Annotated in this window: 55 protein-coding genes; 24 read left to right on the top strand and 31 right to left on the bottom strand. The window is 64.8% G+C overall.

Going from position 1 to position 54,263, the window contains the following annotated elements:
• Window positions 1–25 precede the first annotated feature (25 nt).
• Window positions 26–1,081, bottom strand: a complete 1,056-nt coding sequence (locus tag B8115_RS02360) for a TRAP transporter substrate-binding protein (RefSeq protein ID WP_010626139.1) — start codon at window positions 1,079–1,081, stop codon at window positions 26–28.
• Between the two features lie 373 nt (window positions 1,082–1,454).
• On the opposite strand from B8115_RS02360, the gene B8115_RS02355 reads away from it, so the two are divergent.
• The 8 genes from B8115_RS02355 (at window position 1,455) to B8115_RS02320 (ending at window position 10,186) form a co-directional block, all read left to right on the top strand.
• Window positions 1,455–2,423 (top strand): MBL fold metallo-hydrolase, encoded by a 969-nt coding sequence (locus tag B8115_RS02355; protein ID WP_010626138.1) that lies wholly within the window; start codon window positions 1,455–1,457, stop codon window positions 2,421–2,423.
• Between the two features lie 78 nt (window positions 2,424–2,501).
• Window positions 2,502–4,223 (top strand): FAD-dependent oxidoreductase, encoded by a 1,722-nt coding sequence (locus B8115_RS02350; protein WP_010626137.1) that lies wholly within the window; start codon window positions 2,502–2,504, stop codon window positions 4,221–4,223.
• Window positions 4,210–4,428, top strand: coding sequence for a DUF2783 domain-containing protein (locus B8115_RS02345; protein WP_010626136.1), 219 nt, complete (start codon window positions 4,210–4,212; stop codon window positions 4,426–4,428). Before B8115_RS02350 ends, B8115_RS02345 begins: the two co-directional genes overlap by 14 nt.
• A 45-nt stretch (window positions 4,429–4,473) precedes the next feature.
• A complete protein-coding gene (gene hmgA, locus B8115_RS02340; protein ID WP_010626135.1) occupies window positions 4,474–5,784 on the top strand; it encodes a homogentisate 1,2-dioxygenase in 1,311 nt (436 codons plus the stop codon).
• Window positions 5,785–5,877: 93 nt separating this feature from the next.
• A complete protein-coding gene (locus B8115_RS02335) occupies window positions 5,878–6,897 on the top strand; it encodes a fumarylacetoacetate hydrolase family protein (RefSeq protein WP_010626134.1) in 1,020 nt (339 codons plus the stop codon).
• 48 nt (window positions 6,898–6,945) lie between these two features.
• Complete coding sequence (maiA, locus tag B8115_RS02330; protein WP_010626133.1) at window positions 6,946–7,590, top strand: maleylacetoacetate isomerase; 645 nt, start codon at window positions 6,946–6,948, stop codon at window positions 7,588–7,590.
• A gap of 155 nt (window positions 7,591–7,745) precedes the next feature.
• Window positions 7,746–8,969, top strand: a complete 1,224-nt coding sequence (locus B8115_RS02325) for a multidrug effflux MFS transporter (RefSeq protein WP_010626132.1) — start codon at window positions 7,746–7,748, stop codon at window positions 8,967–8,969.
• Window positions 8,966–10,186, top strand: a complete 1,221-nt coding sequence (locus B8115_RS02320; protein ID WP_010626131.1) for an MFS transporter — start codon at window positions 8,966–8,968, stop codon at window positions 10,184–10,186. Before B8115_RS02325 ends, B8115_RS02320 begins: the two co-directional genes overlap by 4 nt.
• Window positions 10,187–10,194: 8 nt before the next feature.
• Here the strand turns inward: B8115_RS02320 and B8115_RS02315 are convergent, their stop codons facing one another.
• Entirely contained in the window at window positions 10,195–10,575 is a 381-nt protein-coding gene (locus B8115_RS02315) for an STAS/SEC14 domain-containing protein (RefSeq protein ID WP_010626130.1), read from the bottom strand.
• A 79-nt stretch (window positions 10,576–10,654) separates the two neighbouring features.
• Window positions 10,655–10,819 carry a DUF1127 domain-containing protein gene (locus B8115_RS02310; protein WP_010626129.1) on the bottom strand — a complete coding sequence of 55 codons (165 nt, stop codon included), beginning with the start codon at window positions 10,817–10,819 and terminating at the stop codon, window positions 10,655–10,657.
• Window positions 10,820–10,984: 165 nt separating this feature from the next.
• Between B8115_RS02310 and B8115_RS02305 the strand changes: the two genes are divergently transcribed.
• A complete protein-coding gene (locus B8115_RS02305; RefSeq protein ID WP_010626128.1) occupies window positions 10,985–12,415 on the top strand; it encodes a PLP-dependent aminotransferase family protein in 1,431 nt (476 codons plus the stop codon).
• A 65-nt stretch (window positions 12,416–12,480) separates the two neighbouring features.
• Here the strand turns inward: B8115_RS02305 and B8115_RS02300 are convergent, their stop codons facing one another.
• Window positions 12,481–13,344, bottom strand: coding sequence for an alpha/beta fold hydrolase (locus B8115_RS02300; RefSeq protein ID WP_010626127.1), 864 nt, complete (start codon window positions 13,342–13,344; stop codon window positions 12,481–12,483).
• 95 nt (window positions 13,345–13,439) lie between these two features.
• Here B8115_RS02300 and B8115_RS02295 point away from each other — a divergent pair, with 95 nt between their 5' ends.
• Window positions 13,440–13,793 (top strand): MerR family transcriptional regulator, encoded by a 354-nt coding sequence (locus B8115_RS02295; protein ID WP_010626126.1) that lies wholly within the window; start codon window positions 13,440–13,442, stop codon window positions 13,791–13,793.
• A gap of 26 nt (window positions 13,794–13,819) precedes the next feature.
• Here the strand turns inward: B8115_RS02295 and B8115_RS02290 are convergent, their stop codons facing one another.
• From B8115_RS02290 to B8115_RS02170, 25 genes are all read right to left on the bottom strand, one after another.
• Window positions 13,820–14,266 carry a hypothetical protein gene (locus tag B8115_RS02290; protein WP_141638487.1) on the bottom strand — a complete coding sequence of 149 codons (447 nt, stop codon included), beginning with the start codon at window positions 14,264–14,266 and terminating at the stop codon, window positions 13,820–13,822.
• A gap of 115 nt (window positions 14,267–14,381) precedes the next feature.
• Window positions 14,382–14,588, bottom strand: coding sequence for a DUF2783 domain-containing protein (locus tag B8115_RS02285; protein ID WP_010626124.1), 207 nt, complete (start codon window positions 14,586–14,588; stop codon window positions 14,382–14,384).
• A 1-nt stretch (window position 14,589) separates the two neighbouring features.
• Window positions 14,590–16,269 carry an FAD-dependent monooxygenase gene (locus tag B8115_RS02280; protein WP_010626123.1) on the bottom strand — a complete coding sequence of 560 codons (1,680 nt, stop codon included), beginning with the start codon at window positions 16,267–16,269 and terminating at the stop codon, window positions 14,590–14,592.
• An 84-nt stretch (window positions 16,270–16,353) separates the two neighbouring features.
• Window positions 16,354–17,142, bottom strand: a complete 789-nt coding sequence (locus B8115_RS02275) for a helix-turn-helix domain-containing protein (RefSeq protein WP_010626122.1) — start codon at window positions 17,140–17,142, stop codon at window positions 16,354–16,356.
• Between the two features lie 147 nt (window positions 17,143–17,289).
• On the bottom strand, window positions 17,290–18,498 hold the full coding sequence (locus tag B8115_RS02270) for a DcaP family trimeric outer membrane transporter (protein ID WP_010626121.1): 1,209 nt from the start codon (window positions 18,496–18,498) through the stop codon (window positions 17,290–17,292).
• A 169-nt stretch (window positions 18,499–18,667) separates the two neighbouring features.
• Entirely contained in the window at window positions 18,668–20,299 is a 1,632-nt protein-coding gene (locus B8115_RS02265) for a thiamine pyrophosphate-binding protein (protein WP_010626120.1), read from the bottom strand.
• Between the two features lie 34 nt (window positions 20,300–20,333).
• Entirely contained in the window at window positions 20,334–21,800 is a 1,467-nt protein-coding gene (locus B8115_RS02260) for an aldehyde dehydrogenase (protein ID WP_010626119.1), read from the bottom strand.
• Between the two features lie 17 nt (window positions 21,801–21,817).
• On the bottom strand, window positions 21,818–22,615 hold the full coding sequence (locus B8115_RS02255; protein WP_010626118.1) for an aspartate dehydrogenase: 798 nt from the start codon (window positions 22,613–22,615) through the stop codon (window positions 21,818–21,820).
• Window positions 22,616–22,635: 20 nt separating this feature from the next.
• Entirely contained in the window at window positions 22,636–23,430 is a 795-nt protein-coding gene (locus B8115_RS02250; protein WP_010626117.1) for an SDR family oxidoreductase, read from the bottom strand.
• Window positions 23,431–23,439: 9 nt separating this feature from the next.
• On the bottom strand, window positions 23,440–24,279 hold the full coding sequence (locus B8115_RS02245; RefSeq protein ID WP_010626116.1) for an alpha/beta fold hydrolase: 840 nt from the start codon (window positions 24,277–24,279) through the stop codon (window positions 23,440–23,442).
• Window positions 24,280–24,290: 11 nt separating this feature from the next.
• A complete protein-coding gene (locus B8115_RS02240; RefSeq protein WP_010626115.1) occupies window positions 24,291–24,812 on the bottom strand; it encodes a cupin domain-containing protein in 522 nt (173 codons plus the stop codon).
• 248 nt (window positions 24,813–25,060) lie between these two features.
• A complete protein-coding gene (locus B8115_RS02235) occupies window positions 25,061–25,978 on the bottom strand; it encodes a VOC family protein (protein WP_010626114.1) in 918 nt (305 codons plus the stop codon).
• 96 nt (window positions 25,979–26,074) lie between these two features.
• Complete coding sequence (locus tag B8115_RS02230) at window positions 26,075–26,875, bottom strand: IclR family transcriptional regulator (protein ID WP_010626113.1); 801 nt, start codon at window positions 26,873–26,875, stop codon at window positions 26,075–26,077.
• Window positions 26,876–27,142: 267 nt separating this feature from the next.
• The gene (locus B8115_RS02225; protein WP_010626112.1) at window positions 27,143–28,711 is read right to left on the bottom strand and encodes a sulfatase; all 1,569 of its coding nucleotides are present in this window, start codon (window positions 28,709–28,711) and stop codon (window positions 27,143–27,145) included.
• 21 nt (window positions 28,712–28,732) lie between these two features.
• On the bottom strand, window positions 28,733–30,049 hold the full coding sequence (locus B8115_RS02220; protein ID WP_010626111.1) for a TRAP transporter large permease subunit: 1,317 nt from the start codon (window positions 30,047–30,049) through the stop codon (window positions 28,733–28,735).
• Between the two features lie 24 nt (window positions 30,050–30,073).
• Window positions 30,074–30,586: a TRAP transporter small permease gene (locus tag B8115_RS02215; RefSeq protein WP_010626110.1), complete on the bottom strand. Its 513-nt coding sequence runs from the start codon at window positions 30,584–30,586 to the stop codon at window positions 30,074–30,076.
• A 134-nt stretch (window positions 30,587–30,720) separates the two neighbouring features.
• Window positions 30,721–31,701, bottom strand: a complete 981-nt coding sequence (gene dctP / locus B8115_RS02210; RefSeq protein ID WP_010626109.1) for a TRAP transporter substrate-binding protein DctP — start codon at window positions 31,699–31,701, stop codon at window positions 30,721–30,723.
• 52 nt (window positions 31,702–31,753) lie between these two features.
• Window positions 31,754–32,884 carry an FAD-dependent monooxygenase gene (locus B8115_RS02205; RefSeq protein ID WP_010626108.1) on the bottom strand — a complete coding sequence of 377 codons (1,131 nt, stop codon included), beginning with the start codon at window positions 32,882–32,884 and terminating at the stop codon, window positions 31,754–31,756.
• A gap of 197 nt (window positions 32,885–33,081) precedes the next feature.
• On the bottom strand, window positions 33,082–33,309 hold the full coding sequence (locus B8115_RS02200) for a DUF2798 domain-containing protein (RefSeq protein ID WP_010626107.1): 228 nt from the start codon (window positions 33,307–33,309) through the stop codon (window positions 33,082–33,084).
• A 93-nt stretch (window positions 33,310–33,402) separates the two neighbouring features.
• Window positions 33,403–34,611 carry an NAD(P)/FAD-dependent oxidoreductase gene (locus B8115_RS02195; protein ID WP_010626106.1) on the bottom strand — a complete coding sequence of 403 codons (1,209 nt, stop codon included), beginning with the start codon at window positions 34,609–34,611 and terminating at the stop codon, window positions 33,403–33,405.
• 11 nt (window positions 34,612–34,622) lie between these two features.
• A complete protein-coding gene (locus B8115_RS02190; RefSeq protein ID WP_010626105.1) occupies window positions 34,623–35,381 on the bottom strand; it encodes an SDR family oxidoreductase in 759 nt (252 codons plus the stop codon).
• Window position 35,382: 1 nt separating this feature from the next.
• The gene (locus tag B8115_RS02185; RefSeq protein WP_010626104.1) at window positions 35,383–36,414 is read right to left on the bottom strand and encodes an aromatic ring-hydroxylating dioxygenase subunit alpha; all 1,032 of its coding nucleotides are present in this window, start codon (window positions 36,412–36,414) and stop codon (window positions 35,383–35,385) included.
• Window positions 36,415–36,454: 40 nt separating this feature from the next.
• A complete protein-coding gene (locus B8115_RS02180; protein WP_010626103.1) occupies window positions 36,455–36,763 on the bottom strand; it encodes a recombinase-like helix-turn-helix domain-containing protein in 309 nt (102 codons plus the stop codon).
• A 4-nt stretch (window positions 36,764–36,767) separates the two neighbouring features.
• On the bottom strand, window positions 36,768–37,085 hold the full coding sequence (locus B8115_RS02175; protein WP_010626102.1) for a non-heme iron oxygenase ferredoxin subunit: 318 nt from the start codon (window positions 37,083–37,085) through the stop codon (window positions 36,768–36,770).
• Window positions 37,086–37,262: 177 nt separating this feature from the next.
• Window positions 37,263–38,051, bottom strand: coding sequence for a GntR family transcriptional regulator (locus B8115_RS02170; protein WP_010626101.1), 789 nt, complete (start codon window positions 38,049–38,051; stop codon window positions 37,263–37,265).
• A gap of 160 nt (window positions 38,052–38,211) precedes the next feature.
• On the opposite strand from B8115_RS02170, the gene B8115_RS02165 reads away from it, so the two are divergent.
• Both B8115_RS02165 and paaX read left to right on the top strand, forming a co-directional pair.
• Complete coding sequence (locus B8115_RS02165; RefSeq protein WP_010626100.1) at window positions 38,212–38,988, top strand: helix-turn-helix transcriptional regulator; 777 nt, start codon at window positions 38,212–38,214, stop codon at window positions 38,986–38,988.
• A gap of 195 nt (window positions 38,989–39,183) precedes the next feature.
• Complete coding sequence (paaX, locus tag B8115_RS02160; RefSeq protein ID WP_010626099.1) at window positions 39,184–40,110, top strand: phenylacetic acid degradation operon negative regulatory protein PaaX; 927 nt, start codon at window positions 39,184–39,186, stop codon at window positions 40,108–40,110.
• 37 nt (window positions 40,111–40,147) lie between these two features.
• Here paaX and paaY read toward each other — a convergent pair whose 3' ends face one another.
• Window positions 40,148–40,756, bottom strand: a complete 609-nt coding sequence (paaY, locus tag B8115_RS02155; RefSeq protein WP_026037826.1) for a phenylacetic acid degradation protein PaaY — start codon at window positions 40,754–40,756, stop codon at window positions 40,148–40,150.
• 426 nt (window positions 40,757–41,182) lie between these two features.
• Here paaY and paaF point away from each other — a divergent pair, with 426 nt between their 5' ends.
• The 12 genes from paaF to paaZ all read left to right on the top strand — a co-directional run bounded on the left by paaF (window position 41,183) and on the right by paaZ (window position 53,595).
• Entirely contained in the window at window positions 41,183–41,956 is a 774-nt protein-coding gene (gene paaF, locus B8115_RS02150; protein ID WP_010626097.1) for a 2,3-dehydroadipyl-CoA hydratase PaaF, read from the top strand.
• A gap of 15 nt (window positions 41,957–41,971) precedes the next feature.
• Entirely contained in the window at window positions 41,972–42,763 is a 792-nt protein-coding gene (gene paaG / locus B8115_RS02145; protein WP_010626096.1) for a 2-(1,2-epoxy-1,2-dihydrophenyl)acetyl-CoA isomerase PaaG, read from the top strand.
• A gap of 1 nt (window position 42,764) precedes the next feature.
• Window positions 42,765–44,306, top strand: a complete 1,542-nt coding sequence (gene paaH, locus B8115_RS02140; RefSeq protein WP_010626095.1) for a 3-hydroxyacyl-CoA dehydrogenase PaaH — start codon at window positions 42,765–42,767, stop codon at window positions 44,304–44,306.
• Window positions 44,299–44,766 (top strand): hydroxyphenylacetyl-CoA thioesterase PaaI, encoded by a 468-nt coding sequence (paaI, locus tag B8115_RS02135; RefSeq protein ID WP_010626094.1) that lies wholly within the window; start codon window positions 44,299–44,301, stop codon window positions 44,764–44,766. The genes paaH and paaI overlap by 8 nt, the downstream gene beginning before the upstream one ends.
• Window positions 44,763–45,968 carry a 3-oxoadipyl-CoA thiolase gene (gene pcaF, locus B8115_RS02130; RefSeq protein WP_010626093.1) on the top strand — a complete coding sequence of 402 codons (1,206 nt, stop codon included), beginning with the start codon at window positions 44,763–44,765 and terminating at the stop codon, window positions 45,966–45,968. Before paaI ends, pcaF begins: the two co-directional genes overlap by 4 nt.
• A gap of 43 nt (window positions 45,969–46,011) precedes the next feature.
• Window positions 46,012–47,325, top strand: a complete 1,314-nt coding sequence (gene paaK, locus B8115_RS02125) for a phenylacetate--CoA ligase PaaK (protein ID WP_010626092.1) — start codon at window positions 46,012–46,014, stop codon at window positions 47,323–47,325.
• Window positions 47,326–47,585: 260 nt separating this feature from the next.
• Complete coding sequence (gene paaA, locus B8115_RS02120) at window positions 47,586–48,572, top strand: 1,2-phenylacetyl-CoA epoxidase subunit PaaA (protein WP_026037825.1); 987 nt, start codon at window positions 47,586–47,588, stop codon at window positions 48,570–48,572.
• Window positions 48,573–48,639: 67 nt separating this feature from the next.
• A complete protein-coding gene (gene paaB, locus B8115_RS02115; RefSeq protein ID WP_010626090.1) occupies window positions 48,640–48,921 on the top strand; it encodes a 1,2-phenylacetyl-CoA epoxidase subunit PaaB in 282 nt (93 codons plus the stop codon).
• A gap of 12 nt (window positions 48,922–48,933) precedes the next feature.
• Window positions 48,934–49,728 (top strand): 1,2-phenylacetyl-CoA epoxidase subunit PaaC, encoded by a 795-nt coding sequence (paaC, locus tag B8115_RS02110; protein WP_010626089.1) that lies wholly within the window; start codon window positions 48,934–48,936, stop codon window positions 49,726–49,728.
• A complete protein-coding gene (gene paaD / locus B8115_RS02105; protein WP_083861752.1) occupies window positions 49,712–50,323 on the top strand; it encodes a 1,2-phenylacetyl-CoA epoxidase subunit PaaD in 612 nt (203 codons plus the stop codon). Before paaC ends, paaD begins: the two co-directional genes overlap by 17 nt.
• A gap of 55 nt (window positions 50,324–50,378) precedes the next feature.
• A complete protein-coding gene (gene paaE, locus B8115_RS02100; RefSeq protein WP_010626087.1) occupies window positions 50,379–51,458 on the top strand; it encodes a 1,2-phenylacetyl-CoA epoxidase subunit PaaE in 1,080 nt (359 codons plus the stop codon).
• 94 nt (window positions 51,459–51,552) lie between these two features.
• A complete protein-coding gene (gene paaZ / locus B8115_RS02095; RefSeq protein ID WP_010626086.1) occupies window positions 51,553–53,595 on the top strand; it encodes a phenylacetic acid degradation bifunctional protein PaaZ in 2,043 nt (680 codons plus the stop codon).
• Window positions 53,596–53,667: 72 nt separating this feature from the next.
• Here paaZ and B8115_RS02090 read toward each other — a convergent pair whose 3' ends face one another.
• Complete coding sequence (locus B8115_RS02090) at window positions 53,668–54,075, bottom strand: hypothetical protein (RefSeq protein WP_010626085.1); 408 nt, start codon at window positions 54,073–54,075, stop codon at window positions 53,668–53,670.
• Window positions 54,076–54,263: the final 188 nt, after the last annotated feature.

Here is a 54,263-nt window from a genome sequence, read left to right as displayed (position 1 = left end):
CAAGCCTCCAGAAACGTACAGCGGATTACTGGCGCACGACGCGCTCGGCGATACCTTCGCTCTCGGCAGCCAGGGCCAACTGCTCGCGGAAGTGTGTCAGGGCAGCCTCGGCATCGACCCCGCGATCCGCCACGGCGTTGGACCACTCGGCGATCAGCTCCTCGGTCACACCGCGCAACCGCTCGATATCCGCTTCGGGCGCTTGGGTGAAGGTGGCACCACGCTCCTGGCCGAACTCGACGCCGCTCTCGTCGGAAACATCCATCATGTAGCCGAACAGCCGCGACAGGTGCTCACCGGAGACGGCCTCGATCGCCTCGCGATCCTCGGGCGAGACCTGATCCCAGAACATCGGGTTCATGACGATAGCGAAGCTACCGCGATAGAAGCCGCCATCCACAGTCAGGGTGTGCGGTGCCACTTCGGCCACACGGAAGCTGCGCAGGCTTTCCAGGGTCAGCATGGCGCCGTCGACTACCCCTTGGGAGGCGGCTTCGTAGACGCCGGTAGGCGGCAGCGCCACGCCGGTCACGCGCATGGCGTCGGCCAGCCCACTCATCACCCCGCCGCCGACCCGCAGGCGCTTGCCCGCCAGCTCGTCGATGGAGCCGATCTGGTCGCGGGTGAAGATCTGGCCCGGCCCGTGCACGCCCATGGCCAGCACGTCGACGCCGCGATGCTCGTTGGCCTGGGCCAGATATTCCTGATGCGTGTGCCAGTAGGCCGCGGCGGCATCCTCGGAGGAGAACTCCTCGAAGGTGGGAAACTCCGGCAGTTGGGTGGCCAGGAAGCGGCCGGCCATGTGTGCGTGGAAGATCCAGCTGGCATCGGCAATGCCATCGGCGACGATCTCCATCTGCGCCGCCGGCGGACCCATGTCGTGCACCACTTCGACGGTCACGCGGCCCTCGGTGGCCTCCTCGATCCACGCCTTCCAGGTCGGCCAGACGATGGTGTTGACGCCGTGATTGGGGCCGCCCCAGGTACTGACGGTGATGGCGGTCTGGGCCAGCGCTGGCGTGCCGAGGCCAAACCCGAGCGCCGCTACGGCGCCGATCATGAGGCGGTTGGTGGTTTTCATTGTGAGCTCCTGGATCGTCACGGGTGGCGTACTCGCGCCACGTGGTGGCTTTGCATTGTTGTAATGGCTGCGTCGCTGTCTTCGGCTGCGCTCGCCGGTGACGACGCGGCCTATGTTAGTCAGCCTCACCTTGCCGTTAGTTAATTTCCCGTGCAACTAATTTTACAGAGTTTCGTTATTAGACTTAGGTCGAAAAAGTTATTAACCATATGATCTAAAGCAAATTATGTTCATTCTATCATCGCTTGATTTGCGTATTGGTCCGTGATTTGCTGGACATATAGTTTCAAACACAACTATGCTAGCAGCATTCCGGCACCGCTGGTGGGCGGAACACGGCCCACGTGACGACCCTGACGACCCTGGAGGAACCATGAGCAAGAAGTTCGCTTCCCACGCCGATACCGAAGAGAAGCAGGTCAGCTTCACCCAACTGGCCGAGGGCCTGTACGCCTATACCGCCGAGGGCGACCCCAACACCGGCGTGGTGATCGGCGACGACAGCGTGATGGTGATCGACACCCAGGCCACGCCGATCATGGCCCAGGACGTGATTCGCCGCATCCGCGAGGTCACCGACCTGCCGATCAAGCATGTGGTGATGAGCCACTACCACGCCGTGCGCGTGCTGGGCGCCTCGGCCTACGGTGCCGAGAACATCTACGCCAGCCAGCACACCTACGACCTGATCGTCGAGCGCGGCCAGCAGGACTACGAATCCGAAGTCGGCCGCTTCCCGCGCTTGTTCAAGGGCGTCGACTCGGTGCCCGGCCTGACCTGGCCCAACATCGTCTTCCAGCAGGAGCTGACGGTGTTCATGGGCAAGCGTGAGGTACGCATCATCCACCTCGGTCGCGGCCATACCAAGGGCGACACCATCGTCTGGCTGCCCGAGGAGAAGGTGATGTTCTCCGGCGACCTGGTCGAATACGGCGCCACCCCCTACACCGGCGACGCCTACCACGAGGACTGGCCCGCCACCCTCGACCGCCTGCAGGCGATGGCCCCGCAGAAGCTGGTGCCGGGTCGCGGCGAGGCGCTCACCACCCCCGAGCAGTGCCAGGAGGCGATCCAGGGCACTCGCGACTTCCTCGCCGACATGTACGAGAGCGTCAAGGCGGGCAAGGCGGCCGGCAAGTCGCTCTCCGAGTGCTATGCCGAGACCTACGCCAAGCTCAAGCCCAAGTACGGCCACTGGGTGATCTTCGACCACTGCCTGCCCTTCGACATCACCCGCTGCTACGACGAGGCCGGTGGCGAATACCCCGACCCGCGTATCTGGACCGCCGAGCGCGACACCGAGATGTGGCACTCGCTGCAGGAAGTCGTCGCAAACCAGTAACGACAACGATACCCGGGGACGTCCCGGACCAGGCCTGCCGCCGGTACGCCACCCGGCGGTAAGCACGAGGGGAGCACGATGCCAACCACCTACAACAATCCCGTCTACCCGTACCGCCGCGCGCCGGAGCTCGACCGTGGCGACGTGCGCCACTGCCCGGTAGTGATCGTCGGCGCCGGCCCCACCGGTCTGGCCATGGCCATCGACCTGGCCCAGCAGGGCATCGCCAGCGTGGTGCTCGATGACAACAACACCGTCAGCGTCGGCTCGCGGGCGATCTGCTTCGCCAAGCGCACGCTGGAGATCCTCGACCGCCTGGGCTGCGCCCAGCCGATGGTCGACAAGGGCGTGACCTGGCAGCGCGGCAGGGTGTTCTTCCAAGAGCGCGAGGTTTACGACTTCGACCTGCTGCCGGAAGAGGGCCACCGCATGCCCGCCTTCATCAACCTGCAGCAGTACTACTTCGAGGAGTATCTGGTCGATCGTGCCAATGAGCTCAACGAGCTGATCGACCTGCGCTGGCTGCACAAGGTCACCGAGGTGGACAGCCAGGCCGAGCGCAGCGAGGTCGTGGTCAGCACCGAGGACGGAGACTACCGCCTCGCCTGCGACTACCTGCTGGTGGCCGACGGCGCCAACAGCAGGATTCGCGACATGCTGGGCCTGGAGAGCAAGGGCCAAGTGTTCCAGGATCGTTTTCTGATCGCCGACGTGATCATGAAGGCCGACTTCCCCACCGAGCGCTGGTTCTGGTTCGACCCGCCCTTCCACCCCAACCAGTCGGTACTGCTGCATCGTCAGCCGGACAACGTCTGGCGCATCGACTTCCAACTGGGCTGGGACGCCGACCCGGAAGAGGAGAAGAAGGAGGAGAACATCCGCCCACGGGTGCAGGCGATGCTCGGCGCGGACGTGGAGTTCGAGCTGGAGTGGGCCAGCGTCTACACCTTCCGCTGCCGCAAGATGGACAGCTACATCCACCGGCGGGTGTTCTTCATGGGCGACGCTGCCCATCAGGTCTCGCCTTTCGGCGCCCGCGGCGCCAACGGCGCGCTGCAGAGCACCGAGAACCTGGCCTGGAAGCTGGCACGGGTGCTCAAGGGCCAGGCCCCGGCGGCGCTGCTCGCCACCTATGACGACGAGCGCCAGCACGGCGCTGCCGAGAACATCCTCAACTCGACGCGCGCCACCGACTTCATCACCCCCAAGAGCCGGATGAGCCGCCTGTTTCGCGACAGCGTGCTGGAGCTGGCCGAGCACTACCCCTTCGCCCGTCGCCTGGTCAACAGCGGCCGCCTCTCCATGCCGTGCCGCTACGACGACTCGCCGCTCAATGGCCACGAGACCGAGGGCCTGCCGCTCGAGCTGCGTCCCGGCAGCCCGGCCAAGGATGCACCAATCGGCCTGGCCGGCCGCCGTGCCTGGCTGCTCAACCAACTTGGTGAACGCTTCGTGCTGTTGCTCGACGGTCGCGTCGACAGCGCCCGGGCCGAGGCCCTGCGCAGCGAACTCGCGCCACTGCTTGAGCACCGCGCCGACCTGGATCTACTGATCGTCGGCCCGGCGCCGCATGCCCTGACCGAGCTGCCGCGCAGCTGCCAGATCGAGGACGTGGAGAACCTGATCGGCGAGCGCTACGGCCTCGGCGCCGGCATCGCCTACCTGATCCGCCCCGACCAGCACGTCACCGCCCGCTGGAACGACGTCACGGCGGCCGCGGTCGGCGAGGCGATGGACCGCGCCCTGGGCGCCTATCTCGCTCCTTCCACCGTTCAGGGAGGCACCCATGCCACGGCTTGAGCTCAACCCCAACTTCACCGACCCGGACGCCTTCTACGCCGCACTCACCGAGCTGCACCGCGAGCGCAGCGAGGCCGAGAGCGAGCGCATCAATGCCCGGCTGATCCTGCTGTTGGCCAACCACATCGGCGACCAGCAGGTGCTCGAGGAGGCGCTGGCCATCGCCGGCCAGGCCACACACGACGCAGCCAAGCGAACGGCTTGAGTAACACAAAAGATTCGACAGGACGTTGAAAAGAGGACCCCCGACATGACGACCCAGACGCTCGAGTACCAGAGCGGTTTCCGTAACCATTTCGCCAGCGAGGCGCTGCCCGGCGCCCTGCCGAGCGGGCAGAACTCGCCGCAGAAGTGCGCCTACGGCCTCTACGCCGAGCAGCTCACCGGCTCGGCCTTCACCGCACCGCGCCACGCCAACCTGCGCAGTTGGCTCTACCGCATCCGCCCCTCGGTAGTGCAGAGCGCCTATACGCCGCTGGAGAACCGCCGGGTGGCGACCTCGCCGCTGGCCAGGCCCGCCGCCGATCCCAACCAGATGCGCTGGGACCCGCTGCCGATGCCCGCCGAGCCCACCGACTTCGTCGACGGCCTGCTGACGATTGCCGTCAACGGCGACGCCGGCACCCAGGCCGGCTGCGGCGTGCACGTCTACGCCTTCAACCGCGACATGACCGAGCGCTTCTTCTACGACGCCGACGGCGAGCTTTTGATCGTGCCGCAGCAGGGCTCCGTGCGCCTGCGCACTGAGCTCGGCGAGCTCGAGGTCAAGGGCGGCGAGATCGCGGTGATTCCCCGCGGCATGAAGTTCCAGGTGCGCCTGGCCGCGGGTTCCGACGCCGCCCGCGGCTACATCTGCGAGAACTATGGCAGCCCGCTGGAGCTGCCCGGCCTCGGCCCCATCGGTGCCAACGGCCTGGCCAACCCACGGGACTTCGAGAGTCCGGTAGCGGCATACGAAGATATCGAGGGCGACTTCGAGCTGGTGGCCAAGTTCTCCGGCCGCTTCTGGGCGACCAGGCTCGGCCATTCGCCGCTCGACGTGGTGGCCTGGCACGGCAACTACGCGCCCTACAAATATGATCTGGCACGCTTCAACACCATCAACACGGTGAGCTTCGATCATCCCGACCCCTCGATCTTCACCGTGCTGACCTCGCCCTCCGACACCCCGGGCATGGCTAATATCGACTTCGTGATCTTCCCGCCGCGCTGGATGGTGGCCGAGAACACCTTCCGCCCGCCCTACTTCCATCGCAACCTGATGAGCGAGTTCATGGGCCTGATCCACGGCGAATACGACGCCAAGGCCGAGGGCTTCCTGCCCGGCGGCGCCAGCCTGCACAACTGCATGTCGCCCCATGGCCCCGACGCCGAGACCTTCGAGAAGGCCTCGAACGCCGAGCTGACACCGCAGCGCCTGGATGCGACCCTGGCCTTCATGTTCGAGAGCCGCTACGTCTACCATCCGACCGAAGCGGCACTCGACGCGGACATCCGCCAGCGCGACTACGTCGACGTGTGGTCGACCCTGCGCTCGCACTTCGATCCCAAGCAGCCCTGACAGCCTTGAGCGATTAAGAATAGCCCTGAGAGACGAAACGCTGAACCGGACGGGGCCGACGAGCCCCGCCCCTGACGAAAGGATTGAGCCAAGATGAAACTCGCCACTTTGAAAAACGGCCGCGACGGCGAACTGCTGGTGGTCTCCCGCGACCTCACCCGCGCCGTTTCCGCCACCGACATCGCCGCCACTCTGCAGCAGGCCATCGAGAACTGGGACGCGGTGAGCCCGAAGTTGGAAGCACGCTACGCCGAGCTCAACGACGGCAGCGCCGAGGGAGCCTTCAGCCTGGACCAGAGCAAGCTGCACTCGCCGCTGCCGCGCAGCTACCACTGGGCCGACGGCTCCGCCTACCTCAACCACGTCAAGCTGGTACGCCAGGCGCGCAACGCCGAGATGCCGGAAACGTTCTGGACCGATCCGCTGATGTACCAGGGCGGCGGCGACAAGTTCCTCGCCCCCACCGAGGACATCGAGGCGGTCAGCGAGGAGCACGGCATCGACTTCGAGGGCGAGATCGCGGTGATCACCGACGACGTGCCCATGGGCGTCACCCCGGAGCAGGCCGCCGGCCACATCAAGCTGGTGATGTTGGTCAACGACGTCAGCCTGCGCGGGCTGATTCCCGGCGAGCTGGCCAAGGGCTTCGGCTTCTTCCAGGCCAAGCCGGCCTCGAGCTTCTCACCGATCTGCGTCACCCCCGACGAGCTGGGCGACGCCTGGCGGGATGGCCGCGTTCACCTGCCGCTGACGGTGCACCTCAACGGCGAGAAATTCGGCGCGCCGGAGGCCGGCCCGGACATGATCTTCGGCTTCCCCGAGCTGGTCGCCCACGCGGCCAAGACCCGCTACCTGGGCGCCGGCGCCATCATCGGCTCGGGCACCGTCTCCAACCCCGATGCCGACGGCGGCCCCGGCAAGCCGGTCGCCGACGGCGGCGTGGGCTATAGTTGCTTGGCCGAGGTGCGCATGGTGGAGCAGATCCTGCACGGCGCGGCCAAGACGCCCTTCATGCGTTTCGGCGACCGAGTGCGCATCGAGATGTTCGACCGTGACGGCAACAGCATCTTCGGCACCATCGACCAGCAGGTGGTGGCCTACCGGCCCAAATAATCCAGCCAGAGCAAGCCGACCCAAGTGACGCGACACAAGGAGCCACGCATGACCAAGCTGTACGGCTATTTCCGTTCGTCGGCGGCGTATCGGGTGCGCATTGCGCTCAACCTCAAGGGGCTGGACTACGCCCAGGTGCCGGTCAATCTGGTCAAGGGCGAGCAGCGGGACGAGGCCAACCTCGCCCGCAATCCCCAGGGGCTGGTGCCGATCCTCGAGACCGACGAGGGCGTCCAGCTTAGCCAGTCGCTGGCGATCTGCGAGTACCTGGAGGAGCGCCATCCCGAGCCGGCGCTGCTGCCGGCAGACCCCGAGGGCCGCGCCCGGGTGCGCTCGCTGGCCCAACTGGTGGCCTGCGAAATCCACCCGCTCAACAATCTGAAGGTGCTCAAGTACCTGGTACACGAGCTGAAGCTGGACGAAGCGGCCAAGCTGGCCTGGTACCGCCACTGGATCGCCGAGGGCTTCACCGCGCTGGAAGCGAGGCTTGCGGGCGAACCCGCCACCGGCGAGTTCTGCCACGGCGACAGCCCGACCCTGGCGGATCTCTGCCTGGTGCCGCAGGTGTTCAACGCCGAGCGCTTCGAGTGCGACCTCTCGGCGTATCCGACGATTTACCGCATCGCCGAGCGCTGCCGCGCGATGGAAGCCTTCGCCAAGGCCGCTCCGGGGGCACAGCCGGATGCAGGTTGAGCAACACCGCGCTAATTAGGCTATATTAAGCAAGCTAACGACTGGCGGGCGCCGCCCCTCCCTGTTCCAGCCTGGAGCGGGAGAAGCGGCGCCCGTCGGTCGTTGTCTTTCGCCCCCGAGCGCCCTTCGAGACGCCATTCGAGAATGAGGTCAATGTGCTGAGGCTGAAGTCCCCTGCCACGGTGATCACCCTGGCGGCCCTGACCGCGCTGGGCCCACTGGCCACCGACATGTATCTGCCGGCCATGCCGGCCATGGCCGCGGCGCTCGACACCGGCCCCGACCAGGTGCAGCTGACGTTGAGCCTGTACATGGCCGGCTTTGCTGCCGCCCAGCTGTTCTGCGGCCCCTTCTCCGATCGCTTCGGGCGCAAGCCGGTGATGATCTTCGGCTTCAGCCTGTTCCTGGTCGCGAGCCTGCTGTGCGCCTTCGCGCCCAGCATCGAGTGGCTGCTGGCCGGACGCTTCCTGCAGGCGCTGGGTGGCGCCACCGGGCCGGTATTGGGTCGTGCCGCGGTGCGCGACATCTACGGCCCCCTCGAGGCCGGACGTATTCTCTCCTACATGGCCAGCACAATGTCGCTGGCCCCGGCGGTGGCGCCCATCGTCGGCGCCGGTCTGCTGCTGCTGTGGGGCTGGGAGTCGGTGTTCGTGCTGCTGGCACTCTACGCCGCCGCCATGCTGCCGCTGCTGATCCTGGCGCTGCCTGAGCCACTGCCGCCGGAGCGGCGCCAGTCGATCCACCCCAAGGTCATCGTGGCCAATTTTCGCATGCTGCTCGGCCAGCGCACCTTCATGGGCTATACCCTGACCAACGCGGCGGCCTTCTCGGGGCTGTTCGCTTACCTCTCGGGCTCGTCGTTCGTGCTGATCGACTTCCTCGGCGTCTCGCCCTTCCAGTACGGCCTGTTCTTCACCCTTATCGTGGCCGGCTTCTTCGTCGGCACCTTGCTCAGCGGCCGCTACAGCCACCGGCTGGGCCGCGAGCGGCTGGTCGGTCTGGCCAGCCTGATCTGTGCGCTGGGCGGCAGCTTCATGCTGTTCCTGGCGCTCTTCGGGGTGTATGCCGCCTGGGCCGTGGTCGGGCCGCATGTGCTGTTCATGGTCGGCATGGGCGTGCTGATGCCGCAGTCGATGACCGGTGCCCTGGCGCCCAATCCGCACTGCGCCGGCTCGGCCTCGTCGCTGTTCGGCTTCCTGCAGATGAGCATCGCTGCCGCGATCGGCAGTGCCGTGGCCCAGCTGCACGACGGCACCTCGCGCACCATGGCCATCGTGGTGGCCATGGGCGGCCTGATGGCCGTGGCCAGTTTCCTGGGGCTGGTACGGCCCGCCGAACGAGCCATGAGGGTGGAGCAGGCCGAAGGGGGCAAGCCATGAGTGCCATGACTGCTGCGTCGCCTCCCAGCCGTCTCGTCATCCTGCTGCTGGCGCTGGCGGGCTTTGCCAGCATGGCCTCGATGCGGGTTACCGACGCCATGCTGCCGGCACTGTCCGAGGCCTTCTCCCGGCCGGTGGCCGACGTGGCGCAAAACATCACCCTGTTCGCCATTGCCTACGGCATCATGCAGCTCGCCTACGGCCCGCTGGGCGACCGCCACGGCACTCTGCGGGTGATCGGCCTGGCCACCCTGGCCTGCGCCGTGGGTGCGCTGGGCTCGGCGCTCTCCGAGTCGCTCTCGATGCTGCTGCTGTTCCGCACCCTGAACGGCGCCACCGCCGCCGCCATCATCCCGCTCTCCATGGCCTGGGTGGGCGACAACGTGCCCTACGAACAGCGCCAGGTGACCCTGGCGCACATGCTCTCGGGCGCGGTGCTGGGGCTGATCTCAGGGCAGGTGGCGGGCGGCTTCCTGGCCGATACGCTGGGCTGGCAAGCGGCCTTCGTGCTGCTCACGCTGCTGTTCCTCGGCGCCGGGGGGCTGCTGCTCACGACCCTACACCGCCAGCCGCAGCTGTCGCCGCCCAAGGCCGACCAGGGTCGCATCGCCTTCTTCTCGCGCATCCGCGAGGTGCTGCTGATTTCCCGCGCCCGGCGCATCCTGGCGCTGGTGTTTCTGGAAGGAATCGCCGCCTTCGGCGCACTGGCCTTCGTTGCCAGCCACCTCTATACCCGGCTGGAGGTTTCGCTGACCCAGGCCGGGCTGATGGTAGCGCTGTTCGGCGTGGGCGGACTGATCTTCGCCGCCCTGGCGCGACCGCTCGTCACCCGCCTGGGCGAGCCGGGTCTGGCGGCGGGCGGCGGCGTGCTGATGGGACTCGGCTTCGTCGGGCTGGCGCTGGCGCCGCTGCCGACCCTGGCCACCGCCAGCGCCTTCGCCGCCGGACTGGGTTTCTACATGATGCACAGCACGCTGCAGATCAATGCCACCCAGATGGCGCCCGCCATGCGCGGCACCGCCATGGCGGTGTTCGCCGGCTGCCTGTTCCTCGGCCAGTCGGTAGGCGTCAGCCTCGGCGGGCTGATACTGCGCCTGGCCGATAGCCTGTGGCTGCTGGCCGGCGCCGGCGTGTGGCTGCTGGCGCTGGGGCTCACCTTCGCCTGGCTGCTGCGCCAGTGGCACGGCGAGCGTGCTGCCGCTGCCGTGACCTCATAGCCCGCCGCTCATCGAGTCGCTGCGAAACCGGCCACCCAGCGCATGGCCTCTTCCAGCTCGCCGTGATGGAACACGCGCATCTCGGTGCGCGGAAACAGCCTGTCAGCCAGCTTGGTGGTGGTCTCGATCCAGCGCTTGTCGGCGATCACCGCGGCGCGCTTGAAGCGGTGGTACTCTCCCAGCTTGCTCAGGGCATAGGAGAGATCGCGCAGCAGCGCGCCGGGGGTCATGTGGTCGAACTCGGTCATATCGGCCAGCACACCGATCTGCTCGTGCTCCTCGAGCTTCGACTCGATGGCGGGAATGAGAATGTCGTAGTCCTTGCTGTGCAGCGTGCCGGATATACGGAACGCGGCGACATACTCCGGGGCGGGCAGTGTCTCGATCATGGCGGGCTCCTCCTTGGCTGCCTGAACCTCTTGTCCTTTAGGTAGCGTCCCTCGGCTGCGGTTCCCACCGGCGCACCAGTCAGCGCCAGAACGGCTTGCGCACCTCGCGCTCGACCGTGGCCCGGTCGAGGCCGATATCGGCCAGCAGGTGATCGTCGAGGTGGCGCAGGTCGTAGCGAGTCCGGTGACGCTGCTGCCGGCTCCTGAGCCAGCGGGAGAGATGAAGAAAGCGTTGGGTAAGCATGGCGGCATCTCCTGTCGGTGGTTCTGACAGGCTATGGCCGAGAGGAAAATCAATACAGATTCATCATGGAAATAGTTTTGCAGTACAGATAGAGCTATTCTGACTCTGTACCGCCCATTCCATCGCCCTCTGTACCGAAAGGGGGGAAGGCTCGGTGAATCTGTCATGAAACGTTACGATCAGGTAGCGCAGACCCTGACCCAGCGCATCGAGCAGGGCCAGTACCGCGTCGGCGATCGGCTGCCCTCCGTGCGTACGCTGTGCGGTGAGCTGGGGGTCAGCGTCTCCACCGTGCAGGAGGCCTACCGTCGCCTGGAGGAGGCCGGCCTGGCGGAAGCGCGCCCGCGCTCGGGCTACTATGTGCTGCCCCGGCCGACGCCGAGCCTGCTGCCCAAGGTGTCGCGCCCCGCCCAGCGTCCGCTCGACGTTTCCCAGTGGGACCAGGTGCTGGAGCTGGTGGCCCGCTCTCCCGATGAGGACCGCCTGCTGATGCTGGGGCGCGGCATCCCCGATCTCGCTGCCGCCAGCCTGCGTCCTTTGCAGCGTCAGCTGGGGACGCTGCACCGCCACGTGGCGGCCCACGGGCTCAACTACGACAGCCTGCAGGGCAGCCTCGCACTGCGCCGTCAGGTCGTGCGGCTGGCTGCCAAGTCGGGCTGCCTGCTGCACCCCGACGACGTGCTGATCACCACCGGCTGCCAGGAAGCGCTCTCGCTGGCCCTGCGCACCCTGACCGAACCCGGCGACGTGGTAGCGGTGGACTCGCCGAGTTTCTACGGCACCATGCAGATCCTCAAGGCGCAGAAGCTCAAGGCGCTGGAGATCCCCACCGACCCGCGGACGGGCATCAGCCTGGAGGCGCTGGAACTGGCACTCGAGCAGTGGCCGATCAAGGCCATCCAGATCACGCCCACCTGCAACAATCCGCTCGGCTATACCATGCCCGAGGCGCGCAAGCGCGCCCTGGTCGCCCTGGCCCAGCGCTTCGACGTGGCCATCGTCGAGGACGACATCTACGGCGATCTCTCCTTCGAGGCGCCCCGGCCACGCACGCTCAAGAGCTTCGACGACGACGGCCGGGTCCTGCTGTGCAGCGCCTTCTCCAAGACGCTGGTGCCGGGGCTGCGGGTCGGCTGGATGGCGCCGGGACGCTATCGCGACCAGGCCCTGCACATGAAGTACGTCTCCACCGGTGCCTCGGCCACGCTGCCGCAGCTCGCCGTGGCCGAGTTCGTCCAGCACGGCCATTACGAGCGCCACCTGCGCGAGATGCTGCGCCAGTACCGCCGCCACCGCGACATCATGATCGACTGGGTCACGCGCTACTTCCCGGCGGGTACCGGGGTCAGCTTTCCCCAGGGCGGTTTCCTGCTGTGGCTGGAGCTGCCGGGCGATATCGACTGCGTGCGTCTCAAGGAGCAGCTGGCGAGCGAGGGCCTGCACATCACCCCGGGCTCGCTGTTCTCCGCCTCGGGGAAGTTTCGTCACTGCCTGCGGCTAAATTACGCTGCGGCAATGACACCAACCGTCGAGGCCGGCATCAAGCGTGTCGGTGAAGCGGTGGCGGCGCTGCTGGAGCAGGAGCAGCCGGCCTGACCGGGGCTTCGTACGAAAAGAGGTTAGAGGGTGAAACTGCCACTCGTTCTAGCCATCGCCGTCAGCTACGGCTCGCTGCCTTGCAGTACCGGCAGCAGATAACGCTGCCATAGGGACTGCTCATGCTCCGGGCGGAAGAAGCCGAAGTGGCCGATACGGGTCAGGCCCGCTTCCCGTGGCTGGATACGCAGCAGAGTGCGGGGCGCATTGACGTAGAAGCCGTGCAACGACTCGGTGTTGCGCGCTGACATGAAGTCGTCGTCGCTGAAGGAGAGCGATACCACCGGCGTACGCACGGCGGCGAAGCGTTCACGCACACCGGGCTCCGCCCCTACCGCATACTCTGGATGCAGGCACCAGCGCCGCCACTGCTCAACCACACCACGGGGCAAGTCGCCGACCATGTTGAGCCGCTTGCCGGGAAAATAGCCCAGCAGCGGGGTGAGCAGCGGCACGGCACCGAACCAGAACAGCCACACGCGCCGCTTCAGCGCCGGCGCGTTCTCACGCCAGTAGCCGCTGCCGCAGGCCACGGTGACGATGCGCTCGAGCCGCTCGTGCCCCGCCACCAGCGGCGGTATCTGTCCGCCCAGGCTGTGGCCGATCCAGTAGCGCGGCAGCCCCGGCGCCTGATGCTCCAGCGCCGTGAGCACCGCCGACGCATCGAGCTGCGCCCAGTCCATGATGGTGGCCGGAAAACCGCTCAGCCGCGCCGGCCGCGACGCCCCCATGCCGCGATAATCGAAGGTGGCCACGGCCATGCCTTGCCCCGCCAGCCACTGCGCCAGCGGGGCATAGAAGCGCTGGGGCACGCCCATGGCAGGGGCGATCAGTACCGCCGCCGTGGGTTTTGCCGGTGTGACGAAGCGGGCGGCGATGGCCACGCCGTCGCTGGCCTGTACCTGCCGTTCCTCGAGCTGGGGTTCCATCACGTTGCCTCCTCACCATGTCGGGACTGTCGCCGTGCGGGCTTCTCGAACCATGGTAAGGTGTGGAGCCAACTCCACAGTCAAGGAGTTTCCTCATGCTGATCGGCGAGCTGGAAAAGGCCAGCGGGCTTGGCCGTGACACCATCCGCTTCTACGAAAAGCGTGGCCTGATCACGCCCCCGTCGAGACGCGACAACGGATATCGCGACTACACCGAGCTGACCCTGGCGGAGCTACGCTTCGTGAGGCGGGCCCGCGAACTGGAATTCAGCCTGGACGAGATCCGCGAAGCGATGCCGCGCTTTCGCCCCGAGCCCCCCTTCTGCGACGAGCTGGAAGCCCGCCTGAGAAAGAAGCGCGAGGCGTTTCAGACCCAGATACGCGAGGCCGAAGCCAAGATCGGCATGATCGACGATCTGCTTGCGCGGCTGGCTGCCGCTGCTGTCTGAGCCATTCGGAAGCGCTCTCGAGTCGCTCAATCGGCTGGCGGCCGCGTGACCCAGCCAGCGAGCGTTTCGGCATTGGGGCAGAAGCTCGTGCACTCTTCCAATGAGGCGTCATGACGCTGCGCCAGCCAGCAGGTCGCGACTTTCGGGCAGGCGCTGCACACTGTGCGCAGGGCATGAATGGCCGGATCGCGGCCGCAGGCAACGGGGTCGAGGCCGAAGCGCCGCATCATCACGGGCAGCAGAGTTTCCGCTGGGGCGAACTCCGTTAGTTCCCGATCGGCCAGGCAACGAGCGATGGCCTGCTCCAGCGAGGGGCTCATGGGGTGCGCCAGATCATGGATCAGCGCGCTCAGCGCCTTCGGCTTGCAGCAGCGCAGCTCGAGCAGGGCACGCTCGCCTTCAAGATAGTGGTGCAACTGCTGCTCGTCGCCTGGTGGTGGACGGCTCTCTTGGGGAGGTCGAGGTTTACTCATCGAGGCGCTCCTCTATGACAATTCTTACCCTAGCGCCTCTGCCGAATCTCGCTTTGACCCTGCTCAATTTATGATCAATGAAGTGAACCCTTGCTCACTCCCGGGTCGTCGAGCATCAGCCGTCGGAGACCTCAGCCACGCCCCACCGCGCCTCCTCGACGGCAGCCATCACCCGCTCGACGTCGCCGACGCGGTGGGCCAGCGCCAGGGCCAGTTGGGCCAGGAACAGTCGCTCCTGATGCTCGGGGAGTGAGTCCAGGGTCTCGGCCAGGCATTCGTAGACCCGCTCCAGGTCGGCAAAAGGCAGTGTGGTATCGGTCATCTCATTTTCCACCCACGGCGGTCATGATGGCGGGCTCGAAGTCGGCAGGGTCGAGCCGCTTCCAGCGCGCCGCCACGTGGCGGTCGGGGCGCACCAGGTAGGCGCTGCCGGTCTCGGCGCCGTAGGCGGCGAACAGGCTGCCATCGACGTCCTTCAGCGCGCTTTCGGCTGGCGCCTCACGAGCAATGGCCAACAGGTCGATACGCTTATCCTGCGCCTGCAGCACAGCCAGCCGCTCTGCCAGCGCGGCATCGACCTGGCCATCCCGGCTGAAGTACAACAGGGTGAAGCCACTGCCCAGGTGGTCGAGCAGGTAATCGCCCTCGCCCAGGCGATGGTTGCACAGCGGTGCGCCTGGGATCGGCCCGGCAATGAAGCCGGCATCGTCGGGCATGGTCAGCGGGCTTCCGGCGTAGGTATAGGGCGTGACCTGGCGCGGATTGGCGAAGCCGCTGGCGTAGTCGTTGGTGAGCGCCAGCGTCAGGGCTGCGTCGCGCATCAGCCGGTAGCCCCGGCTCGGCGGCGTCATGAAGCGGGTGCTCTTGCCGGCGTTGGTGAAGACGTCCAGCGTGGCACCGCGGCGCTCCGGGCTGTAGCTGTCGAGCAGCCGATCCGGTGCCAGCCCCTTGAGCACCCAGGCCAGCTTCCAGCCGGCGTTGGCGGCGTCGGCCAGGCCGTTGTTGAGACCGCGCACGCCGAAGATCGGTACCAAGTGGGCGCTGTCGCCGATGAACAGCACCCTGCCGTGTCGATAATCATCCAGCGCAAGGGTGTAGGCCTTGTAGAGGCTCCACCATTCGAGCTCCCAGTCGTCACCCTCGCCCAGCACCTCGCGCACGATCAGACCTACCCGCTCGCGGATGCTGGCCTCCGCCACCGCTTGGTCCGGGTCCTCGTCGGGGCCGAGCTGGTAATCGATACGCCAAATGTCGTCTGGCTGTTTGTGCACCAAGATGGTGGTATCGGGCAGGGCGGGGGAATGGAAGAAGGCGCGCCGCTCGGTGGGAAAGCCGGAGCGTAGGTGGATGTCGGCGATCACGTAGCGGCCCTCGTAGGCCTCGCCGTGCAGCGCCAGGCCGAACGCCTTGCGCACCACGCTACGCGCACCGTCGGCGGCCAGCAGGTAATCGCACTCGAGGCGATAATCGCCCTCCGGGGTGGACACCTCGAGGGTCACGCCGCTCTCGTCCTGACTCACGTCGGTCACCGCGCTCTGCCAGCGCAGCTCGACAAGCTCGCTCTCGCCGGCCTTGTCGATCAGGAACTGCTCGATGTACTGCTGCTGCAGGTTGATCATCGGCAGGAAGCGCTCCTGCTCGGAGTGGGGCATCTCGAAGCGGAAGATCTCGCGGTCGCGAAAGTAGGTACGGCCCCGGGTCCAGCCCAGGCCCTTCGCCACGAAGGGGGTGTCGACGCCGAGCTGCTGCAGGATCTCCAGGCTGTGACGGGAGATGCAGATCGCCCGCGAGCCGTCGTTGACAGTGGCCTTGTCGTCGAGCACCACGCTCTCGATGCCGTGGCGCGCCAACTCCAGCGCCGCGGTGACGCCCACCGGACCGGCACCGACGATGGCCACCCGATGGCGCACCGCCCGGCCATCCGGCTCGGCGGGACGAACGAAGGGAAAGTGGGGATAATCGAAATAGAGCGAGTCGGTCTCGGCGCGTCCGGCGGGTCGCATGGGCGGCTCCTGTTGGCGTTGTGGCTAATGACAGCCTACCCCGGGAGCGACCCGGCTGGTGTCCCGCAAAAGCCGGGACAGCCGTTACATGCACCGGTGAGCGGCATAAGCGGCGGAAAGCCTCGTGGCAGCTCGACGAAGCCCTCTTGAAAGCACCGCTTCGTCGACGTCTTGAGCGCCGGAGAAGTAGACCAGGCTGAGGCAGGCCGATACTTCGCTCCCCACACGGATGGGCACTGCAATGGCGTCGTGGGCGGCCTCCCGCCCCGAGGCCATGAATCGCTCCCCCGGGACACGGCGCGAATGACCAAGCCCATCCGCTTCGGCCAGCAGCACCCTCAGAAAACTCCGGTTACTGGCCAGTTCGGCCACGGGCCCGCCCAGGGCAAGCAGCTTTCTCAGTAGACGTTCGCGCTGCGCCTCATCACAGCTCGCCAGGTAAGCGCGACCCACTGCAGAACGCAGCAGACATGGCGTGAAGTCCAACACGTTGCAGTGCATTACCCGCCCACCGAGAGAGCGTGAGCTTTCGATCACCCGCATGGCCGCCCCCTCTTGGATGCACAGGTCAGAGGGCCAGCCGAAGATATCATGCAGCTCCCGTAGGGTGGGCAGGGCCAGCTCGGCCATCAGCTCCACCGTCGTCTGGCGCTCCCCTAGCGCCGTCATGCGACGGGCCAAGCGGTAGCGTCTATCCGCCAGACCCTGAGTGACCCAGCCCCGTTCGCTCAGGGTCGCCAGTATCCGCAGCAGGGTACTCTTCTCGAGTCCGGTCAGTTGGTGCAGCGCTGCGAGACCAAGGGGTTCATCTGCCTGACCGAGGGCGGTCAACACCCTGAGTCCTCGGTCTAGGGCACGGATCGTCTTGGGCATACCATCCTCATCTGCACGAAACAGTTTGTATGAAATAATTGAAGCGAAATAACTGGGGCGGAATAAAAAAGTGCCAATGTATCCATTGGCACTAAGTATGCGAGCTAGTGATAAGAGCGAGCTATGTCGTTTCCATTCAAGAGTCGTTCAGAACTGGAATTGCACGCTGGCCTGGATACGACTGGCATCATCGGATTCGCCGTTGACCCGCTTGATATCGGAGTGCTGATATTCGATACCGGTGGAGAGGCGCTGATTGACGTCCCAGATCAGATTGACGAAGGAGTACTGGATGCGATCCGCATGACCTTGGAAGCCGGCAATGTCGTCGGGCAGGCTCTGGCTGACCCGTGAGGTGCCGATACCGCTGGACCAGTTGCTGGTCCAGTTGTGCTCCAGGGAGACCCCGAAAGCACGCAGGTCCACGGTCTCCAGAGAGCCGTTGGCATCGAGATAAGCGTCCGGAGTGCGCGCAGCGACCGGTGCCGCCGGCGCCATGCTGAGATAGCGACCCAGCCCGCTGCCAACGGTGGCATTGGCCTTGAAGCTGGTGGCGCTGCCCAGCGGTAGGGCCAACTGGGCGGCCACGCCATAGCCGGTGGCGCTCTCATCTACGCCGGTAGTGGCCTCATTGGTGGAGAACTGACGCACCACCCCGGAAATGCCGAAGGTCTGACCGTACTGGTAGCGTGCGGTCAGGTGCGGCAGCTCGGTCTCGGACTCCACTCCACCGATCGGCGAGATCAGGCTCGAGGGCTCCTCAAGGGAAATCGAGAAGGCATTGGGCCCGGCGCGGTGAGTGTAGCGCACTTGGTTGACCAAGCCAGTTGCGTAGCCAATGGGCCCGCCCAGCTTGAGAATCCGCGGCGTGCCGTGGAAGTGCATGAAGTTGGTCCAGCTCTTGCCGGCCAGCACACCCATGTACTCACCGTAGGCATGCCGCAGGTTGAAAGAGCCCCCCGGCAGGAAGTGTCCCTCGACGAAGGTGGTCACAGTACCACGGTCGGTACGGGTATGGGTGCGGAAGTTGAGCCGCGACTCGTTAGCGGTGAAGCTGGTCCGCCCATCGGTCTCGTTGGCCGGATTGAGCAGATTGAGCGGCTCGGTCACCTCCCCGAGGTCCGCATCGAAGTCGTAGAAGGCATCGAACTTCGCATAGCCGCCGAAGGCCAAGTCGGTATTGGTACCGGGAATATTGAAGGTCGAGCGGTGGTTCCAAGGCGGACCCACACGGCTCGGTTCGCCGGTGACGACCGGCTGTCCGGCAGGCACCACATCGAAAGCCTGGGAAGTTGCGACAGCAGTCAGCCCCACCGGCAGCATCGCCGCCAGTGCAATTACCTTGTTATATTTCATTTTTTAGTTCCTCTTGGATAAGAACAAAGCGTTTTTATAGTTTGGGACAAGTCGATGTTTGCGGGCTGGACACCTCCTGTTAGTCGAGTTCAAGACACGATCTCCCCAACCCACCGAGCCAGTGGTCGGTGGGTGGCGTCACGCTGTTACGGCAAGACGAATCAGGTCGTCAGTAGAGCTTCTTCTGGGGCGGTCCCGAGAACTTGAGTTCGCCGACACTGAGCATGTCCACCTCCACCAATGCCGGGCCGGGATGACCCACCGCCTCGGTCAGCACCGCGCCGAAGTCATCGCCGTGGCTTACCTTCCAGCGCCGGATGCCCATGGCATCGGCCAGCTGCTGAAAATCGGGGGTGTGCAGCTCGTTGTAGTACTGGCGCCCCTCGAAGTACTTCTCTTGGATGCCGCGCATCACCCCGTAGCCGCCGTCGTTCATCACGACCAAGGTCATGTCGAGCTTTTCCTGAGCCATGGTTGCCAGCTCGCCGAGCCCCAGCGCCAGGCCGCCATCGCCGACCAGAGTGACTACCTTGCGCTGGGGCTGGGCCACGGCGCAGCCGATGCCGTGGGCCAGGCCCAGGCCGATGGCTCCCGCCAGGGAGTGGATATTGGTCAGCGGACGCTGGATGGGCAGCAGCCGACTGCCCCAGGTGCTGCCGGAGACAGTGATGTCACGTACGAAGATGCCGTCCTCGGGCAGGGCGGCACGCACCGCGTCGCTGAGCTTGGCGTACTCGCCCACCTGGTCACGCAGGGCCTGCTCGGCCTCGGTCACCGCCTTGACCACCGTCGTGTCGTAAGTGGCGTCCGGCTCGCGGTCCGCCAGGCGGTCAGCGAGACGGCTCAGCACGTCGGCACAGTCGCCGCACAGGAAATCATCGGCCCGGTAGTTGCGATGGGCGGCGGCGGGATCGATATCGATCTGCACCAGAGGGCGCGGCAGTTCGACTGAGTAGGTCTTGGTCTCGTTGCTGCGCAGCCTTGAGCCGGCAACGATCATGAGGTCACTCTCGGCGAACAGCGCCTCCACCGAGGCAGCATTGTGGAAGGCGCGCAGGCTGCGCGGGTGACCGTCGGGCAGCACTCCCCGGGCATGAGTGCTGGAGACCACAGGGATGCCCGCATCCGCCAAGCGCTTCACCGCCTTGCCCGCCTCCAGGGTGCCGCCACCGATCCACAGCATGGGGCGCTTGGCTGCCTCGACCCGTGCGGCCAGGGCATCGATCTCAGCATCGCTCACCGCCGCCGGGGTGGGCGGCGCTACCGGAGCGGTTTCCACCCACGCTACCTGAGCGGCCTGGATGTCGATGGGAATCTCTAGGCTCACCGGCCCCCGCGGCAGGGTCAGCGCCTCGCGGATGGCACGGTGCAGCAGGGGCACCGCCTGCTCGGGGGTACAGACCCGGTAGGCAGCCTTGCCACTGGCCTTGAGGAAGGTGAGCTGATCCTTGGTCTCGTGGATGAAACCGGCATCCCGATCCAGGTAGGCCTTCTCCACCTGACCGGTGATGTGAAGCATGGGCGTGCCGGCGTTGAGAGCCTCGAGCAGAGCACCAATAGCGTTGCCGGCGCCAGCTCCGGTGCTGGTCAGCGCCACGCCCAGGCTGCCCACCCGGGTATGAGCATCGGCCATGGTCACCGAACCGGCTTCGCCGCGGGCGGGCACGAAGCGGATCTTGTCGCGGCGGCCAATGGCGTCGGCAATCGGCAGGTTGTGGATGGAAATGACGCCATAGACGGCGGAGACCGCATAAGCTTCGAGGGTACGGGCGATCGCTTCGCCGACGGTAATGGTACTCATGGTGAATTCCTTTGTTGTGATTGCCGGCGCGGCGTCAGTTGGCCCAGCTCATGGGCTCGCTTTCCAGCCCCAGATAGAGGCTCTTCTGCTGCATGTAGGCCTGGATGCCCTGACGGCCCTTCTCGCGTCCCAGGCCGCTCTCCTTGTAGCCACCGAAGGGGGTGGAGATGGCGAACTTCTTGTAGGTGTTGATCCACACCGTGCCCGCCTCCAATCGCGCGGCCAGGCGCAGGGCGCGGCGGTAGTCGGCAGTCCAGATACCGGCGGCCAGACCGAAGACGTTGTCGTTGGCCAGTCCCACCAATTGCTCCTCGTCGTCGTAGGGCAGTGCCACCAGCACCGGGCCGAAGATCTCCTCCTGACACACCGCGCTGTCATGAGGTAACCCCTCGATGATGGTGGGCAGGTAGTAGCTGCCCCGAGCCAGCTCGGCATTCTGTGGCGCCTCGCCACCGCACAGTATCCGCCCCCCCTCGGCACAGGCCTGGTCGACGTAGGCGGCCACGCTGTCGCGGTGGGCCTCGTTGATCAGCGGCCCAAGATGGGTGCCCACAGCCTCGGGATGACCCACGCGCAAGCCGCGGGTGATCTCGAGCAGGCGGCTCATCACCTCGTCGTAGCGGCCACGCGGCACGAAGAGCCGCGAGCCGGCGATGCAGGCCTGGCCGGCAGAGCTGAAGATGCCATAGGTGATGCCCTGGGCGGCCTCCTCCAGGTCGGCGTCCTCACAGACGATGGTGGGCGACTTGCCCCCCAGCTCCAGCGAGGTGCCAATCAGCTTGTCGGCGGCGATATGGGCCAAGTGACGACCGGTTCGCGTGCCACCGGTGAAAGAGATCTTGCGCACTTTGGGGTGGCGCACGAGGGCCTCTCCGATCACGCTGCCACGCCCCGGCAGCACGCTGAGCAGCCCCTTTGGCAGGCCTGCTTCCTCGAACAGCTCGGCTAGCTTCAGCGCCATCAGCGGCGTGGCCTCGGCGGGCTTGAGCACCACAGCGTTGCCGGCGGCCAGTGCCGGGGCGACCTTCTGCATCTCACTGGCGATGGGCGAATTCCAGGGGGTTATCGCTGCGATCACGCCGAGCGGTTCATAGGTACTCAGCGTCATCAGATCGGCGCTGCGCGGCGTGGGCAGCTCGCCCTCCAGGGTCTCGCAGGCCGCTGCGAAGTAGCGGGCGGTGCCGGCGGCGCTTGTCACCAGGGCACGGGTCTCGGCCAGGGGCTTGCCGTTGTCGCGAGTCTGCAGGGCCGCCAGCTCTTCGAGACGCGACTCGATCAGTTGGCTAACCCGGTAGAGGATGGTGGCCCGCTGGTGTGGCACCAGGTCGCGCCATTCGGGGCGGCGCCAGGCAGCGTCGGCCGCCTCGATGGCCTCTTCCACATCCTCCAGGCTGGCAGCCTTGAGCCGGGCGTTCACCGAGCCGTCGGCGGGAAAGATCGAGGCCAGGGGGTCGCCGCGGCCGACACGCCACTCACCGGCAATGAAGATCGGTTGCGTCATCGTCTTGCTCCTTTCACTCACACCGTCACCGGGTCCAGCACCTGGCGACAGGCGCGAACCACCGACAGGGCGGCGAGCATCGAAGTCTTGGGGTTGTGTTCCAGGGGGCGGCCGTTGAGCTCGATGCGAAACTCGCCGAAGCGCCCCTTGACATGGATACGGTGGGTATTGCGGGTCGCCGCCGGGTCGGCGGTGAGACGTACGGTAGTGGCCTGCATACCGATGCCGGCCAGGGCGATGGTCGCCGCCACGTTTGCGTTGGCCGGGAAGAGGCGCGCCGCCTCGCCGGCAGTACCCTCGTAGAAGACCGTCGCCTCGCGGAGGGCGTCGAGGTCCACCAGTTGCTCGGCGTGGCTGCCTTTCCAACTGCGCGGTGCCTTGCAGGCCTCATAGGTGACGCTCTCCAGCCCGCCCTCACGGGCGGCGGCCAGGCCGTCCATACCTGCCACGGCACCGGAGAGCACCAGCATGCGCCCGCTGCCCGCCTCGGCGGCCTGACGCAGGCGGCCGTAGAGCCCCTCGTCGGCCAAGGCACCAGTGGCCACGATGGCCAGGGTCAAGCCGCGGGCAAGCACCGCTTCACCGTGCTCGGCGAGGCCTGGCTGGCCGGCGCACTCCACCACCAGCTCGGGGCGCTCCTCGCACTGGGCAACCGAGGTCAACACCTCGACACCTGCATCCAGCCGCTCGCGAGTGAGGGTCACCTGGGACTCGGGCACCACCACCCAGGCCAGCTCCAGGCCCGCCGGCAGCAGGCGGTGCACTTCCTGGGCCATGGCCCCATAGCCGATGATCATCAAGCGTTTGGTCGTCATTGCGGTGGTGTCCTCGGGGGTCAGAGGTGGTGATTGAAGCCGCCGGACACATCCAGAGCGGCGCCGGTGGTGAAAGAAGCCATGGGCGAGGCCAGGAACACCAGCGCACGGGCCGGCTCCTCGGGGCGCCCCAGGCGCTTCATCGGTATGCCGCGCTTGACGGCAATACCGGCGACCCACTCCTCCCAGCCCAGCGACTTGTCGTCGCGAGCCTCAAAGCGCCGCCGCCACTGACCCGACTCCACCATGCCGAGCAAAATGGAATTGACCCGGATGCCCTCGTCGATCAGCTCGTGGGCGAGCGAATGGGTCATGTTGAGCAGGGCCGCGCGTGCCGCCGAGGTGGCGATCATGTGGGGCTCCGGCTGCAGCGCCAGCAAGGAGTTGACGCAGGTCAGCGAGCCGATATCGGAGGCGGCGAGCTGGGTACGGAATGCGTTCAGCGGATTGATCACCCCGAACAGCTTGAGGTTGGCTTCGGCCAGCCAGGCCTCTCGGGGGGTGTCGTCGTAGTGCGCCACGTAGCCCTGACCAGCGTTGGCGATGAGCATGTCGGCGCCACCGAAGCGCTCGGCCACCGCGACGGCGAAGTCAGCGCAGGAAGCCTCGTCGAGCACGTCGCACGCTTTGGTCAGCAGCTCGGCTGCGGGAAACGCTTCTCGCAGCTCAGCCTCGGCGGCGGCCAGGCGCTCGCCATTGCGACCGCAGAAGGCCACCCGTGCCCCTTCGGCCAGCAGCAGGCGCACGGTCTCCAGGCCGATGCCCGAGGAACCGCCGGTGACCACGGCGACACGTCGTTCGATCAGAAAGCTCATGGCAATCTCCTAAGGGGTCTCTGACGCGTCGGCGGCGCCGAGCAACGAGCGAGAGAAGTCGTCCAGGGCCCGGGCGAAGGCCTCGGGGGCGTCGATATAGCTGGCGTGACCGGCCCGCGGGATGCCGCCATAGGGCGCCCCCAAGCGGACGGCCAGGGCGTGGGCATCCTCGGGCGGAGTGATACGATCCTCGTCGCCACATACCACCAGGGTCGGTACCTCCGGTGTCGCCGGCAGGTAGCGGGCCAGGGTGTCATTGGCAAGCATCCAGCCGGCCTGGGCGAAGCCCGCCACATGGAGCTTTTGCATCTCCGCCTCGACCCGGGCGATGTCCGTCGTGTCGGCGCCCTCGCGCAGCAGCCGCGGCGCCCTGGCCCGGGCGTAGGCGGCATGGCCCTGAGCCTCAAGCTGGGTCCAGCGGCTGCGATAGACCTCGTCGCGCTTGGCCGCCTCGGCATCGCCGTAGCCCTGGGCCGGATCGGCCAGCACCACCCCGGCCAAGCGCCCCGGATGGGCAGCCAGGTAGGCGGAGGCCATCATGGCGCCCAGGGAGTGACCCACCAGCACGCAACGCTCGATGCCAAGCGCTGCCAGCCAGGTTTCCAGGCGTGCGGCATAGTCGGCAGCGGTGGGAGCCTCACCCGCCAGGGGCTGGCTGTCGCCATAGCCCGGGGCATCCCAGGCCAGCAGACGATAGCCAGGCAGCTGCTCGGCGAGCTTCGCCCAGGAGCCGGCGCCGGAGCTGATACCGTGCAGCAGCACCAGCGTCGGGGCCTTGCCCGACGCCCCATGGCTCCGCTCCCGGTAGCACTGCACAGCGCCGTCCAACTGCAGGCGTTTGGCATCCACGGCCGACCTCCTTAGTTGCGTTTGACCTTGGACAGAGGATGATCCTCCGGGTAGGTGGGGATCTGCGGCTTGTGCGTACCCAGCATCACGCACATCAGCGCCTCTTCCTCACCATGATTGAACAAGCCCCGGTAGATGCGCGGCGGAATGGAAATCACATCGCGCTCCTCGAGCACGGTTTCCATATAGTCGTCGCCATCCTTGAGAAAGAGAGTGATGGTGCCCTTGAGCACGAAGAAGACTTCTTCCACGTCGTCGTGCACGTGTAGAGGCCCTTCGCACTTGGCGGGCAATACCATGGTCGAGAAGGTAAAGTGCTCGGCGGGAATGGTATTGGTATCATCCTTGACCCCGGTGGCACCGGTGCCGATATAGCGCATCTGGGCACGGCGATACTTGGGGTCGTAATCGGCCTGGAACTTCAGTGCATCCCAGTCGTACTTGCGCCCTTTGAAACGCGCAATACGCGTCTGCATCCACTCTTCGAAAGTGGTGCCTTCAGGCTTTTTCCATGTTTCCAGCATGACGTTCATCGTGATTTCCTCTCTTCTTGGTCGCATTCCAGCTGCATCACAAGCGCTTTAAACTGCGCTTTCTGGGCAAATCGAGACAAAGCGATCCCTGGACGCCGGTTTTGGGCATCTCGTGGGCACTTTTCCTTCGGTATCGAACTCGCTTAAACGAACTCGTTAAACGGGAGGTGTCGTCGCGTTTATCTCAGACTTTATTTATCTCTGTTTTCCTCTTGGCGATCGTTCAGGCGATGTTTTATCGCCACGGGTCATGCCTCGGCTTTCTTTTGCCGACGAGTCTCGGCATCGATTCCACCTTCCACGGCCCACTCGGTGAAAGATTCCAGCGAGTGCTGCATCTCACGCGGCTCCCAAGCTTCGGTGAGGTAGTCCTCATTGGTGTAGTACTCGAAGGCTCCACCCAGGGGGCTATTGACGTACCAGAAATAGGCCGAGGAGATCGGGTGCCGCCCCGGCCCCAGGAACGTGCTCCACTGCTTGCGGTTCATGGCCAGACCGCCGCCGATCACCTCGTGAATGTCGCGCACGGTGAAGGCCACATGATTGAGGCCGGCGCCACGGTGGGGCAGCTTGAGCAGGAAGAGGTTGTGATGCCCGCCGCGGGCCTGCATACGCAGAAAGACGGCACGGTCGGTGTAGCGATCGGAGACGGCGAAGCCCAACCTGTCACGGTAGAACGCCTCAGTGGCCTCGAGATCGTCGACGAAGAACACCGCATGACCGATGCCAACCGGGGTCGCCCGCTCGTAGACCGGACTCGGTTGGTCGACACGGCGCATGTCGCCGTACTGGTTGATCGGGGTAACGTCGAGCTCGACCTCACGCAGGGAGTCGACGCGGATGGCCACTGTCATTCCATTGGGATCCTGACACTCGATATGATCGCCGCGATCCACGAAGCCGGGCTGGTCGGCGAGCCGTGTCTTCAGTGCCTCCAAGGCCGCAGAGTCGGCGGCTCCCCAGGTCATGCGGCGCAGGGTCGATCCCGACTCGAAGGCCGGCGGCAGCGCAGGGTCGTCAATCGGCGCCAGGTTCAGGCGTGCGCCATTGAGGGTTTCAAAAGCCGTATCGCTCACCTGCGACAATCCGAAATCGGTCACGAACCGCTTGCCGACCTCCAGATCCTCGACGCCGAAATCCAGGGCTTCGATACCAACGATGCTCATGTCTCACTCCTGCGTCTACGGGACGCCGTTGTCTGCTGCTGGGCCCACACAGAAAGGCGGGGGCATGCCTGCCGGCAGTGCCGGCTTTAACCAGGGCTAGGTGCCCTGGCGCTCGGTGGTGCTGCGGTAGCCAAGCAGCCCGGAGATCGTCTCTGCCGCGCCCTCCACCGAACTGCGTAACCGTTCACGCTCATCGGCCGGGATCTCATGCACCGGCACCATGATGCTCACTACCGCATCGATATCCCCATCGGCGTTGTAGATGGGGTACACGATGGAGGAGATGCCAAGCTGGAAGAAGGATTCGGCGATCACATAGCCACGGCTACGATCCTCCTGAACCAGTCTCCACAATGCCTCCCGGCTGGCCGGTGCCCCCGGTTGGGTATCGGGCAACGCCTCGTCGGGATAGAGCTCCTCGAACTCCGCTCGGCTCAGGCCGGTCAGCAGCATGCGCCCCAGGGAGGTACGGTGCACCGGCAGTCGGGTGCCGACGCTGACGCGTCGAATGGTGGCGTTGGCGGCACTGACCCTGGCCACATAGATGACGTCCTGGCCATCGCGAATGGCGATATGGCTAGAGCAGCCGGTGGCATCGCGCAGCGACTCGATCACCGGCTGGCCCACCTGGACTACGTCCAGGGAGGCGACGTACTCGAAACCCAAACGCAACACGTTGACCCCCAGGGAGTAGAGCCCCGTGGTGGGATGACGCCGCAGAAACCCCATGTACTCGAGGGTCTGGATCGCCCGGTAGGCAGTGGCCTTGGGAATGTCCACTCGCTTGGCGATCTCGGCGAAGCTCATCTCGCGATGGCTACGGCTCAGCTCCATCAAGATGGTCAGGCCGCGCTCCAGGCCGGGAATCAGATATTTACGTGCATCTTTGTCATTCATAGGGCGTCCTCTCCGGTGTGGGTCGTTCCAGGCTTCAGCATACCCCTGCCTATGCCCATCAGCATTCCATCGCGATTGTCAGGGCTCGACCCTGGGAGAGCAATGCTTCTCTTTTAATATATGAAACTAGATTTCTTATTTGATACGATCAAGATAGGCCACTCCTCCAGAGCTTGTCAAGGACCTATTTCTCTCTGAAGAAACAAACCTAACTTACTGATATTTAATAATTAAAAAGTAAGGAAAATGCGATGAGTCCGGCACCATTCAAGCGCGTGCGGTCGCCACCAGGCTGCGGTCGCGCAGGGCAACGAGCCGTTGTCCCAGGCGATGCTGCAACTCGAGTCTGGTCTCGCGGCAAACCGGGTCGTCCCAACGGTTGTCGAGTTCGTCGGGATCGGTCTCGAGATCGTAGAGCTCGCCACCCTCATGCCCCTCGAAGAGGCTCAGCCGCCAGCGCTCGGTGACTAGGCTGACGATGCTGGAACACGCCTCGCTATCGCGAAATACCTGAATGCCGGGGTCTTCCACCAGAACGTCCGCCGCCGGCATCGTGCCGAACAGGTCCTGGCCTTGCATGCCGATCGGGACACGCAAACCAGCCCGCTGCAGCAACGTCGGCGCCAGATCGATGGCACTGCCCAGACGCGTGGAGACACCCCGCCTCTTCGCATCCTGTGGGTCGTGCCAGATCAACGGCACCCGCAGCACGCTCTGAAAGTGAAGGCCCATCTTCAGCATGCAGCCGTGATCGCCCATGTAATCGCCGTGATCGGAAGTGAAGGCCACCACGGTGTCGTCGGCGAGGCCCTGTGCCGCCAGAGCGGCCAGCACCTCACCCACGGCATCGTCGACCATGCTGATGCTGCCGTAGTTCAGGGCGATGATCTCCCGCGCCTGGCGCTCGCTCACCGCGAAAGGCCAGTGGCTCTCGGGATCCTCACTGCCCCAGCGATAAGCCTCCAGGGCCGGAGCGGGGATGCCTCGTATCGCCTTCACCGGATGATGGAAGGAATTCGGCAGCTCGACTTCGTCGGGGTCGTACAAGGACCAGTAACGCCCCGGCGGGGTAAAGGGGTGATGGGGGTCGGGAAAGGAGACCACCAGCACGAAGGGGGTCTGGGCGTCCTGCGCGGCCAGGAAGTCGCAAGCCTGCACTTTCACGTATGTGGTCGGATAGAGCGCCTCGGGCACTGCCGTGCGCCAGCACTGGGGCGCCGTAACGCTAGACGGCAGAGCATTGGCAGGCCCTCGCAGCGACGCTGGGTCAGGATGTCGCTCGTGAAGCCAGGCGGTGTAGTGACCGTCCACCAGATCACCATGGCCGATACACAACCGCACGTGCTCGAAGCCATAGTAGGGCGTCGGGAGAGATAGGCCGGGCTGCTCAACCCAGCGGCGACGCACCTCCCAGCCATAGTCGGGTCCTTCGCGCTGGTGGCGTCGAGCCAGGGTCGTTTCCGCCGGCGGTGCCTCGCCCACTCCTCCCAGGGTACGGGGCGGCGCCGGGATGTCCGTGACGTTCTGGAAGTGAGCCTTGCCGACATAACCGGTACGGTAACCGGCCTGACGCAGCACCTCGGCGAAGGTGAGGCTGTCGAGCCCCAGGGGGATGCCGTTCTGGCGCACCCCGTTGACCGAAGGCATCTGCCCGGTGACCAGCGCCGCCCGGTTGGGCTGGCATATTGGCGTGGCCACGTGGAAGCGGGTGAAGTGCACCCCACGTGACGCCAGGGCGTCGAGATGCGGCGTTCGCAGCGTCGGGTTACCGTAGCAGCCTAGATGGTCGGCACGCTGCTGGTCGGTGATGAAGAGCACGAAATTGGGACGTCGCATGACAATTCCTCTCCTGGGCATTTAGCCGAACATCCAGCTCACCGGCCCGGTGACGATCTGCGGGAAGGCGAAGATGATGCCGATTGCCAGGAAGTCGCAAATCAGGAAGGGAATGGCGGCCTTGTAGATGCTGCCCATGGTGGTGCCCTCCGGCGCCACCGCCTTCATCACGAACAGCGCCGCGCCCAGCGGAGGCGAGGTGGAGCCGGTCTCTATGGCGAGCAGGAAGAGCACTGCGAACCAGATTGTGTCGAAGCCGAGTTGATCCACTACCGGCACGAAGATCGGCAGCGTAATCAGCATGATCGGCAGCGGCCCCATGAACATGCCGAGCAGCACCACGGTGAAGACCATGGCCAGCACGATCATGTGGTCGTTGACCGGCAGGTTCATCACCGCATCCATCAACCCGAAGGTGGTACCGGTAAAGGCCAGCAGTTGGCTGAAAGCCACCGCGCCGGCAACGATCAGCAGTACCATCACCGAGATGTTGGCGCTCTCGAACATCGAGCGGGAGAAGTTATCCACCGTCAGGCGGCGCTTGAACAGGGCCAGCAGGATGGTGGCCACCGCCCCGGAGGCGGCTGCCTCGGTGGGCGTGGCCAGGCCGAGGAAGATCACCCCGACCACGGCAAAGACGATGAACCCGATGGGCAAGATATTACGGATACCCGCGGTGACCTTGGCCTTGAGAGGCGTAGGCGCCACGTCGAAGGAGGGCGCCACGTCGGGCTGGAGGGTGCAGCGCGCCCAGATATAGACAGCATAGAGCACTGCCATCAGCAGCCCGGGAACGATGATGGCGATCAGCAGTCGGCCGATCGATATCTCCGCCACCACGCCCAAGACCACCGCCAGCGCGCTGGGTGGAATCATGATGGCCAGCCCCGCAGAGCCAATGATGGGTCCCAGTGACATGGCCTTCTTGTAGCCGCGCTTTTCCATTTCCGGGGTCAGGCTAGAGCCCAGCAGCGCGATGGAACCCATGCTGTTGCCGGTGAGGGTGGAGAAGAGCACGCCGCCACCCACCGCCATGTAGGCCAGCCGACCGCGCAGCCGACCGAACCACTTGTCAAGGGTATCCATCAGGTCGTTGGCGATGCCGGAGCGAAACATCACTTCACCCATGATCATGAACATGGCGATGGGGACCAGGGTGAAGCTGGTCAGCGCATCGGTGGTATTGATCACCAGCTGTTCTATACCCGAAGTGCCGCCGAGAAACAGATAGGCCCCCACCAGGTTGACCGCCAAGAAGGAAAAGGCCACCGGCAAGCCCAGCATCATCAACGTCAGCAGGGCACCGAGAATGAGCGATAGCGTCAGCCACCATTCCATAACTATCTCCAGAGTGGGGCGAGGTCAGCGCTTCAGGCAGGCCAGCGCCTGGGCCACGAACTGAATGGCGACCAGGAACATGCCGAGCGGAAAGACCCAGGTGAGCAGATAACTGTGGGGCGCCAGAACGGTGGTCTCGCGGGTACCGAACTGATACTGGTCGAGCGTCACTGCCAGTCCGTACCAAGTCGCGTAGAAGCAGACCGCTGCACCCAACAGCGACATCGCGCACCCGAGCGGTACCCGCCAGCGCGGGTGCAGGTTCTCGGTGACGATGTCGATGGCCACATGGCGGTTCTTCTCCAGCAGGTAGGGCGCCCCGAGGAAGGTCATGTAGAGCAGCGCATAGCCACTTAGCTCCACCACCCAGAGCAACGACTTGCCGAACAACAGGCGCGACATGATCTCGGCGAAGACGGCGCCGGTAGCAGCCACCAGCACCACTGCGCTGATGACCGCCAGCAGGAAGTTCAGGCGGCTCAGGCCCCGCATCAGAAGGATAAGCAGGGACTTGCCGAGAGAATGTGGTTGGCGCATATCGAACCACCTGAGAGTAAGGAAGTGCGTTGGATACGGCTTGTCTTGGGGATATGACCGTTGCATGGCGTATCGTCCGGAGGGGAGAGGCTCGATGCGCCCCGGCCCCGGGGCGCACTACCATGGAGAACGGTTCAGTCGACCAGCATGGCCCGCAGTTCGGCGGTCAGCTCATCGTTACCGATCTGGCCTGCCATATGCTCCCAGGCGGTGTCGATGGCCAGTTGCAGATAGCGGTCGGCTTCTTCGCTCTCCAGAGCGATCTCCTCGAAGCCGGCAGCTTCCACCTCGGCATAACCGGCGGCGATGACATCGCCCCAACTGCGATCAAGCTCGGGGCCAAGGGTATGGCGCACGTAATCGGACAGCTCTTCACGCAGATCATCGGAAAGGCGCCCCAGGGCGCGGTCGCTGACCAGGATGCTGAAGCCGGCACGGTAGAAGGACGGGGTGAGGTAATAGTTGACCACGTCTTCGTACTGCTCGGCCCAGCCGAGGTTGCCCTGCATGAAACCGTCGATGGCGCCGCGCTCAATGGCGGTATAGATCTCCCCGATGGGCAGTACCAGGCCATTGGCACCCAGTGCCTCGATAAACGGCAGGCCGGTGGGGAAGACCCGGATGCGCTTGCCGCGCAGATCATCCAGGCCATCGATACGGTTCTTGAAGAACAGGAAGAACTGCACGTCGGAGGCGGGAATCTCACCCAAATAGTTGAGGCCGCGCTCGGCGTGGATCTCAGTCATGCGGTCATAGAAGCCGCTCTCGAGAATCTCTTCGTAGTTCTTGAACGACAGGTTGGAGGTGGTGGAAGACGGTACCAGCCCGGAATAGTAGCTGGGGCTGAGCAGCGCCATGTCGATGGAGTTGTTGCGCACCGCATCGGCCAGACGGAATGGCGGCATCACTTCGGGGCCACCGCGCCAGTCAAGGAAGAGCCGCCCCTCGAATTCCTCGTTGACCGCGGCGATGAACTTCTCGAAGCCGGCGGAGACCGCCGCGGTCTTGGGAGTGAAAGTCACCACGTTGAAGCGAACTTCATCGGCAGCAACGGAGAGAGAGAGACCGGCCAGCATCAGGCCAGCGGCAAGCTTCGTCAGGGTAAAGGTTTTCATGGCTGTTAAGCTCTTGTGGTTGTGATGGAGATCATTGATGGCGAAGGAAGGGTCAGTCCAGGGCTACGCCCCAGGCATCGTAGCCGTAGACCCAGTCGGCATTGCCTTCGCCCTTCAGCCAGTCGTTGGCACGGGAGCCGCGCTGCACCTTGGCGGTACGCTCCTTGCGGGCATTTTCGTAGCGGGTCAGGGCCACCGGTATCCGCTCGGGATCGGCGTCGGCCAAGCAGCGCGACAGCACCACGGCATCCTCGATGGCCATACAGGCCCCTTGGGCCATGAAAGGCACCATGGGGTGGGCGGCATCGCCGAGGATGGTCACTTGTCCCTGGGACCACTGCGTCATGGGCTCACGTACGTAGAGCGCCGACTTGGTGACGCTATCGCAGGCGGCCAGCAGCGCACGGACGTCGGGATGGAAGCCCTTGTAGACCTCGCGCAGCTCCTCGACATCGCCGGGCAGGGTCCAGGACTCCTCACGCCAACCTTCCTGGGGCGTGGTGGCGAAGATGAAAACCTCCTCGCCGCGGGTCAGGGGGAAGACCACCACCTGGCTGTCGGCAGTGGCACCCCACCATTTGGTGAAGGCATCGAGGTTCTCCACCTCGGGTACCGCCGAGCGCGGCACCACCGCCCGGTAGGAGACCAGGCCGGTGAACTCGGGGCGGTCCTCGCCGAACAGCGAGCGTCGCACTGCGGAATGAATGCCATCGGCACCGATCACCACGTCGACGCTCTCCTGGCTACCGTCCTCGAAATGAATGACAGGGCGCTTCCCCTCGGCTTCCACACGGGCCACCTTGCTGCCCAGGCGAATTGCCGCTTCCGGCAGCTTCGCTTCCAGGGCCTTGAGCAGATCGCCGCGGTGAATGGTCAGTTGGGGCGCGCCATAGCGGGCCTCGGCGGCATCGCTCATGGGCAGCTTCGAGGTGACTTCACCGCTGTCCCAGGTCCGACTCAGGCGATGCGTGGGGCGCGCTGCCGTCTCGCGCAGGACGTCGCCCACGCCCAGCCGGTCAAGGGCCCGCACCGCGTTGGGCGTCAGATTGACGTCAGCCCCGATACGTAGAAATTGCCGGGCCTGCTCGAAGACGATCGCCTCATGGCCGGCCTCGCGCAACGCGATGGCGGCACACAGGCCACCGACGCCACCACCACAGATACCTATCGTTAGTTTTGTCATACCCCACCCGACTCTTGGCTCTTGCTGTTTTAACATATGAAACAGAGTTTATTATTTGATATCTAGACTCTAGGCCCACCTTTTCAGTTTGTCAAACCCAACGTGAGTCCAACGTTCACTCCTCCTTTCTGCGGCAAGAAGAGGCTTGGGCCATCCGTGAGCGACAAAGCCGGATGCCGTGGAGACGGCCGCAATCTTCAGTGACGAATCAACTTCTCGGCCAGGCGCAGCACCAGCGGTCGACCAATGGTGATGAGGGAGAAAGCGATGGGCCATGAAATCAGGAAGGCCTTGGCCCAGCGCACGAGAAAGCCGCTGTCGAAACCGGTATTGACCAAGGTTATGGCCAGCGTCATCAGGCCTGCCATGTAGGTGGTCATCAGTACCGAGACCACCAGGGAAGAGTAGCGGGATGGAAACAGCATGAGCGGCTCCAAGCGGGCTGCAGACCCCGAGGTTACGCTAGTGAAGCCCCGCAGCTTGACCACGAAGGGGCGATGCCGGGCATCGCCCCTGCCTCAACGCAGCGTCATCAGGTTGAAGGCGGGATCGGCCAGCTGAGCCGGCTCCAACGCCCGCTGGGTAGCGATCCAGCGCTTGCCCAGCTTGATCGCCCGGGGCTGGTCGAAGGCCACCATCTGCACCAGCCGGCTCGCCTCGTCCAGATAACAGAACACCGGCCCCTGCTGCTCGTGGCGAACCACTGCCTGCAGCCCGGGGCGCGGAACGCCGAGGATCTGAATATTCACGCCGTGCTGATCGGACCACAGCCAGGCGGGCTCGTCGTAGTGAGCTTCCAGGCCCAGCATCGTCTCGGCGACCACCCGTGCCTGATTCTGGGCATAGGACCAGGACTGCAAACAGAGCCCCAGCTGAGGGTGCTGGGCCACATCACCGGCGGCGAAGATATAGGGGTCGGAGGTACGACCGCCGGCATCCACCACGATGCCCTGCTCGATGGCCAGACCGGCCTCCCGTGCCAGCTCCAGATTGAAGCTCACCCCGGTGCCCACCACTACCAGATCGAACGGCTCGAAGGCGTTGCCGTCGGCCTCTATCGCCACCCGGCCATCGGTCTGCTCGAATAGCGCCAGCTGCTGGCAACCCAGCTGCAAGTCGACACCATGGCCGTGATGCAGCTCGGCCAGACCGGTCGAAACCTCGGCACCCACACTGCGCTCGCAGAGCCGCTGCTGACGCTCGAAGACCACCACCTCGAGACCCAGCTTGCGGGCGCTTGAGGCGACCTCCAGACCGATCCACCCACCACCGATCACTCCCAGGCGGCGACTCGTCTCGAGCCTGGCCTTGAGCCGCTGGGCGTCCTCCCAGGAGCGCAGCGTCATGACCCCGGGGATTTCGCCCCACTCGGGCACCGGCAGTCGTGGCCGGCTGCCGGTGGCGATCAGCAAGCGGTCATAGGGCAGACGCTGGTCGTCGCTGAGCAGCACTTCACGGGCCTGACGGTCGATGGCCGTGGCCCGCTTGGGGCGTTGCCACTCGATCGCCATGGCGGCCAGGCTCTCCTCGGAGAAGAGCCGCGGCAGCGGCTCACCTCCGGTGACCACCCCCTTGGACAGCGGCGGTCGTTCGTAGAAGTCGTGGGGTTCGTCCGCCACTACCGTCAGGCGTCCGCTATAGCCTTCGCTGCGCAGCGCCTTGCAGGCATAACCGCCGGCCTGACCACCGCCGATCACCACAATATGGGAGATCTCCTTGCTGGACATGATGATTCCCCCTAGTTGAAGACAAAACCGCCGTTGACCGGGATCAGTTGACCGGTGACGAAGTTCGACCAGTCCGAGAGCAGGTAGAGCACGGTGCCATCGACATCCTCTGGCTGCTGCTCCTCCTTGAGGGCACGACCTGCCGCATAGTGGGCGTAACGCTCCTTGGGCACGTACTCGGTGGCCTCACCGCGGGTCAGGCCCGGTGCGATGACGTTGACGCAAACGCCACGTTCGCCCAGCTCACGCGCCATGGCCCGGGTCATCGCGATCACGGCCCCTTTGCTGGCCACATAGGCCATCAGTCGAGGAGCGCCCCACAGAGCGGTGTCGGAGGCCACGTTGACCACCTTGCCGCGGCGTGAGCGCTCGAGAAGCGGCAAGGCCGCTCGAGTCATCTGCCACACGCCGCGCACGTTGACCGCCATTACCCGGTCCCACAGGGCGGGGTCGTACTCGTCCAGCGTCTTGCCCCCCACATTGGTGGCTATGGCAGCGTTGTTGACCAGACCATCGAGGGCACCTCCCTTGGCGACCCGAGCCATCCCCGCCTCGATGGAAGTGGCATCGCCCTGATCGATGACCAGTGCCTCCACCTCGGTACCGGTATCACGCAGCGCCGCAGCGGTCTGCTCCAGCTCTGCCTCGAGGATGTCGCTGATCACCAGGCGAGCCCCTTCGGCAGCCGCCGCCTCGGCGATGCTACGACCCAGACCGCGGGCAGCCCCGGTGATCATCAGCCGCTTGCCGGCCAGACCATGAGTGGCCATTTCAGGCCGCCTCCTGGCGCTTGGCCAACTGCGTCTTGGCCATCTTCAACATCACCCGGCGCAGCCGCGAGAGACCGACGTCGTGCTGGTAGAGGTTCTCGTGGTGGCGGGCATCGGGAGCCAGATTCTCGAGAATGATGCGATCCTGCTCGAGCACGTCCCAGTGCAGCCCCTCGAGCTTGGTGCGGTAGAAGAAGCGCCACACCTGGCGCTGCCAGCCGTCCACCTTGCGCACCCGCCAGAAGAAGACACGGCAGTTGTCCTGATCCTCAGGCACCACCATGCCGACGATCCAGAACGGACCACCGGGCCCGAAACGCTTCTGATAGGGAATCGACAGGCGCAGCCAGAGTGCACCGCTGTTGCCGTACTCCACCCAATCGAAATTGACCCCGGCCTGGCCGGTCTTCTTGAAGATGAAACCGGTCTGGGTGGGCTCCAACACCATCTCCGCTTGCCGGTCGCCCTCGGCCATGGAGTGGGAATCCGCATGCAGGTACGTGCCGTGCATGGGGTCCATGACGTTGTCCACCGCATACTGGTAATTGCACTTCCAGGTGGCGGTGCACAGGAAGTGGCCATAGCTAGCCTCATCGGTAAGCTGCTCGGGCAGCTCGAGGGCCGGCGGTGCTTCGTCGGGAGTGGTGCCGAAGAAGACGAAGATGGCGCCCTGGGCCTCCTGCACCGGGTAATGGCGCACACAGGCGGTACCCACCATGGGGCTGTTGCCGATCGCCGGTACGTCGCAAACCGTGCCCTCTCCATTTACCTCGACCCCGTGATACCAGCAGGCCAAGCGGTCGCCCAGATTCCAGCCCTTGGAGAGGCGGGCGCCGCGATGCGGGCAGCGGTCTTCGATGGCGTGCACCATACCGTCGTGATCACGCCACAGGGCCAGATTTTCGCCCAGCCGGGTGATGCCCACGGGATTGCTGCCCACCTCCCAACTGGCCAGCACGGGATACCACAGGGAGCGCAGGCCGGTGTCCAGATAGTCCTGCACGCGAGCGTCTACGGAAGCTGCTGTCGTCATCTCTCTCGACCTCATCGTTGTTCGTTCATGCGAGCAGGCCTTACTGGCCCAGAACCGCCATCTCCTGGAGGAAGCTCGCTTCGCTCCAGGGTTGTCCGTGACGGTCCTGACTATGGCGAGCGTTGAGCCCGGCGATAACATCGCTCAGCTGCTCGGCACCGGTCTCGAAGACCGCTTCCAGATCGGCCACCAGGGCCAGTTCGAAGGGCTCCGGGGCGCGCTGACGGTTCTGCCAGACCCGGTTGTCGAAGCCGCCGGGGCGCTCGATGCGCCCTTGCCCGGGCTCGGTAGCAGGGATGATGCGGGCCCAGGTCTTGAGTTCGGGGTTGTGTTCGAGAGTTGCGGACATGGATTCAAGCCTCCTCGACGACTTGCAGCTGAATGGTGTGGTCGATGATGCGTACCGGGTAGACGTGCAGGTCGCGGTCGGCGGGTTCGCGCAGGCATTTGCCGGTACGGATGTCGAAGACCGCCTCGTGAAGCGGGCACTCCACCTGGCCGTCTTCGACGAAGCCTTGAGACAGCAGAGCGTAGGCGTGGGGGCAGACGTCCTCGAGGGCGTAGTACTCGCCATCCAGCAGATAGACGCCGATTTCCTTGTCGCCCAGCTTGGCGGAGAAGGGGAAGTCCTCCTGAACCTGATCGGTCGTGCAGACGGTGGTCCAACTCATGGGATGGTCCTCATTGTCGTAGGGTCTCTCGTGCATCAATTCAAATATGAAACACGATTTATTATTTGATCCGTCGCAATGAGTATAGCCATACCGCCTGACCTGTCAATACTATATAGTATTCGCCAGAGCAGCCAGAGTCTTCACCACCACCAATCGGGACCCGCTGCGCGCTCTTCAGGTATCCAGCGGTTTCAGCTGAGTGGTCAGGGTGAGCCGGTAATCGCTGGGGGGGATGTACATTACCTGCCACGCCAGTACCCGCCCCGTTTCGTCCTGGTAGCGAGTCTCCAGACGTAGCCCGGGGGGTGGGGCCTCGGCCAGCTCCGGTGCGATGGCGCGAGCCACCGACTTGGGCAGCCGGATATGGCTGATGCGGTTCTCAGCCGTGCTCGGTGAGTGCCCCTGAGCCATCAGCAGCGGCAGCACGCTCTCATGTTCCAGGGCCTCGGTGGGCAGGGTCGCAAGCTCGCCGGCCACATCGCCACGCAGATAGATCTCGGTGTAGCAGTCGAAGGCTCCGTCGATGCGGTCCTGACGCACCAGATGCAGATAGCCGCCCGCACAGTCGCCCAGCACCTCCACCCAGGCACCATGCCGTTGCAGCACCTCACGCCGAAGCAGGCGAATCAGCACCATCCTGACCGGAGCGCCCTCGGGCCGCAGGAAGGTGAAAGCGGGCGTGGTAATGCGGCGGCGCTGCTCGCCGCCGGCCACGAAGGTGCCCAGCCGGCGCCGGCGATAGAGCTCACCGCTCTCCACCAGATCGCGCAACGCCTTCTGCACCGTGCCCAGGCTGACCGGCAAGGCCGCAGCCAGCTCCTGCTCGGTGGGCAGGCGGCTCCCCTCGGCAAGCTTGCCTTCCTCGATCAGCTCGACCAGGGCATCGCGCAGACAGAGGTACTTGGGGGTGCGGGAGGATTTCTCGAGGTGTCGGGCGACACGCTCAGCAAGCAGGGGCAGCACAGCAACACCTTCACCAGAAGACGGGAGGCCAGTCTACCCGGAATTCAGAAGGGTTTCGCAAGCAGTTCAGCCTTGGCACAGGGAGCATTATTCTCTACTTGGTAGCAACCTGGCGTGTCCCGCAAAAGCCGGGACACCACGCAACGAGAGGCAGCAACGAATGCGCGAAACCAGCCGCGAGCAAGCCATCGATTGGCCGGGGCTGATGCCGGCCATGGCCGAGTGCGTGGCACAGCTGGGCGAGGCAGGCTTCGACGAAGCGCTACTGGCGTTGCTGCGTCAGGCGGTGGGTATCGAGCAGTGCATGGTGTTCGCCTTTGACGGTCGCGACGAGGTCGACTGTCTGCTGGCCGCCAACCAGCGCACGCCGCGGATGGCTGGTCGCTTGGCGGAGCTCTACACCGGCGGCCTGTTCCGCCAGGACCCCAACTACCAGCGCCTGCGCCAGTTGATGACCAGCGAAAAAACCGACGCCGAAGTGACGCCGATGCAGGCCGACGCCATGCCAGAAGCCTATCGCAGCCACCTGTTCGCCTTTCCCGACCTGGTCGACAAGGTCTCGCTGACCTTCCCCGGAGAGCGGAGCGTCTATTATCTCAACCTCTACCGTGGCAGCGAGGCCGGCCCCTTCGCACCCCACGACCTGGCGCGGCTGGACGCCCTGGCACCGCTGCTGGCCAGTCTGATGCGTCGCCACTACGCCCAGGCTCGTCCCATCTCACAACGCCCCAGCGCCGAGGAGACTGCCGTGCTAGCCCCGCTTTCCGAGCGCGAGCGCCAACTCTGCCTGTATCTGCTGCGCGGCCATACCCTCAAGACCGCCGCCGCCGAACTCGACATCGCCCTCTCTACCGCCGAGACCTACCGCAAGCGTGCCTATGCCAAGCTCGGCGTGCCCTCCAAGGCACGGCTGGTGGCGCTTTGTCGGCGGCAATAGGAAAGCGAAGGGCATCAGCGAAAAAATCAAGAAGCGATACAAGATGCGATCTGCATGGATGTTTTTACAGCCCCCGATGGCTTCATGGTTTACCGGAACCCGATGCCGGTGCATGTAATTGTGATACCCTATCTTGCTTATATCAGTGCCTCCAGGTCACACCCCAATCCAACATTCCCAGGATCATGCTCACCCATGTCGTCCGCTACCGAGTGCGTTGCCAGCCTGATCGACAACTTCCAGAGCCGCCGGCCACTGCGCTCCGGCTCGCTCATCATCACGCTGTACGGTGACGCCATCGTGCCTCGTGGCGGCACCGTATGGCTGGGTAGTATTTCTCAGCTCCTGGAGCCCATCGGCATCAACGAGCGGCTGGTGCGCACCTCGGTTTATCGTCTGACCCAGGAAACCTGGCTGCAGGGCGAGAAGGTCGGCCGTCGCAGCTACTACAGCCTGAGCGGCCCAGGACGGCGACGCTTCGAGCAGGCCTTCAAGCGGGTCTACCATGGCAACGGCGAGACCTGGGACGGCAGTTGGACCCTAGTCTTCCTGGGCCAGTTAGAGGCAAGCGAGCGCACCCGCGCCAAAGAGGAGCTTGAATGGTTGGGCTTCGGCGCCTTCGCCAATGGGGTACTGGCTCATCCACGCAAGCCTCGCAGCGAGGCTCTCGGGCTGCTCCAGGAACTCGGTATAGCGGAAGATGCGATTGTTCTGCATAGCGAGGCCAGCGACCCCCTGGCACCCAAGGCGCTGCGCCTGCAGGTACGTGAAAGCTGGAACCTCGATCAGCTGGCCGAGAGTTACACTCGTTTTCTCGCCCAGTTCCGACCGCTGTGGAAGAGCCTCAGCGAGGGCCAACCACTGAGCGATCAGGATGCCTTCATCGCGCGCACTCTCCTGATCCATGAGTATCGCAAGGTGCAGCTGCGTGATCCTCAGCTCCCCGAGGAGTTGCTACCCACCGCCTGGGAAGGTCGCAACGCCCGTCAGCTGTGCCGCAATATTTATCGTGAGATCTACCAGGGCGCCGAGCGCTGGCTGGGCCGTCATCTGGAAACCGCCGAAGGCCCACTACCAGAGCCTGGGCACAGCTTCTATCAGCGCTTCGGCGGCTTGGAGTAGACCGAGAACCCGGGCCCGTCTATCGCTCAAGACAGCGTCACTGCGCCTTGCCCAGGGTCTGCTGCTTGGGCTGTGTAATGCCAGCGTTGAGCTGCGGCCGGTCAGCCTCCGGCTCGGCCAGCGGTTCACAGGGCTCCAGGCTGTCCCGGCAGCGTTCGGTCAAGCGTTGGTACTCACGGGTGCCTTGCTGCTTCCAAGCCACCTCCTCGTCGCTCAACTCACGCTTGACGGTGGCCGGCGCGCCCATGATCAGTGATTGAGATGGGCATTCGAAGCCGGCTTTGACGAAGGCGGCAGCGGCAACGATGGAGCGCTCGCCGATCACGGCATTATCCATAACCACGGCGTTCATGCCCACCATGGCATCTTGACCCACCACGCAGCCGTGCAACACAGCACCGTGGCCGATATGGCCATTCTTCTCCACCTTGGTGACACAACCAGGAAAACCATGCATGACACAGGTGTCCTGCAGGTTGGCCCCCTCCTCCAGCACCAACTGACCGAAGTCGCCGCGCATCACGGCGCCGGGCCCCACATAACAGCCTGGGCCGACGATGACGTCGCCGATCAGCACCGCAGTAGGATGCACATAGGCAGTGGGATGTACTACCGGGGTGACTCCCTCGAGCCGATAACAAGGCATGACATGCTCCTCAGTCTCGTTAGCCGTGGCATCGAGCAGCACTCCCGTGGCTCCCGTCATGAGCAGCGCTATTCGATACAACAAACCACGTGAATTCTATATCCTGAGTAACAAAACCTCAAAGCAGTCAACCATAGCCGCTTATCGAAAGGCACCGATATCCGCACAAAAACCCTTATATATAAATGAATTGCAAAAATCTTTCCATTTACTGCCAACATGCTTCGACCATAGTCGAACAATCCGAATGGAGCGACTAAATAGATATTAATATGTTGAAAAATAAAGGAAAAACAAATTCATCGACCAAGATACGATACAATATCGTTAATATAGTAGTTTTGATGTGTATCAAAAAGCCCTATACTCATTCGTAACAGGCGGCAGCTCACATCGCGCCAACGCCACGCCTGAAACGAGGAGACCATGCCGAGCTATCTGATCGTCGAGGGGCCAAGCCGAGGAGTACTGCGCATCACCCTGTATCGCCCGGAGGCGCTAAATGCCCTCACTACCGCCCTGCTGGCGGAGCTGGCCGAGACCCTAGTCGCCGCCGAGCAGAACGCCGAGGTCCGTGCCGTGGTGATCACCGGCAGCCAGCGTGCCTTTGCCGCCGGTGCCGACATCAAGGAGATGGCTGCCCACGATCTGGTGGGCATGCTCGAAGACCCCCGTCAGCGCCACTGGGCCTCCATTGCCCGCTTCAGCAAGCCGATCGTCGCCGCGGTCAATGGCTTCTGCCTGGGTGGCGGCTGCGAGCTGGCCATGCACGCCGACATCCTGATCGCCGGCGAGGATTCCCGTTTCGGCCAGCCCGAGATCAACCTGGGGATCATGCCCGGCGCCGGCGGTACCCAGCGCCTGGTTCGCGCCGTGGGCAAGGCTCTGGCCACCCAGATGGTTCTCACCGGCGAGCCGATCTCCGCCCACCGCGCCCTGGAGGCCGGCCTGATCAGCGAGATCACCCAGCCCGAGCTGGCCGTGGAGCGCGCCCTTGCCGTGGCCGAGACCATTGCCGCCAAGGCACCGCTCGCCGTACGTCTGGCCCGAGAGGCGCTGCACAAAGCAGAGGACACCGACTTGACCACCGGCCTGCGCTTCGAGCGCCACGCCTTCACGCTGCTGGCCGGCACCCGGGATCGCGAGGAGGGAATCCGCGCCTTCCAGGAAAAGCGTCCCGCCACCTTCACCGGGCACTGACACAGGAGATCGATCATGAGCGAAGCGCCCCTGCTCTATTCCGTGGAAGACGGCGTCGCCCGATTCACGCTGAACCGCCCCGACAGTCTCAATAGTTTCAATGCCGAGCTGCATACCGCGATGCGCCAGGCCCTCAAGGCCGTACGCCAGGACGGCAGCGTGCGTGCCCTGCTACTGACCGGCAGCGGTCGCGGCTTCTGTGCCGGCCAGGATCTCTCCGACCGCAATGTGGCGCCCGGCGCCGAGACGCCGGACCTGGGCGAGTCCTTGGAGAAACGCTACAACCCGATGCTGCGCGCACTGCGCGATCTGCCCTTCCCTACCATCTGCGCGGTGAATGGGGTGGCCGCCGGAGCCGGCGCCAACATCGCCCTGGCCTGCGACATCGTGCTGGCGGCCCGCTCGGCCAGCTTCATCCAGGCTTTCTGCAAGATCGGCCTGCTGCCGGATTCCGGCGGCACCTGGACCCTGCCACGCTTGGTGGGCATGGCCCGCGCCAAAGGCCTGACCATGCTGGGTGACAAGCTCAGCGCCGAGCAGGCCGAGCGGTGGGGCATGATCTGGAAGGTAGTGGACGACGAGGCCCTGCAGGACGAGGCGCTCACCCTGGCCCGCCACCTGGCCACCCAGCCGACCCGAGGCCTGGCGCTGATCAAGCGCGCTCTGCACGCCAGTGCCGACAACAGCTTCGATCAGCAGCTCGACCTCGAACGCGACCTGCAGCGCCTGGCCGGACGTACCGCCGATTACCGTGAGGGGGTGGCCGCCTTCATGGAAAAGCGCCAACCCAGCTTCAAGGGGGGATGAGATGCCCGCCCTCGCAGCCAGTGACATCGTCGCCGTGATCGGCGCCGGCGCCATGGGTGCCGGCATCGCCCAGGTAGCGGCCCAAGCCGGCCACCCGGTACGCCTCTATGACAACCGCGACGGCACCGCCCAGGCCGCCATCGACGGCGCGCGCCGTCAGCTCGAGCAGCGCGTCGCCAAGGGCAAGATGGCCCAGGAAGAGGTCGACGCCATTATCGCTCGCATGAGCCCGGCCGCCACCCTCGCGGAGCTGGCCGACAGCCGCCTGGTGGTGGAGGCGATCGTCGAGAACCTGGAGGTCAAGCGCGGCGTATTCGCCGAGCTGGAGACCCTGTGCAGTCCCGACGCCCTGCTCACCAGTAACACCTCGTCGCTGTCGATCACTTCCATCGCTTCCGGCCTGGAGCACCCCGAGCGAGTAGCTGGCCTGCACTTCTTCAACCCCGCGCCAGTGATGAAGCTGGTCGAGGTAATCTCGGGTCTGGCCACCAGCGCCGAGATAGCCGAGACCCTCTACGCTACTGCTGCGGCCTGGGGCAAGGTACCGGTGCACGCCAGCTCCACGCCGGGCTTCATCGTCAACCGGGTCGCCCGTCCCTTCTACGCCGAGGGGCTGCGCCTGCGTCAGGAGGGCGCCGCCGCCCCTGCCACCCTGGACGCCTTGCTGCGTCAGGCCGGCGGCTTCCGCATGGGCCCCTTCGAGCTGATGGATCTGATCGGTCACGACGTCAACTATGCCGTGACCCGCTCGGTGTTCGACGCCTACTACGGCGACACCCGTTTCCAGCCCTCGCTGGTACAGCAGGCGCTGGTCGAGGCCGGCCGCCTGGGCCGCAAGAGCGGCCATGGCTTCTATGACTATCGTGAAGAGCAGCGTGAAGCGGCCGGGCCCGCCGCCCCCGACTTCGCACCGAGCGTGGTGGCTGAGCTGCCACCCCTGGTCGCCGAAGGCCAGCTCGGCGTCATCACCCCCTTGGTGATCCGCGCCGAGGCCGCCGGCCTCGAGACGCTGCGCCGCGAGAGCATGTCAGGCCAGGCCCGCCTGCGCCTGGGCGGCTTGACCCTGGCCCTGAGCGACGGCCGCTGCGCCACCGAGCGAGCCCGCGACGAGGGTCTCGAGGCGCTGGTGCTGTTCGATCTCTGTCTCGACTACGGCGAAGCCGGCGCCATCGCGCTGGCGGCGAGCCCCGGTGTCGATGACGCAGCCCGCACCTTGGTGACCGCCTTCTTCCAGCACCTGGGTTTCGATGTCGCCTGGTTGACCGATACGCCCGGCCTCGCGGTACTGCGCACCGTGGCGATGCTTGCGAACGAGGCGGCCGATGCCGTACTCCAGGGCGTGTGCAGCGCTCGCGATGGCGATCTCGCCATGCAGGCCGGGCTCAACTACCCCCGCGGGCCGCTGGCCTGGGCCGACTCCCTGGGCCTGGCCTTCGTTCACCGTACCCTGACCCACCTGCAGCAGAGCTACGGCGAGGAGCGTTACCGTCCATCCTTCCTGTTGCGTCGCAAGGCCCTGGCCGAGGAGACCTTTCATGAGTGATACACCGCTCGCCCCCCAGCAGCTGGCCGAGGCCTGTACCCGAGCGATGTTCGCACGAGACAACGCCAGCCAGGGTCTGGGCATGCATATAAAGAGCGTGGCGCCGGGCCGCGCCGTGCTTACGATGACGGTAAGGGAAGACATGGTACAGGGCCATGGCAACTGCCATGGTGGGTTCATCTTCACTCTGGCCGACTCCGCCTTCGCCTTCGCCTGCAACAGCTATGACGAGGCCACCGTGGCCGCTGGCTGCAGCATCGACTACCTGGGCCCCGGAAAGCTCGGCGATGTGCTCACCGCCAGCGCCGAAGAGCGTAGCCGTCGCGGCCGCACCGGCATCTATGACATCACCGTACGCAATCAGCACGGCGAAGAGGTCGCCCTGTTCCGTGGCCGCTCCTACAAAGTTCGCGGCAGCGTGCGCCGCCTGGAAGAAACCGCCGCAGAGGGCCAAGCATGAAAGACGCACTCATCATCGATGCCATCCGCACCCCCATCGGCCGCTACGGTGGCGCCCTTGCATCGGTGCGTGCCGACGACCTCGGCGCCGTGCCCCTACGCGCGCTGATGGCACGCCATCCCTCGCTGGATTGGCGCCAGGTCGATGACATCTTCTACGGCTGCGCCAATCAGGCCGGCGAGGACAACCGCAACGTGGCGCGCATGTCGGCGCTGCTCGCCGGCCTGCCGGTGGAAGTGCCCGGCACCACCTTCAATCGGCTGTGCGGCTCCGGCCTGGATGCCGTGGGTAACGCCGCCCGCGCCATCAAGACCGGTGAAGCGGGTCTGATGATCGCCGGCGGCGTAGAGTCGATGTCCCGCGCTCCCTTCGTCATGGGCAAGGCCGAACAGGCCTTTTCACGCAGCGCCGAGATCTTCGACACCACCATAGGCTGGCGCTTCGTCAATCGCCAGATGAAGGCGCAGTTCGGCATCGACTCGATGCCCGAGACCGCCGAGAACGTCGCCGAGCAGTTCGCGATCTCAAGGGAAGACCAGGACCTCTTCGCCCTGCGCAGTCAGCAGCGCACCGCCGCCGCCATGGAGGCGGGCCGCCTGGCCGCGGAGATCGTGCCGGTGGAGGTAGCGCGGCGCAAGCAAGCGCCGCTGGTCGTGGATACCGACGAACATCCCCGCGCGGCCACCACCCTGGAACAACTGGCGGGACTCCCCACGCCGTTCCGCGAAGACGGCAGCGTCACGGCCGGCAACGCCTCCGGGGTCAACGACGGTGCCTGCGCCCTCCTGCTCGCCTCGGCGGAGCAGGCCGAGCGCTTCGGCCTCGAGCCCCGAGCGCGGGTGGTGGGGATGGCCACAGTTGGGGTCGAGCCACGCATCATGGGATTCGGCCCCGCCCCGGCGACGCGCAAAGTGCTGACCCAGACCGGGCTCAGCCTCGAGCAGATGGATGTGATCGAGCTCAACGAGGCCTTCGCCGCCCAGGCACTGGCCGTGACCCGCAATCTCGGCTTGCCTGACGACGCCGAGCACGTCAATCCCAACGGCGGCGCCATCGCTCTGGGTCATCCGTTGGGAATGAGCGGTGCCCGCCTGGTGACCACCGCCCTGTACGAGCTGGAGCGCCGTCAGGGGCGCTATGCGCTTTGCACCATGTGCATCGGCGTGGGTCAGGGCATTGCCCTGATCATTGAACGCCTTTGATACCGTGAAGCGACGATAACAATCCTCCGACCGGAGAAGCCCGATGACACAGACCGTTCAACGCCTCAACAACTCGGCTCTCGATCAGATGGAACTGGCCAGCCTCGATGAACTACGCGCCACCCAGCTCAAACGCCTCAGGTGGAGCCTCAAGCATGCCTATGACAACGTTCCCTTCTACCGCCACGTCTTCGACGGCGCCGGCGTGCACCCGGAGGACGTCAAGAGCCTCGCCGACCTCGGTAAGCTGCCTTTCACCACCAAGGCCGACCTGCGCGACCACTACCCCTTCGGCATGTTCGCCACGCCGATGAGTGAAATCGTGCGGGTGCATGCATCCAGCGGCACCACCGGCCAGCCGACCGTGGTGGGCTATACCCAGCGGGACATCGACACCTGGGCCGACGTGGTGGCCCGCTCCATTCGCGCCGCCGGCGGCACCCGCAACGACAAGGTGCATGTCGCCTATGGCTACGGCTTGTTCACCGGCGGTCTCGGTGCGCACTACGGCGCCGAGCGCCTGGGCTGTGCCGTGATCCCGATGTCCGGCGGCCAGACCGAGAAGCAGGTCCAACTGATCCGCGACTTCGAGCCCAACATTATCATGGTCACGCCCTCCTACATGCTCAACATCGCCGACGAGATGGAGCGCCAGGGTATCGACCCGCACAAGCTGCCGCTGCGTGCCGGCATCTTCGGCGCCGAACCTTGGACAGGCAGCATGCGCACCGCCCTTGAGCAGCGCCTGGGCATCGATGCGCTGGACATCTACGGCCTTTCCGAAGTGATGGGGCCGGGGGTCGGCATGGAGTGCCTGGAAACCAAGGATGGCCCCACTATCTGGGAGGATCACTTCTACCCCGAGATCATCGACCCGGTGACCGGCGAGGTGCTGCCGGACGGCGAATACGGCGAGCTGGTGTTCACCACCCTGACCAAGGAAGCGCTGCCGGTGATCCGTTACCGCACCCGCGACCTGACCCGCCTGCTGCCCGGTACCGCACGCCCCATGCGGCGTATCGACAAGATCACCGGCCGCAGCGACGACATGCTGATCATCCGCGGGGTCAACGTTTTCCCGACCCAGATCGAAGAGCAGATTCTCAAGATCGAAGGGTTATCGCCCCACTACGAGATCGAGGTGGGCCGCCAGGGCAATCTGGACACGGTATGCGTACGCGTCGAGGCATGCAGCAACGACGTCGCCCGCGACCCCAGCGCCTGCGAGCAACTGGCCGGCCGACTGCGACACGCTATCAAGACCTATGTGGGAATCAGCACCCAGGTGGACGTGTGCAGCGTGGAAGACGTCATGCGCTCCGTGGGCAAGGCCAAGCGCGTCAAGGATCTGCGCTGACCTTGAGCGCCTCGCACTGCATTGTCCACATTACAGCCCCTTTAAGGGGCTTTTTTGTATCGGTTCCCCAACGGCACGTTGGCCCTGTCTTCAGCAACCATGGCTTTTCTATGGGTTATCTGATTGCAGCATCGGCATCGCTCCTCCCATGGTCTAAAGAGACACATTATTTTGGCCATTGCCAAATGATTTTGTGTCACTATACTTCGAAGTATGACGACACGGACGTTTTCCCTGATTGCTACGACGCGGAGGTCACCATGTACGCGCAGCTAGTCGAGACCGGCATCAAGAAGCTCAAGGCTCTCGAGGAGATGAGCCCCGAGGAGCGCGCCTTTCAAGAGCGCATCGACGCCGAGATCAAGGTCGAACCCAAGAACTGGATGCCGGAGGCATATCGCAAGACCCTGATTCGCCAGATCTCACAGCACGCCCACTCCGAAATAGTCGGCATGCTGCCCGAAGGGACCTGGCTGACCCGCGCGCCCTCGCTCAAGCGCAAGCTGCAGCTGATGGCCAAGATCCAGGACGAGGCGGGACACGGTCTCTACCTCTACAGCGCGATGGAAACCCTGGGGGCCGACCGCGACGAGGAGATCGACAAGCTCCACGACGGCCGCGCCAAGTACTCCAGCATCTTCAACTACCCGACGCTGAACTGGGCCGATATGGGCACCATCGGCTGGCTGGTGGATGGTGCCGCCATCGTCAATCAGGTACCGCTGCAGCGCACCTCCTACGGTCCTTACTCCCGCGCCATGATCCGCATCTGCAAGGAGGAGAGCTTCCACCAGCGCCAGGGCTACCAGATCCTGCTGACGCTGATGCGCGAGGGAACCGAGGAACAGAGGGCCATGGTGCAGGACTCGATCAACCGCTTCTGGTGGCCATCACTGATGATGTTCGGCCCCTCGGACGACAATTCGCCCAACAGCGCCCAGTCCATGGCCTGGAAGATCAAGCGCCACAGCAACGATGAGCTGCGCCAGCGCTTCATCGACCAGACCGTACCCCAGTTGGAGCTGCTCGGCTGTACCGCTCCCGACCCGGACCTGAAGTGGAACGAACAACGCGGCCACTACGACTTCGGCGAGATCGACTGGAGCGAGTTCTTCGACGTGATTCAGGGCAACGGTCCCTGCAACCGTGAGCGTATCGAGGCTCGCCGGCGCGCCATCGACGAAGGCGCCTGGGTGCGCGAAGCCGCCGCGGCCCACGCCGCCAAACGTCGGCGCCGCGCCGCCTGACCCGAATAGCGACACAGCACGGATACCGACCGATGGCATCCGTCCCAACCCAATGAGGTATTCCCCTATGGCTGACTGGCCCCTCTACGAAGTCTTCGTACGCAGCAAGCACGGCCTGAATCACAAGCACGTCGGCAGCGTGCATGCCGCCGATCGTCGGATGGCCCTCGAGAACGCTCGCGAACTCTATACCCGCCGTAGCGAAGGCGTAAGTATCTGGGTGGTGCTGGCCAGCGACATTACCGCCTCCGCACCGGACGAAAAGGAGCCGCTGTTCGACCCGTCCAACGACAAGGTCTACCGCCACGCCTCCTTTTACGAACTGCCCAAAGAAGTTGGCCACATGTAAGGGGTGGGAAGCATGAACAACGTTTCGCAGATACCCCAGACACCGCTGATCGAGTACCTGCTGCGCCTCGGCGACAGCACTCTGATACTGGGCCAGCGTCACGCCGAGCTATGCGGAAAGGCCCCAGCGCTGGAGGAGGAAATGGCGCTGATGAACATCGGCCTCGACCTCTTCGGCCAGGCCCGCCACTGGCTCGGCTATGCCGCTGAACTGATGGCTGCTGAACAGGCCGGCATCGCATTCGACGCCGACGCTCTGGCATTTCGGCGCGATGCCCAGGACTTCCGCAACTTGCTGATCGTGGAGCAGCCCAACGGCGACTTCGCCGACACCATGGCACGCCAGTTCCTGTTCGACGCCTGGCACGTGCCGCTGCTCGAAGGCCTGGCCAACGCCGGCGACCCGCGTATCGCCGAGGTGGCGGCCAAGGCGCTCAAGGAGGCGACCTACCATCTGCGCCGCTCCTCCGAATGGGTCGTACGCCTGGGTGACGGCACTCAGGAGAGCCATACTCGCATGCAGCGCGCCATCGACAACCTCTGGCGCTTTACCGGGGAGCTTATCCGATTCGATGACGTCGACCAGGTCATGATCGAAGCCGGCATCGCACCCGAGGCCATCAGCCTGGTAGAACGCTGGCAGACCCACGTCGAAAAGGTTCTGAAAGACGCCACTCTGACTCGACCGCCTGCCGATGCCTGGATGTATACCGGCGGAAAGACCGGCCACCACACCGAGCACCTGGGTTTTCTGCTGGCGGAAATGCAGTACCTGCCGAGGGCCTATCCCGATGCCACTGTCTGGTAATCGTCCCGCTCCCCATCGTCCCGCACTGCGCCCTGTCGATACTCGGGATGACTGGCCCTCTACCGACCTGATCGGCAGCGATCGACGTGGCCTGCCTCCCGCGGGCGCGCCGGGGGACATCGAGGCCGTGATGGCGGTGCTGCAGGAGGTGCCCGACCCCGAGGTACCGGCAGTCAGCGTGGTGGAGCTGGGCATAGTGCGCGATATCGACTGGCTCGATGGCCGATTGAGGGTCCAGGTGACACCGACCTATTCCGGTTGCCCTGCCACCGAGGCGATCGAGCAGCACATCGAGGCAGCACTGCTCACCGCTGGCTATCCCGCCCCGCTGATCGAGCGCCGCCTCTCGCCGGCCTGGACCACAGACTGGATCAGCGAAGCGGGGCGCGAGAAGTTGCGCGCCTTCGGTATCGCGCCCCCGGTAGGCAGTGCCAGCAAACGCAGCCTGAGCGGGCATGGCGACCCAACGGTGCCCTGCCCCCAGTGCGGCAGCGAGCATACCGAACGGGTCAGCGAGTTCGGCTCCACCGCCTGCAAGGCGCTCTACCGCTGTCGGGAGTGCCTGGAGCCTTTCGACTACTTCAAGTGCCTATAAGAGTGCCTGCGCGGGCGCATCGCTTCCCAGCAGCCTGACCGACGAGAGAAATGCCATGAGCCGATTTCACGACCTCACCGTTCGAGACATCCGCAAGGAGACCAGCGAGTCGGTCTCCATCGCCTTCGAGGTACCCGAGTCCCTGCATGAGGCCTTCCGCTTCACCCAGGGCCAGTACCTGACCCTGCGCCGCGAGATCGCCGGCGAGGAGGTGCGTCGCTCCTACTCCATCTGCACCGGCGTACACGAAGGCGAGATCCGCGTGGCGGTGAAGCTGGTGCCGGGTGGCGCCTTCTCCACCTTCGCCAATCACGAGCTCGCGGTCGGGGATACGCTTCAAGTGATGCCCCCCCAGGGCAAGTTCTTCGTGCCGCTGGACCCGAGCCGCAAGGGACATTACCTGGCGGTGGCGGCCGGCAGTGGCATCACACCGATCCTGTCGATCATCAGCACCACTCTCGAGACCGAGCCGATGAGCCGCTTCACCCTGGTCTACGGCAACTTCTCCACTTCCACCACCATGTTCCGCGAGCGGCTTCAGGACCTGAAGAACCGTCACATGGAACGACTCAACCTGATCCATATCTTCAATCGCGAAGAGCAGGACATCGAGCTCTACAACGGCATCATCGACGCCGAGAAGTGTCGCACCCTGTTCGATCGCTGGCTGGATGTGCGCGGCCTCGAAGCGGCCTTCCTCTGCGGTCCACAGGAGATGTCCACCACCGTGCGCGAGGTATTGCAGGAGTACTGTATGCCCGTCGAGCGAATCCATCTGGAGCTGTTCGGTAGCCGCCCCAACGCTAGCGCCCGCCGACAGACGACACCAGGCGGCGGCCAGGCTACCGCCGGCAGCTCCCACATCAAGGTCATCATCGACGGCCGCACCCTGGAGTTCGACCTGCCGCGCAACACCCGAAGCATCCTCGAGGCCGGCAACGAGCATGGCGCCGACCTGCCCTTCTCCTGCAAGGCCGGGGTCTGCTCCACCTGCCTGGCGAAGGTCGAAGAAGGCGAAGTTGAAATGGATGCCAACTTCGCCCTCGAAGACTACGAGATCGCGGCGGGCATGGTCCTGAGCTGCCAGTGCTACCCGGTCAGCGAAAAAGTCGTCCTCAACTACGACGAGGTCTGATCGCAAGCCACACGACACCAATAAGCCGCCCGGAAGGCCGGCTCATGCATCCCAGAACCGTTCTCGGTCAAAATTTCTCAGTGGAGACCGCTAAATGCCAGTCCTCAAGAGTTACGTTGCCGGTCAATGGGTTGGCGCTACCGCAGCCAAGGCCCTGCCCAGTGCCATCAACGGCGAAACCATCGCCCATACCCACGCTGAAACCATCGACTTTTCACAGGTCGTCGACTACGGTCGCCATACCGGCGTGAAAAACCTGCTGGCTGTCGATTTCCAGCAGCGCGCGGCCATTCTCAAGGCGCTGGCCATTTACATTCAGGAGCGCAAGGAAGCGCTGTATGAAATTTCCCATCACACCGGCTGCACCCGGGCGGACTCCTGGATCGACATCGAGGGCGGCTTCGGTACCCTGTTTGCCTACGCCTCCATCGGCCGTAAGGGGCTGCCTTCCGGCAACGTGGCCCACGAAGGCCCCGCTATCCAGTTGGGCAAGGACAACCACTTCAACGGCACCCACATCCTGGTGCCTCGCCGCGGTGTGTGCGTGCACATCAACGCCTTCAACTTTCCGATCTGGGGGATGCTGGAAAAATTCGCCCCCGCCTTCCTGGCAGGCATGCCTTGCATCGTGAAGCCAGCCACCGCCACCAGCTATCTGGCGGAAGCGGCGGTTCGCATCATTGACGAGTCCGGCCTGCTGCCGGCGGGTGCACTGCAGCTGATCATCGGCGGCACCGGCGACCTGCTGGACCGTCTGGAAGAGCAGGACTTCGTCACCTTCACCGGCTCCGCCGCCACTGCCTTGAAGCTGAAGAGCCATCCCAACGTCATGGCGCGGAGCATTCCGTTCAATGCCGAGGCCGATTCCCTCAACAGTGCCATCCTGGCCCCGGACGTCACGCCGGACGACGAGGAGTTCGGCATCTTCGCCAAGGAAGTGGTCAAGGAGATGACCGCCAAGGCAGGTCAGAAGTGTACGGCCATCCGCCGCGTGCTGGTACCCGCCGAACACCTGGATGCACTGGCGGACAGGATCAAGGAGCGCCTGGGCAAGATCACCTTCGGCGACCCGGCACAAGAGGGCGTGCGCATGGGCGCGCTCGCCTCGCAGGAGCAGTTGCGGGATGTTACCGACGCCATCGGACGCCTGCTGGAAACGAGCGAATGCGTGTTCGGCAAGAGCGATCGCCTCGAGCCCGTGGGCAAGGGCGTGGAGAACGGCGCCTTCATCGCCCCGCATCTGCTGATCAACTACCGCCCGCTGCAGGATGGCAGCGCCCACGACATCGAAGCCTTCGGTCCCGTCGCCACTCTGATGCCCTACCACGGCATCGACGAAGCCCTGGCCATTGCCGCCAAGGGCAAGGGCAGCCTGGTCACAACCCTCACCACCAGGGACCCGGCCATCGCCGCGGAGATGATCCCGGTGCTGGCCGCCCAGCACGGCCGCCTGCAGATCCTGGACGCGGAAGCGTCGAAGGAATCCACCGGCCATGGCTCCCCACTACCCATGCTCAAGCACGGCGGTCCGGGTCGTGCCGGCGGCGGCGAAGAGCTGGGGGGAATCCGGGCAGTGCATCACTACCTGCAGCGCACCGCCATTCAGGGTTCGCCGACCATGGTGGCCGCCGTTACCCGTGAATACGTTCGTGGCGCCAAGGTCATCGAGAATGATGTCCATCCCTTCCGGCGCTATTTCGATGACCTGCAGGTGGGCGAATCCCTGCTGACCCACCGTCGCACCGTCACCGAGGCCGACATCGTCAACTTCGGCTGCCTCTCCGGCGACCACTTCTACATGCACTTCGACGACATCGCCGCGCGCAAGACCCAGTTCGGTCAGCGTATCGCCCACGGCTACTTCGTGCTGTCGGCAGCTGCCGGCCTGTTCGTCTATCCGGGCGAGGGTCCCGTCCTGGCCAACTACGGCCTGGATACCCTGCGCTTCGTCACTCCGGTCGCCCCAGGCGACACCATTCGCGCCCGGCTGACCTGCAAGCGCAAGATCGATCAGGGCCGAACCTCACCGGAAGGACATCCTCAGGGCGTAGTGATGTGGGACGTTGCCGTGACCAACCAGAAGGACGAGCTGGTGGCCAGCTACGACATTCTGACCCTGGTAGCAAAGCGGCAGTAAGACAGCGACAGTACGAGTTCGGCACACCGGATAGGAGCTCCAGCCCCTATCCGGCGACCACGACCAACCGTGCTACCCATCCGCCATCGGCTGGCCCTGCTGGCCACCATGGCCAATGAAGGCCTCGGCGTTGGGGCAGAAGCTTCGACACACCTCGCCATCGGCACGGTCGCGCATTGCCTGCCAGCAACGGCCGATCTCCTCGCAGCAATTGCAGCTCGCCTTCAGCTCGGCCAGCGCTTGCTCCTCTATGGCTGCCGGGTTCACCGCGAAGGTCGCCATCATCGCCGGCATCAGCACCTCGGAGGCGCGAAAGTGCGGCACACGACCATCATCGAGACTGCGCGCCACGGCTAGTGCCAGCGGCGGGTTCAGCGGCTGCTCCAGGTCGCACGCCAATGCCTCGAGCGCCTCGGGTGCATGATGGCGCAGCTCACGCACCACGCGCTCCCCCTGAATGTAATCAGACAATCTTTCCATTTTTCTTTCTCCTCATTCGGTATCGTCTCTCCGATATTTTCAGCATAGCGAAAAAGGAAAAGCCCTGTTTGACCGGAGTCAAAACAGGGCAGTATTAGACACACCTATTTATTGTTTCGACAAATTCATGTATCGCGTTTAAAGAAAGAGGAGAGTAGGAAGGCAGCACGAGACCGACCTGACTTCTC

This window comes from Halomonas sp. KM-1 (assembly GCF_000246875.1).
GTDB lineage: Bacteria > Pseudomonadota > Gammaproteobacteria > Pseudomonadales > Halomonadaceae > Halomonas > Halomonas aerodenitrificans.
The sequence above is the reverse complement of the archived record's forward strand: the minus strand, read 5'-3'. Positions and strand labels throughout refer to the sequence as shown.

Coding starts and splice junctions, on each gene's coding strand:
- B8115_RS02360 (WP_010626139.1), bottom strand. CDS start 1,081: ATGAAAACCACCAACCGCCTCATGATCGGCGCCGTAGCGGCGCTCGGG.
- B8115_RS02355 (WP_010626138.1), top strand. CDS start 1,455: ATGAGCAAGAAGTTCGCTTCCCACGCCGATACCGAAGAGAAGCAGGTC.
- B8115_RS02350 (WP_010626137.1), top strand. CDS start 2,502: ATGCCAACCACCTACAACAATCCCGTCTACCCGTACCGCCGCGCGCCG.
- B8115_RS02345 (WP_010626136.1), top strand. CDS start 4,210: ATGCCACGGCTTGAGCTCAACCCCAACTTCACCGACCCGGACGCCTTC.
- hmgA (WP_010626135.1), top strand. CDS start 4,474: ATGACGACCCAGACGCTCGAGTACCAGAGCGGTTTCCGTAACCATTTC.
- B8115_RS02335 (WP_010626134.1), top strand. CDS start 5,878: ATGAAACTCGCCACTTTGAAAAACGGCCGCGACGGCGAACTGCTGGTG.
- maiA (WP_010626133.1), top strand. CDS start 6,946: ATGACCAAGCTGTACGGCTATTTCCGTTCGTCGGCGGCGTATCGGGTG.
- B8115_RS02320 (WP_010626131.1), top strand. CDS start 8,966: ATGAGTGCCATGACTGCTGCGTCGCCTCCCAGCCGTCTCGTCATCCTG.
- B8115_RS02315 (WP_010626130.1), bottom strand. CDS start 10,575: ATGATCGAGACACTGCCCGCCCCGGAGTATGTCGCCGCGTTCCGTATA.
- B8115_RS02310 (WP_010626129.1), bottom strand. CDS start 10,819: ATGCTTACCCAACGCTTTCTTCATCTCTCCCGCTGGCTCAGGAGCCGG.
- B8115_RS02305 (WP_010626128.1), top strand. CDS start 10,985: ATGAAACGTTACGATCAGGTAGCGCAGACCCTGACCCAGCGCATCGAG.
- B8115_RS02300 (WP_010626127.1), bottom strand. CDS start 13,344: ATGGAACCCCAGCTCGAGGAACGGCAGGTACAGGCCAGCGACGGCGTG.
- B8115_RS02295 (WP_010626126.1), top strand. CDS start 13,440: ATGCTGATCGGCGAGCTGGAAAAGGCCAGCGGGCTTGGCCGTGACACC.
- B8115_RS02290 (WP_141638487.1), bottom strand. CDS start 14,266: ATGAGTAAACCTCGACCTCCCCAAGAGAGCCGTCCACCACCAGGCGAC.
- B8115_RS02285 (WP_010626124.1), bottom strand. CDS start 14,588: ATGACCGATACCACACTGCCTTTTGCCGACCTGGAGCGGGTCTACGAA.
- B8115_RS02280 (WP_010626123.1), bottom strand. CDS start 16,269: ATGCGACCCGCCGGACGCGCCGAGACCGACTCGCTCTATTTCGATTAT.
- B8115_RS02275 (WP_010626122.1), bottom strand. CDS start 17,142: ATGCCCAAGACGATCCGTGCCCTAGACCGAGGACTCAGGGTGTTGACC.
- B8115_RS02270 (WP_010626121.1), bottom strand. CDS start 18,498: ATGAAATATAACAAGGTAATTGCACTGGCGGCGATGCTGCCGGTGGGG.
- B8115_RS02265 (WP_010626120.1), bottom strand. CDS start 20,299: ATGAGTACCATTACCGTCGGCGAAGCGATCGCCCGTACCCTCGAAGCT.
- B8115_RS02260 (WP_010626119.1), bottom strand. CDS start 21,800: ATGACGCAACCGATCTTCATTGCCGGTGAGTGGCGTGTCGGCCGCGGC.
- B8115_RS02255 (WP_010626118.1), bottom strand. CDS start 22,615: ATGACGACCAAACGCTTGATGATCATCGGCTATGGGGCCATGGCCCAG.
- B8115_RS02250 (WP_010626117.1), bottom strand. CDS start 23,430: ATGAGCTTTCTGATCGAACGACGTGTCGCCGTGGTCACCGGCGGTTCC.
- B8115_RS02240 (WP_010626115.1), bottom strand. CDS start 24,812: ATGAACGTCATGCTGGAAACATGGAAAAAGCCTGAAGGCACCACTTTC.
- B8115_RS02235 (WP_010626114.1), bottom strand. CDS start 25,978: ATGAGCATCGTTGGTATCGAAGCCCTGGATTTCGGCGTCGAGGATCTG.
- B8115_RS02230 (WP_010626113.1), bottom strand. CDS start 26,875: ATGAATGACAAAGATGCACGTAAATATCTGATTCCCGGCCTGGAGCGC.
- B8115_RS02225 (WP_010626112.1), bottom strand. CDS start 28,711: ATGCGACGTCCCAATTTCGTGCTCTTCATCACCGACCAGCAGCGTGCC.
- B8115_RS02220 (WP_010626111.1), bottom strand. CDS start 30,049: ATGGAATGGTGGCTGACGCTATCGCTCATTCTCGGTGCCCTGCTGACG.
- B8115_RS02215 (WP_010626110.1), bottom strand. CDS start 30,586: ATGCGCCAACCACATTCTCTCGGCAAGTCCCTGCTTATCCTTCTGATG.
- dctP (WP_010626109.1), bottom strand. CDS start 31,701: ATGAAAACCTTTACCCTGACGAAGCTTGCCGCTGGCCTGATGCTGGCC.
- B8115_RS02205 (WP_010626108.1), bottom strand. CDS start 32,884: ATGACAAAACTAACGATAGGTATCTGTGGTGGTGGCGTCGGTGGCCTG.
- B8115_RS02200 (WP_010626107.1), bottom strand. CDS start 33,309: ATGCTGTTTCCATCCCGCTACTCTTCCCTGGTGGTCTCGGTACTGATG.
- B8115_RS02195 (WP_010626106.1), bottom strand. CDS start 34,611: ATGTCCAGCAAGGAGATCTCCCATATTGTGGTGATCGGCGGTGGTCAG.
- B8115_RS02190 (WP_010626105.1), bottom strand. CDS start 35,381: ATGGCCACTCATGGTCTGGCCGGCAAGCGGCTGATGATCACCGGGGCT.
- B8115_RS02185 (WP_010626104.1), bottom strand. CDS start 36,414: ATGACGACAGCAGCTTCCGTAGACGCTCGCGTGCAGGACTATCTGGAC.
- B8115_RS02180 (WP_010626103.1), bottom strand. CDS start 36,763: ATGTCCGCAACTCTCGAACACAACCCCGAACTCAAGACCTGGGCCCGC.
- B8115_RS02175 (WP_010626102.1), bottom strand. CDS start 37,085: ATGAGTTGGACCACCGTCTGCACGACCGATCAGGTTCAGGAGGACTTC.
- B8115_RS02165 (WP_010626100.1), top strand. CDS start 38,212: ATGCGCGAAACCAGCCGCGAGCAAGCCATCGATTGGCCGGGGCTGATG.
- paaX (WP_010626099.1), top strand. CDS start 39,184: ATGTCGTCCGCTACCGAGTGCGTTGCCAGCCTGATCGACAACTTCCAG.
- paaY (WP_026037826.1), bottom strand. CDS start 40,756: ATGCCTTGTTATCGGCTCGAGGGAGTCACCCCGGTAGTACATCCCACT.
- paaF (WP_010626097.1), top strand. CDS start 41,183: ATGCCGAGCTATCTGATCGTCGAGGGGCCAAGCCGAGGAGTACTGCGC.
- paaG (WP_010626096.1), top strand. CDS start 41,972: ATGAGCGAAGCGCCCCTGCTCTATTCCGTGGAAGACGGCGTCGCCCGA.
- paaH (WP_010626095.1), top strand. CDS start 42,765: ATGCCCGCCCTCGCAGCCAGTGACATCGTCGCCGTGATCGGCGCCGGC.
- paaI (WP_010626094.1), top strand. CDS start 44,299: ATGAGTGATACACCGCTCGCCCCCCAGCAGCTGGCCGAGGCCTGTACC.
- pcaF (WP_010626093.1), top strand. CDS start 44,763: ATGAAAGACGCACTCATCATCGATGCCATCCGCACCCCCATCGGCCGC.
- paaK (WP_010626092.1), top strand. CDS start 46,012: ATGACACAGACCGTTCAACGCCTCAACAACTCGGCTCTCGATCAGATG.
- paaA (WP_026037825.1), top strand. CDS start 47,586: ATGTACGCGCAGCTAGTCGAGACCGGCATCAAGAAGCTCAAGGCTCTC.
- paaB (WP_010626090.1), top strand. CDS start 48,640: ATGGCTGACTGGCCCCTCTACGAAGTCTTCGTACGCAGCAAGCACGGC.
- paaC (WP_010626089.1), top strand. CDS start 48,934: ATGAACAACGTTTCGCAGATACCCCAGACACCGCTGATCGAGTACCTG.
- paaD (WP_083861752.1), top strand. CDS start 49,712: ATGCCACTGTCTGGTAATCGTCCCGCTCCCCATCGTCCCGCACTGCGC.
- paaE (WP_010626087.1), top strand. CDS start 50,379: ATGAGCCGATTTCACGACCTCACCGTTCGAGACATCCGCAAGGAGACC.
- paaZ (WP_010626086.1), top strand. CDS start 51,553: ATGCCAGTCCTCAAGAGTTACGTTGCCGGTCAATGGGTTGGCGCTACC.
- B8115_RS02090 (WP_010626085.1), bottom strand. CDS start 54,075: ATGGAAAGATTGTCTGATTACATTCAGGGGGAGCGCGTGGTGCGTGAG.